56 protein-coding genes and 1 riboswitch (1 of these 57 running past the window's edge) are annotated in these 57,671 nt (G+C 44.3%); of the genes, 49 read left to right on the top strand and 7 right to left on the bottom strand.

Going from position 1 to position 57,671, the window contains the following annotated elements:
- From AC3WRW_RS21815 to AC3WRW_RS21700, 24 genes are all read left to right on the top strand, one after another.
- Positions 1-305: the final stretch of a 3-oxoacid CoA-transferase subunit B gene (locus AC3WRW_RS21815; RefSeq protein WP_492548418.1), read on the top strand. Its footprint begins 379 nt before the window's first position; 305 of the gene's 684 nt are visible here — the last part of the coding sequence; the start codon falls outside the window, past its left edge; it ends in the stop codon at positions 303-305.
- Between the two features lie 26 nt (positions 306-331).
- On the top strand, positions 332-1,108 hold the full coding sequence (locus AC3WRW_RS21810; RefSeq protein ID WP_492548403.1) for an enoyl-CoA hydratase/isomerase family protein: 777 nt from the start codon (positions 332-334) through the stop codon (positions 1,106-1,108).
- Between the two features lie 17 nt (positions 1,109-1,125).
- Positions 1,126-2,274, top strand: coding sequence for an acyl-CoA dehydrogenase family protein (locus tag AC3WRW_RS21805; protein ID WP_492548402.1), 1,149 nt, complete (start codon positions 1,126-1,128; stop codon positions 2,272-2,274).
- 27 nt (positions 2,275-2,301) lie between these two features.
- Complete coding sequence (locus AC3WRW_RS21800; RefSeq protein WP_492548401.1) at positions 2,302-3,495, top strand: thiolase family protein; 1,194 nt, start codon at positions 2,302-2,304, stop codon at positions 3,493-3,495.
- 24 nt (positions 3,496-3,519) lie between these two features.
- Complete coding sequence (locus tag AC3WRW_RS21795) at positions 3,520-4,599, top strand: tartrate dehydrogenase (protein WP_492548400.1); 1,080 nt, start codon at positions 3,520-3,522, stop codon at positions 4,597-4,599.
- Between the two features lie 29 nt (positions 4,600-4,628).
- Entirely contained in the window at positions 4,629-5,399 is a 771-nt protein-coding gene (locus AC3WRW_RS21790) for an electron transfer flavoprotein subunit beta/FixA family protein (RefSeq protein WP_492548399.1), read from the top strand.
- 11 nt (positions 5,400-5,410) lie between these two features.
- Positions 5,411-6,382 (top strand): electron transfer flavoprotein subunit alpha/FixB family protein, encoded by a 972-nt coding sequence (locus AC3WRW_RS21785; protein WP_492548398.1) that lies wholly within the window; start codon positions 5,411-5,413, stop codon positions 6,380-6,382.
- A gap of 37 nt (positions 6,383-6,419) precedes the next feature.
- The gene (locus tag AC3WRW_RS21780) at positions 6,420-8,588 is read left to right on the top strand and encodes a (Fe-S)-binding protein (protein WP_492548397.1); all 2,169 of its coding nucleotides are present in this window, start codon (positions 6,420-6,422) and stop codon (positions 8,586-8,588) included.
- Between the two features lie 63 nt (positions 8,589-8,651).
- Positions 8,652-9,290 carry a GntR family transcriptional regulator gene (locus AC3WRW_RS21775; RefSeq protein ID WP_492548396.1) on the top strand — a complete coding sequence of 213 codons (639 nt, stop codon included), beginning with the start codon at positions 8,652-8,654 and terminating at the stop codon, positions 9,288-9,290.
- A gap of 192 nt (positions 9,291-9,482) precedes the next feature.
- The gene (locus AC3WRW_RS21770) at positions 9,483-11,447 is read left to right on the top strand and encodes an oxidoreductase (RefSeq protein WP_492548395.1); all 1,965 of its coding nucleotides are present in this window, start codon (positions 9,483-9,485) and stop codon (positions 11,445-11,447) included.
- A 19-nt stretch (positions 11,448-11,466) separates the two neighbouring features.
- Positions 11,467-12,198, top strand: coding sequence for a cupin domain-containing protein (locus AC3WRW_RS21765; protein WP_492548394.1), 732 nt, complete (start codon positions 11,467-11,469; stop codon positions 12,196-12,198).
- Positions 12,199-12,230: 32 nt separating this feature from the next.
- Positions 12,231-13,220 (top strand): electron transfer flavoprotein subunit alpha/FixB family protein, encoded by a 990-nt coding sequence (locus AC3WRW_RS21760; protein WP_492548393.1) that lies wholly within the window; start codon positions 12,231-12,233, stop codon positions 13,218-13,220.
- A 13-nt stretch (positions 13,221-13,233) separates the two neighbouring features.
- The gene (locus tag AC3WRW_RS21755) at positions 13,234-14,079 is read left to right on the top strand and encodes an electron transfer flavoprotein subunit beta/FixA family protein (protein WP_492548392.1); all 846 of its coding nucleotides are present in this window, start codon (positions 13,234-13,236) and stop codon (positions 14,077-14,079) included.
- 1 nt (position 14,080) lies between these two features.
- A complete protein-coding gene (locus AC3WRW_RS21750) occupies positions 14,081-15,355 on the top strand; it encodes a 4Fe-4S dicluster domain-containing protein (RefSeq protein ID WP_492548391.1) in 1,275 nt (424 codons plus the stop codon).
- 2 nt (positions 15,356-15,357) lie between these two features.
- Positions 15,358-16,095, top strand: coding sequence for a (Fe-S)-binding protein (locus AC3WRW_RS21745; RefSeq protein WP_492548390.1), 738 nt, complete (start codon positions 15,358-15,360; stop codon positions 16,093-16,095).
- Between the two features lie 152 nt (positions 16,096-16,247).
- The gene (locus tag AC3WRW_RS21740; protein WP_492548389.1) at positions 16,248-17,333 is read left to right on the top strand and encodes an aromatic ring-hydroxylating oxygenase subunit alpha; all 1,086 of its coding nucleotides are present in this window, start codon (positions 16,248-16,250) and stop codon (positions 17,331-17,333) included.
- 24 nt (positions 17,334-17,357) lie between these two features.
- The gene (locus AC3WRW_RS21735) at positions 17,358-18,311 is read left to right on the top strand and encodes a 2-hydroxyacid dehydrogenase (RefSeq protein WP_492548388.1); all 954 of its coding nucleotides are present in this window, start codon (positions 17,358-17,360) and stop codon (positions 18,309-18,311) included.
- Positions 18,312-18,351: 40 nt separating this feature from the next.
- Positions 18,352-19,497, top strand: coding sequence for a Glu/Leu/Phe/Val family dehydrogenase (locus tag AC3WRW_RS21730; RefSeq protein ID WP_492548387.1), 1,146 nt, complete (start codon positions 18,352-18,354; stop codon positions 19,495-19,497).
- 56 nt (positions 19,498-19,553) lie between these two features.
- On the top strand, positions 19,554-21,866 hold the full coding sequence (locus AC3WRW_RS21725) for a M14 family zinc carboxypeptidase (RefSeq protein ID WP_492548386.1): 2,313 nt from the start codon (positions 19,554-19,556) through the stop codon (positions 21,864-21,866).
- A gap of 34 nt (positions 21,867-21,900) precedes the next feature.
- On the top strand, positions 21,901-23,220 hold the full coding sequence (locus tag AC3WRW_RS21720) for an MFS transporter (RefSeq protein ID WP_492548385.1): 1,320 nt from the start codon (positions 21,901-21,903) through the stop codon (positions 23,218-23,220).
- Positions 23,221-23,223: 3 nt separating this feature from the next.
- A complete protein-coding gene (locus AC3WRW_RS21715; RefSeq protein WP_492548384.1) occupies positions 23,224-23,730 on the top strand; it encodes an acyl-CoA thioesterase in 507 nt (168 codons plus the stop codon).
- Between the two features lie 8 nt (positions 23,731-23,738).
- Positions 23,739-25,760: a methyl-accepting chemotaxis protein gene (locus AC3WRW_RS21710; protein ID WP_492548383.1), complete on the top strand. Its 2,022-nt coding sequence runs from the start codon at positions 23,739-23,741 to the stop codon at positions 25,758-25,760.
- Between the two features lie 350 nt (positions 25,761-26,110).
- A complete protein-coding gene (locus AC3WRW_RS21705; RefSeq protein WP_492548382.1) occupies positions 26,111-26,617 on the top strand; it encodes a GrpB family protein in 507 nt (168 codons plus the stop codon).
- 34 nt (positions 26,618-26,651) lie between these two features.
- Positions 26,652-27,263 (top strand): transglutaminase-like domain-containing protein, encoded by a 612-nt coding sequence (locus AC3WRW_RS21700; protein ID WP_492548417.1) that lies wholly within the window; start codon positions 26,652-26,654, stop codon positions 27,261-27,263.
- A 78-nt stretch (positions 27,264-27,341) separates the two neighbouring features.
- On the opposite strand, the gene AC3WRW_RS21695 is transcribed toward AC3WRW_RS21700, so the two are convergent.
- From AC3WRW_RS21695 to AC3WRW_RS21685, 3 genes are all read right to left on the bottom strand, one after another.
- Complete coding sequence (locus AC3WRW_RS21695) at positions 27,342-28,298, bottom strand: peptidoglycan-binding protein (protein ID WP_492548381.1); 957 nt, start codon at positions 28,296-28,298, stop codon at positions 27,342-27,344.
- Positions 28,299-28,533: 235 nt separating this feature from the next.
- Entirely contained in the window at positions 28,534-29,010 is a 477-nt protein-coding gene (locus AC3WRW_RS21690; protein WP_492548380.1) for a GyrI-like domain-containing protein, read from the bottom strand.
- A gap of 13 nt (positions 29,011-29,023) precedes the next feature.
- On the bottom strand, positions 29,024-29,503 hold the full coding sequence (locus AC3WRW_RS21685) for a hypothetical protein (protein WP_492548379.1): 480 nt from the start codon (positions 29,501-29,503) through the stop codon (positions 29,024-29,026).
- A 144-nt stretch (positions 29,504-29,647) separates the two neighbouring features.
- Between AC3WRW_RS21685 and AC3WRW_RS21680 the strand changes: the two genes are divergently transcribed.
- A complete protein-coding gene (locus AC3WRW_RS21680; RefSeq protein WP_492548378.1) occupies positions 29,648-30,616 on the top strand; it encodes a helix-turn-helix transcriptional regulator in 969 nt (322 codons plus the stop codon).
- A 168-nt stretch (positions 30,617-30,784) separates the two neighbouring features.
- On the opposite strand, the gene AC3WRW_RS21675 is transcribed toward AC3WRW_RS21680, so the two are convergent.
- On the bottom strand, positions 30,785-33,418 hold the full coding sequence (locus AC3WRW_RS21675) for a hypothetical protein (protein WP_492548377.1): 2,634 nt from the start codon (positions 33,416-33,418) through the stop codon (positions 30,785-30,787).
- 219 nt (positions 33,419-33,637) lie between these two features.
- On the opposite strand from AC3WRW_RS21675, the gene AC3WRW_RS21670 reads away from it, so the two are divergent.
- Genes AC3WRW_RS21670 through AC3WRW_RS21655 form a run of 4 tightly spaced genes read left to right on the top strand, consistent with a single transcriptional unit; the run spans position 33,638 to position 36,556 of the window.
- On the top strand, positions 33,638-34,234 hold the full coding sequence (locus tag AC3WRW_RS21670; RefSeq protein ID WP_492548416.1) for a class I SAM-dependent methyltransferase: 597 nt from the start codon (positions 33,638-33,640) through the stop codon (positions 34,232-34,234).
- A complete protein-coding gene (locus AC3WRW_RS21665; protein ID WP_492548376.1) occupies positions 34,224-34,835 on the top strand; it encodes a DedA family protein in 612 nt (203 codons plus the stop codon). Before AC3WRW_RS21670 ends, AC3WRW_RS21665 begins: the two co-directional genes overlap by 11 nt.
- Positions 34,807-35,502 carry a response regulator transcription factor gene (locus AC3WRW_RS21660; protein WP_492548375.1) on the top strand — a complete coding sequence of 232 codons (696 nt, stop codon included), beginning with the start codon at positions 34,807-34,809 and terminating at the stop codon, positions 35,500-35,502. Before AC3WRW_RS21665 ends, AC3WRW_RS21660 begins: the two co-directional genes overlap by 29 nt.
- A 13-nt stretch (positions 35,503-35,515) precedes the next feature.
- Positions 35,516-36,556, top strand: a complete 1,041-nt coding sequence (locus AC3WRW_RS21655; RefSeq protein ID WP_492548374.1) for a sensor histidine kinase — start codon at positions 35,516-35,518, stop codon at positions 36,554-36,556.
- A gap of 79 nt (positions 36,557-36,635) precedes the next feature.
- Here the strand turns inward: AC3WRW_RS21655 and AC3WRW_RS21650 are convergent, their stop codons facing one another.
- Positions 36,636-37,049 (bottom strand): MerR family transcriptional regulator, encoded by a 414-nt coding sequence (locus AC3WRW_RS21650; RefSeq protein WP_492548373.1) that lies wholly within the window; start codon positions 37,047-37,049, stop codon positions 36,636-36,638.
- A 97-nt stretch (positions 37,050-37,146) separates the two neighbouring features.
- On the opposite strand from AC3WRW_RS21650, the gene AC3WRW_RS21645 reads away from it, so the two are divergent.
- From AC3WRW_RS21645 to AC3WRW_RS21635, 3 genes are all read left to right on the top strand, one after another.
- Positions 37,147-37,977: an SDR family oxidoreductase gene (locus tag AC3WRW_RS21645; protein ID WP_492548372.1), complete on the top strand. Its 831-nt coding sequence runs from the start codon at positions 37,147-37,149 to the stop codon at positions 37,975-37,977.
- 209 nt (positions 37,978-38,186) lie between these two features.
- Complete coding sequence (locus tag AC3WRW_RS21640; RefSeq protein ID WP_492548371.1) at positions 38,187-38,606, top strand: GNAT family N-acetyltransferase; 420 nt, start codon at positions 38,187-38,189, stop codon at positions 38,604-38,606.
- 79 nt (positions 38,607-38,685) lie between these two features.
- A complete protein-coding gene (locus tag AC3WRW_RS21635; RefSeq protein ID WP_492548370.1) occupies positions 38,686-39,570 on the top strand; it encodes a GNAT family N-acetyltransferase in 885 nt (294 codons plus the stop codon).
- A gap of 381 nt (positions 39,571-39,951) precedes the next feature.
- On the opposite strand, the gene AC3WRW_RS21630 is transcribed toward AC3WRW_RS21635, so the two are convergent.
- Entirely contained in the window at positions 39,952-41,829 is a 1,878-nt protein-coding gene (locus AC3WRW_RS21630; protein ID WP_492548369.1) for an LTA synthase family protein, read from the bottom strand.
- A 129-nt stretch (positions 41,830-41,958) separates the two neighbouring features.
- Complete coding sequence (locus tag AC3WRW_RS21625; protein WP_492548368.1) at positions 41,959-42,504, bottom strand: TetR/AcrR family transcriptional regulator; 546 nt, start codon at positions 42,502-42,504, stop codon at positions 41,959-41,961.
- A gap of 239 nt (positions 42,505-42,743) precedes the next feature.
- Here AC3WRW_RS21625 and AC3WRW_RS21620 point away from each other — a divergent pair, with 239 nt between their 5' ends.
- The 17 genes from AC3WRW_RS21620 to AC3WRW_RS21540 all read left to right on the top strand — a co-directional run bounded on the left by AC3WRW_RS21620 (position 42,744) and on the right by AC3WRW_RS21540 (position 57,317).
- Complete coding sequence (locus AC3WRW_RS21620; protein WP_492548367.1) at positions 42,744-43,607, top strand: aldo/keto reductase; 864 nt, start codon at positions 42,744-42,746, stop codon at positions 43,605-43,607.
- An 82-nt stretch (positions 43,608-43,689) separates the two neighbouring features.
- Positions 43,690-44,100: a cupin domain-containing protein gene (locus AC3WRW_RS21615; protein WP_492548366.1), complete on the top strand. Its 411-nt coding sequence runs from the start codon at positions 43,690-43,692 to the stop codon at positions 44,098-44,100.
- A 237-nt stretch (positions 44,101-44,337) separates the two neighbouring features.
- On the top strand, positions 44,338-44,952 hold the full coding sequence (locus tag AC3WRW_RS21610; protein WP_492548365.1) for a DUF2239 family protein: 615 nt from the start codon (positions 44,338-44,340) through the stop codon (positions 44,950-44,952).
- A gap of 127 nt (positions 44,953-45,079) precedes the next feature.
- The gene (locus AC3WRW_RS21605) at positions 45,080-45,970 is read left to right on the top strand and encodes an alpha/beta fold hydrolase (RefSeq protein WP_492548364.1); all 891 of its coding nucleotides are present in this window, start codon (positions 45,080-45,082) and stop codon (positions 45,968-45,970) included.
- Between the two features lie 178 nt (positions 45,971-46,148).
- A complete protein-coding gene (locus tag AC3WRW_RS21600) occupies positions 46,149-46,538 on the top strand; it encodes a VOC family protein (RefSeq protein ID WP_492548363.1) in 390 nt (129 codons plus the stop codon).
- Positions 46,539-46,675: 137 nt separating this feature from the next.
- Positions 46,676-47,521, top strand: coding sequence for an STM4015 family protein (locus AC3WRW_RS21595; RefSeq protein ID WP_492548362.1), 846 nt, complete (start codon positions 46,676-46,678; stop codon positions 47,519-47,521).
- A 2-nt stretch (positions 47,522-47,523) separates the two neighbouring features.
- On the top strand, positions 47,524-48,768 hold the full coding sequence (locus AC3WRW_RS21590; RefSeq protein WP_492548361.1) for an STM4014 family protein: 1,245 nt from the start codon (positions 47,524-47,526) through the stop codon (positions 48,766-48,768).
- Positions 48,761-49,546, top strand: a complete 786-nt coding sequence (locus AC3WRW_RS21585; RefSeq protein WP_492548360.1) for an STM4013/SEN3800 family hydrolase — start codon at positions 48,761-48,763, stop codon at positions 49,544-49,546. Before AC3WRW_RS21590 ends, AC3WRW_RS21585 begins: the two co-directional genes overlap by 8 nt.
- Positions 49,547-49,566: 20 nt before the next feature.
- The gene (locus AC3WRW_RS21580; RefSeq protein WP_492548359.1) at positions 49,567-50,943 is read left to right on the top strand and encodes an STM4012 family radical SAM protein; all 1,377 of its coding nucleotides are present in this window, start codon (positions 49,567-49,569) and stop codon (positions 50,941-50,943) included.
- The gene (locus tag AC3WRW_RS21575) at positions 50,940-51,803 is read left to right on the top strand and encodes an STM4011 family radical SAM protein (RefSeq protein ID WP_492548358.1); all 864 of its coding nucleotides are present in this window, start codon (positions 50,940-50,942) and stop codon (positions 51,801-51,803) included. Before AC3WRW_RS21580 ends, AC3WRW_RS21575 begins: the two co-directional genes overlap by 4 nt.
- Positions 51,804-51,927: 124 nt before the next feature.
- Positions 51,928-52,305: a NucA/NucB deoxyribonuclease domain-containing protein gene (locus tag AC3WRW_RS21570; RefSeq protein ID WP_492548415.1), complete on the top strand. Its 378-nt coding sequence runs from the start codon at positions 51,928-51,930 to the stop codon at positions 52,303-52,305.
- Between the two features lie 86 nt (positions 52,306-52,391).
- Entirely contained in the window at positions 52,392-52,550 is a 159-nt protein-coding gene (locus AC3WRW_RS21565; RefSeq protein WP_492548357.1) for a sigma factor, read from the top strand.
- 155 nt (positions 52,551-52,705) lie between these two features.
- Positions 52,706-53,116, top strand: coding sequence for a sigma-70 family RNA polymerase sigma factor family protein (locus tag AC3WRW_RS21560; protein WP_492548356.1), 411 nt, complete (start codon positions 52,706-52,708; stop codon positions 53,114-53,116).
- 146 nt (positions 53,117-53,262) lie between these two features.
- Positions 53,263-53,610, top strand: coding sequence for a carboxymuconolactone decarboxylase family protein (locus tag AC3WRW_RS21555; RefSeq protein WP_492548355.1), 348 nt, complete (start codon positions 53,263-53,265; stop codon positions 53,608-53,610).
- Positions 53,611-53,771: 161 nt separating this feature from the next.
- Positions 53,772-53,872, top strand: a riboswitch (purine riboswitch).
- A gap of 80 nt (positions 53,873-53,952) precedes the next feature.
- On the top strand, positions 53,953-54,900 hold the full coding sequence (locus AC3WRW_RS21550; RefSeq protein ID WP_492548354.1) for an EamA family transporter: 948 nt from the start codon (positions 53,953-53,955) through the stop codon (positions 54,898-54,900).
- 233 nt (positions 54,901-55,133) lie between these two features.
- Positions 55,134-55,601, top strand: coding sequence for a DinB family protein (locus AC3WRW_RS21545; protein ID WP_492548414.1), 468 nt, complete (start codon positions 55,134-55,136; stop codon positions 55,599-55,601).
- Positions 55,602-55,889: 288 nt separating this feature from the next.
- Positions 55,890-57,317 carry a pyridoxal phosphate-dependent decarboxylase family protein gene (locus tag AC3WRW_RS21540; protein ID WP_492548353.1) on the top strand — a complete coding sequence of 476 codons (1,428 nt, stop codon included), beginning with the start codon at positions 55,890-55,892 and terminating at the stop codon, positions 57,315-57,317.
- Positions 57,318-57,671 lie beyond the last annotated feature (354 nt).

Raw genomic sequence — 57,671 nt, 5'->3', positions numbered from 1 at the left:
TACCGGGTAGAGATATTCTTGGCGTAGGCGGAGCGATGGATTTGGTTGCCAATACGAAAAAAATTATTGTTGCCATCACCCATGTCAATAAAGATAGGAAACCTAAAATTGTAGAACAGCTGACTTACCCGACAAGCGGCATTCGGACTGCGGAGAAAATTGTGACGGAAAAAGGGGTGTTTGCCCTTCTCGACGGTAAGCTGTATTTGCAAGAAATAGCAGAGGATTGTTCTTTAGAGGATATTAGGCAGTACACAAGCGCAAATTTCGAAGTTGCCAAAGGTGTAAAAGTAATGTCCGTCTAAGCTGATTGACTGAAATGAGGTGGCAAATGAACGTCAGAAACTTGTTAACTAAGGTCGAAGATGGGATTGGATTAATCACCATAAACAGACCGGAGCTGCGAAATGCTTTGGATATACATACTTTGCAAGAAATAGAAAGTGTCCTGGACCAGTGGATCTATGATGAGAATGTGCGCGTTGTTATTTTTACCGGTTCGGGTGAAAAGTCGTTTGCTGCCGGAGCGGATATCGCCCAGTTGAATAAAAGGACAATGGTCGAGGCGCTGCTTCCCAATATGACAGCTACGTATCGAAAGATAGAAATGTACGAAAAGCCGACAATAGCCGCCATTAACGGATTCGCGCTCGGCGGGGGTTTGGAGTTAGCCCTTGCATGCGATATTCGAATTGCGGCGACGAATGCGAAGATGGGCTTACCCGAATTAACTTTAGCCATTATGCCCGGTGCTGGCGGAACACAGCGGCTTTCTAGGATTGTTGGGAAAGGGAAGGCGCTTGAAATGATTCTGACGGGCGATATGATCACCGCTGAAAAAGCGGAACAAATAGGCCTTGTTAGCCGGGCCGCAGCCCAGGAAGAGCTTATGGATGTCGCTTATGAATACGCGCGTAAAATCAGTGCTATGGGACCGCTTGCAGTTCGACTTGCCAAAGCCGTGATTCATCGCGGTGCGGATCTGGATATGGAGACAGCCTTATACCTTGAGAAGCTCGCCCAAACAGTGCTCATGGGATCCGAGGATAAGCGGGAAGGCACGCAAGCCTTTTTAGTTAAAAGCAAGCCTAATTTTAAAGGTAAATAGAAAAAGGAGTGGGGAAGATGGATTTTAATTTATCCGATGATTTGAAGCTGCTTGTTAAAACAGTTGGTGACTTTGTTCAAGATGAAGTAGAAAAAGCGGCGATGGAAATTGAAGAGAATGACGAAATTCCGGAAAGAATCGTAAAAATGTCCAAGGAGATGGGGCTATTCGGTTTAAGCATTCCTGAAGAATACGATGGTTTAGGCTTGGATATGATTGGGAAATGCGCTATTTACGAAGAAATCGGAAAGACGCATAACGGATTTACTACGTTAATCGGTGCGCATACCGGGATTGGTTCCGTTGGCATCGTAGATCTTGGAACAGAGGCGCAAAAGAAAAAATATCTCCCGAGAATGGCTTCAGGTGAATGGATCGGCGCTTTTGCTTTAACTGAACCTAGCGCCGGCTCCAATGCGGCTAATTTAAAAACAACGGCTGTAAGAAAAGGCGATAAATACATCATTAACGGCTCTAAGCATTATATTACGAACGCGGTATGCGGACATGTATTTACAGTAATGGCTGTAACTGACCCTAGCCAAGGCGCCAAAGGAATCACTTCTTTTATCGTGGAAAAGGATTTCCCTGGATTTAAATTGGGTTCGGTGGAGAAGAAAATGGGTCTGCGCGGTTCCCATTCGGCGGAATTGTTCTTTGAAGATATGGAGGTCCCTGTAGAAAATGTGCTTGGAACCGAAGGATTGGGTTATGTCAACGCATTGAAAATCTTGGCGAATGGCCGTGCAGGGCTTGCAGCGAGAAACTTAGGCTCCTGTGAAAAACTATTGGAAATGAGCATGGCCTACGCTATGCAAAGAACGCAATTCGGCAAACCGATTTTCGAACAGCAGGCTGTTCAACATTTGCTGGCTGATATGGCAATGGAGATCGAAGTTCTTCGGTCGATGACATACCGTGCCGCTTGGATGAGCGATCAGGGCATGCGTGTTGTCAAAGAAGCGTCCATTGCCAAGCTGTACGGCTCTGAAGTGTACAATCGAGTTGCGGCAAACGCTGTACAAATTCATGGAGGCATCGGATATATGCGAGATTTTCCAATCGAGCGTTTCTATCGCGATGCACGGATCACCACGATTTACGAAGGAACTTCACAAATTCAGAAAAATATTATCGCTGGCGAGCTAAAGAGAGAATTCTCCTAATAAATAAACGAGAGAAGGAAGTTTTCTATGAGAAACGTTGTCATTGTGGATGGAGTCAGAACCGCGATCGGGAAAATGGGTGGTGCTTTAAAAGACATTGAAGTGGATTTTTTGTCCGAAAAAGTGATTCGTGAAGTTCTCAATAGAACGGGTATCGAAGGGAAAGACATCGATCAAGTCATATGGGGTCATGCCAAGCAAAGCTCAGATCAACCTAATTTAGCGCGATTGGCTGCGCTTAGAGCAGGATTGCCGATTGAAGTAGCTGGCTACACGGTCCATCGTCAATGTGCTTCTGGTCTTCAAGCGATCAATAGCGCAGCACAGGAAATTATGTGCGGTACTTCAGACATTCTGGTAGTCGGCGGAGCAGAGAGTATGAGCAACGCTCCCTACTATTTAAGAAAAGCGCGTTATGGCTATGAAGCAGGCAATGCAGAAATCGTGGATCCGAATACAGAAAGTCAACCGAGAGCGCAGCCTATTGAAGTGTACGGGAACCTCACAATGGGAATGACCGCTGAAAATTTAGCGATTCAATATAACATTGGGCGTGAAGAGCAGGACGAATTCTCGCTCTCAAGCCAGGAAAAAGCAGCAGCAGCCATTCGTGATGGCAAGTTCCGCGAACAAATTGTACCGTATGAGATGAAAAAAAGAAAAGAAACGATTGTTTTTGATACAGATGAACACCCAAGGCTCACGACGATGGCAAAAATGGCAGAGCTCAAAGCTGTTTTTAAAGAAAACGGAACCGTTACAGCGGGAAATTCCAGCGGTAGAAACGATGGCGCTTCGGCATTAGTCTTAATGGAAGAAGAAGAAGCGGCAAAAAGAGGATTGAAACCTCGACTCCGTATCGTCGCTCATGCCGCTGCAGGCGTATCGCCTGAAATTATGGGAATTGGTCCGGTTCCCTCAACGTTAAAGGCACTCAAACAGGCAGGTTTAACACTTAATGATATCGATTTAATTGAATTAAACGAAGCCTTTGCAGCGCAATCGCTGGCCGTTGTGAAAGAGCTTGATATCGATATGAGAAAGCTGAATGTAAACGGTGGGGCGATTGCACTTGGACATCCGATCGGCGGCACCGGGGCGATTCTTATGACCAAGCTCATGTATGAGATGGAGCGTCGGGGTAGTCGATACGGCCTAGTAACCCTATGCATCGGTGGCGGTCAAGGATTGGCAACGATTGTGGAGAATTTGAGAGTTTAATTCATGTTTAAGGGAGCAAATCATATGAGAAATCATTCGATCGCTTTAATACCAGGGGATGGTATTGGCGTAGATGTCATTATAGAAGGCAAGAAAGTTCTCGACACCGTTTGTCAATTAGACGGAGGGTTTACGCTTAGCTATGAAAGCTTTGATTGGAGTTGCGAGTATTACCTGAAACACGGCAAGATGATGCCGGATGACGGATTAGAGATTCTCAAGAAATTCGATTCTATCTTCTTAGGAGCAGTCGGATTCCCAGGCGTACCTGATCATGTTTCCCTTTGGGGATTGCTCCTGCCTATCCGCAGACAGTTTCAGCAATATATTAATATTCGTCCGGTGAAGCTGCTTCGCGGCATTAAGTCTCCTCTTGCGGATCGCAGCCAAAAGGATCTGGATTTCATCGTGATACGTGAAAACAATGAAGGCGAATATTCAAGCATCGGTGGACGCATGTATGAAGGCACCGATCAGGACATGGCTATTCAGTCCAGTGTCTTCACGCGCCAAGGCGTAGAAAAGGTATTGCGGTACGCCTATCATATTGCGCACAAGCAAGGGAAGAGAAAGCGGCTTACGGCAGCGACAAAATCAAATGGAATTAACCATACAATGCCGTTCTGGGATGAGTATGTACAGAAAATAAACAAAGAATTTCCTGAAATTGATACGAATATCGTTCATATTGACGCACTATGCGCTTTCTTTGTTTCGAAGCCGGACGTATTCGACGTTGTTGTTGCCTCTAATCTGTTTGGCGATATTTTAACCGATCTAGGAGCTGGCATTATCGGAGGAATGGGCATTGCGCCATCCGCAAATATCAATCCGGAGAAGAATTTTCCTTCAATGTTCGAGCCCGTTCATGGATCTGCTCCTGACATTGCCGGACAGGGTATCGCCAACCCGGTAGCGACAATCTGGTGCGCGAGCATGATGCTCGAACATTTAGGAGAAACACGCGCTGCGGAAGCGATTATGGAAGCGATGCAGGATGTGCTGGAAGAAGGAAGAATGGTTACTCCTGATCTGGGCGGGAAAGCAACGACGCAAGAAGTCGGCGACGCGATCTGCGCAAGGCTCAAGGAAATAATGAAATAAATAACTTCACTAATAGAGGATGGTTTTCTATGAATATCGTTGTGCTGCTAAAGCAAACATTTGATACGGAAGAGAAAATTGCCGTGGAGAATAATCAGGTAAGTGAAAACGGCGTGCAATTCATCATTAATCCTTATGACGAGTATGCCATTGAAGAAGCGATTAAGCTTCGGGAAGAGCATGGCGGAGAAATAACGGTCATCACTGTAGGCGCTGATCGCTCTGAAAGCTCCTTGCGAACAGCGCTTGCCATGGGCGCCGATCAAGCCGTGCTTGTTAACGATGAAGATCAAGCCATTGATGAATATAGTACAGCAGTCATCATCGCTGCGGTTCTGAAGGATCGTCCTTACGACATTATTTTGGGCGGGAATATTTCCATCGATAACGGTTCAGGCCAAGTCTGTATTCGGGTTGCTGAATTGCTGCAGATTCCGCAAGTTACAGCGATTACCAAGCTAGAGGTCAGAAGCGGAATTGCAGTCGCGCAAAGAGATGTCGACGGGGATCTTGAAGTGGTTGAAGCTTCTTTGCCTATTATGGTCACAGCGCAGCAGGGATTAAATGAGCCACGCTATCCCTCCTTGCCTAATATTATGAAGGCTAAGAAGAAACCGTTGGAACGTTTATCCTTATCCGAGCTTAATCAACTGGACCCAGAAATAGTAAAAGTAAAAACAACTGTGACGAAATCCTATCTTCCAAATAAGAAAGCGGCAGGACGTCTGCTTCATGGTGCGATTGCGGATCAAACAAAAGAACTGGCTCATATACTTCGCAACGAAGTCAAAGTCATTTAGGAGGAATCATGATGAGCAATATCGTTCTGGTAGTTGCTGAAACGAAGGATGGAAGCTTAAGAAAAGTATCGTTTGAGGTGCTAGCCGCAGCAAAACGTGTGGCAAATAGCGGGCAAATTGTTGCGGTGGTCTTGGGCAGCACGGATGCCGAGCATGGGGATACATTAGGAGAGTATGGGGCTAATACCGTATATTTGGTGAGCAATGGGGATGAGAAAACCTATGCCGCCCATCTATATGCTCAAGCGCTTCATCAAATTATTACGAAGGTACAACCCAATGCTATCTTTATGCCGCATACGGCAATGGGAAAAGATGTTGCGCCACGTGTAGCAGCCCGTCTTGGACTCGGTCTGGTTTCTGACGTGACCGATGTTGAAGTTGTCAATGACGAGGTGATTTTCACTCGCCCGATTTATGCAGGAAAAGCGTTTGAAAAACGAAAAACGGCAGATGGCATTCCGTTTGCAACGATTCGCCCTAACAACATTACGGCCGAAAAAACAGACGCTTTCCCTGTCGAAAAAATTGAATTTACAGTGGAGAACAAGGACTTGCGTGCTGTAATTAAAGAAGTAGTGCGTAAAACTGCCAGTACGGTGGATTTAACAGAAGCCAAGATTGTGGTTTCCGGCGGGCGCGGTGTTAAGTCTGCGGACGGTTTCAAACCGCTGCAGGAATTAGCGGACCTGCTTGGCGGTGCGGTGGGCGCTTCGCGTGGAGCTTGTGATGCGGAATACTGTGATTATTCGTTGCAAATCGGTCAAACCGGCAAAGTCATTACACCTGATTTATATATTGCGGCAGGCATATCCGGAGCTATTCAGCATTTGGCAGGGATGTCGAATTCCAAGTTAATTGTAGCGATTAATAAAGATGCGGAAGCACCGATCTTTCAAATAGCCGACTATGGTATTGTAGGAGATTTGTTTGAAGTCGTTCCCATGTTAACGGAAGAGCTCAAAAAGGTTATGGCAAAATAGATCTAAGATTCATCATACAGCCAAGGAGATGAGCGGATTGAATCCGTTATTGATCATAAACTGGATTGCCTTTTTACTTATGGCCGCTTACGGCATTTACTTATTCGCTTATCTAATTCAATCTCGTTATGCGTATATAAAATTGGGGAAAAAGATAGAGTTTGATTTGAATGTAAAAGAGCGGCTTAATAAAATTTGGGTCAATGTATTTGGGCAGAAGAAGTTATTGAAGGATAAAAAGAGCGGGATTATCCACGTAATGATGTTTTACGGTTTCATTCTCGTTCAGCTCGGTGCCCTTGATTTTATTTGGAAAGGATTAACGCCAGGCTCTCATTTGCCACTAGGCGCTATATATCCCTATTTCACTTTTTTCCAAGAAATCATTTCGTTAATGATCTTAACAGCGGTTAGTTGGGCCTTCTATCGACGCTATATAGAGAAGCTCAAACGGTTAAAACGCGGTCTGAAATCAGGTCTTGTGCTTATTTTTATTGCCGGCTTGATGCTATCGGTTCTGTTTGGGAACGGAATGGAAAAGATTTGGCATGATGGAGGCATGACTTGGCATGAGCCGGTTGCTTCTCTGTTTGCCGCAGCGTTTGGCTGGATTGGCGTAACGGCGGCTATCGTCCTGTTTTATATGGCTTGGTGGGTTCATTTGCTCATCCTGTTAACCTTCTTGGTCTATGTTCCACAATCGAAGCACTTTCATTTAATCTCAGCTCCGATTAATATCTTTTTTAACCGGCTAACGAATCCTGGAAAGCTGGAACCGATTCGCTTTGATGATGAAACGCAAGAGGTATTTGGGGTTGGGAAAATTGAAGATTTTACCCAAAAGCAAATGATAGACTTGTATTCTTGCGTAGAGTGCGGGCGCTGCACGAACGTATGTCCAGCTGCCAGTACGGGTAAGGTATTATCGCCTATGCATCTGATTACAAAATTGCGCGATCATCTCACGGAAAAGGCGGCCGTTATCACATCGAGATCGCCATGGGTACCGGCCGCTGTCTTTGCACAACCCGGCATTCACTCCGTACAGGCATCTTCCATGGGGACAGGTGCTTGGGAGGGAGGGGCTGCTTCCACACTTTGTCAACCGATTACAGATATTGCTCCCACGATGGAGTGGCATCAGAATACATGGACACGTAGCGATAAGCAGGTTGAAGAGTTAGAACTGATTGGCGATGTGATCACAGAGGATGAAATTTGGTCTTGTACCACATGTCGGAACTGTGAGGATCAATGTCCGGTGATGAATGAGCATGTCGATAAAATCATTGACCTGCGTCGATATTTAGTGATGACAGAAGGTAGTGTAAACCCTGAGGCGCAAAGGGCAATGACGAATATTGAGCGTCAAGGGAATCCATGGGGGATTAATCGCAAGGATCGCGAATTATGGCGCCAAGGTACGGACTATATTCAGGTGCCTACCGTGGATGAATTAAGAAAAGCCGGCGAACAATTCGAGTATTTATTTTGGGTTGGTTCCATGGGATCCTACGATAATCGCAGTCAGAAAATTGCCCAATCCTTTGCCAAGCTAATGAATGAGGCAGGAATTAAGTTCGCCATCCTTGGGAATAATGAAGGCAATTCTGGCGATACTCCACGTCGATTGGGGAATGAATTCTTGTTTCAAGAGCTTGCACATAGGAATATTTCGGAGTTTCAAAATTATGGCGTTACAAAAATCGTTACAATCGATCCTCATGCTTACAACAGCTTGAAAAACGAGTATCCGGATTTCGGCTTGGAGGCAGAGGTGTATCACCATACGGAATTGCTAGCCTTATGGGTGGCAGAGGGGAAATTAAAACCTAAATACGCAGTGAATGAAACGATTACGTATCATGATTCGTGTTATTTAGGAAGATATAATGAAGTGTATGATCCGCCGAGAGAGATTTTAAAGGCCATTCCAGGAGTAAAGCTCGTGGAAATGGAAAGAAATCGTGAAAATGGCATGTGCTGTGGGGCTGGCGGAGGTCTGATGTGGACGGAAGAGACGGCAGGCAAGCGCGTCAATTTAGCCCGTACAGAGCAAGCGCTCGAAGTTAAGCCAACTGTCATTAGTTCTGGATGCCCGTATTGTTTAACGATGCTAAGCGACGGAACCAAGGCGAAGGAAGTTGAAAGCAGTGTGAAAACGTTGGATGTAGCAGAGCTATTGGAACGTTCCATCATTGTTTAAGAGAGGGGAGCTTCATATAACATTTCCCTTGAAATATTATATGAAATAATATAAGATGTGAACATGGACACTAAAAAGGACAATAAACAACAAATTGCATATGATTTTATAAGAAAAGGTATTATCGATGGCACATACGCTCCCGGTCAACGACTTGTTATTGACCAATTAGCGAAAGAGCTGTTCTCGAGCCCAATACCTGTTAGAGAAGCCATTCATCGGTTAGAGGCAGAAGGTCTTGTTAAAATCAAGCCTTATAGTGGCGCTGTCGTCTTGTCTATGAGTGAAAATGAATATTTAGAAATTCTATTTACACTCGCTGTATTAGACGGATATGCGGCCTCTTTGAGTTTGCCTCTTTTTCCTAAAGAGGATCTATCAAAGCTGCGACAAATCAATGAAGAAATGAATCAAAAGCTTCAAGATTTTGATTTTTACAGTTTTGTAACTCTTAACCAAGAGTTTCATAATCTTTGTAATCGTCATTGCGAGAATGTGTATTTAATTACCCAAATTGAACTTCTCTGGGAGAAATTAGATACGATTCGGAAAATAAGCAATAAATACTTTTCGTCGCGTGCACATGAAGTTACCAAAGAGCATGAAATGATCATTTCATTCATAGAAAACAATACTCCACCTAATGAAATTGAGCAATATATAAGAAATCACCATATGAAAGCATTGCCGAGAGTCCCATAGGGTACCTTATCTTTATAAAATCGTTATTCTGCTAACAGTAGGATAGCGATTTTTTTGTTTGTGTAAAGAATAAAATAATATATTGAATCATATATGAAATAATGATATTATAACAGAAATGAAACCGCTAACAAGGTTGGTCATTTGTGTTCTGTTTGTAATTGGCAGCTAATGATAAAGAATAAATAAGAAATGGGGAGCCTTGTGTCATCATTCAAATATCTGTTTACACCAACCCAAATTGGCGACGTTTGGATAAAGAACCGCATCTTAAGTACGGGCCATATGACCACATTTGTTGACAACTATTTACCTACGGATCAATTGATAAGCTATCACAAAGAAAGAGCCAAAGGTGGAGTCGGGTTAATCGTTATTGAAGCTAATGCCGTACATCCGAGCGCAATCATGACCCCCAAAACGATTTCGGCATTAAGTGATGACATTATCCCTTACTATAAAATGTTAGCAGATGCCGTGCATCCTTATGGCACAAAAATGTTCGCCCAATTGTTTCATCCCGGCAGAGAAATATCGCCTTCCGGAACAGCCATACCCCTGGCGCCTTCAACGATACCGTCCGATCGCTTTCGAATTATGCCTAAAGAATTGGAGCTGCACGAAATACAAGAGATCATCAACGGATATGCAGAGGCTGCAGAGCGAATCAAAGATGGCGGCTTGGACGGCGTTGAGATCGTTGCCTCTCATGGCTATTTAATAAGCCAGTTCTGGTCTTCGCGCATTAATTTTCGCAAGGATCAATACGGGGGCTCGTTTGAGAATCGGATGAGGTTTTTCAAAGAGGTTCTACAAGCCATACGTTCAAAAGTTGGTAAGGACTATCCGGTTGGATTAAGAATAAGTGTGGATGACTTTGTGAATGAGGGACTCCTCTTTGATGAAGTGCTTGAAATTTTAACTTATATCGATAAAGAAATTGGCGGTTTAAGCTACCTCGGTCTAACAGGCGGGAGCTCGGCTACCTATCTGAGTGCTGTATTTATTGCTCCGCCGGCTCCCATTCCACCGGCTCATTTCGCTCCATATGCAGGTAAAATAAGGGAGAAGGTAGCTATACCGATATTTGTTAACTCAAGAATTAATGATCCGATCATTGCTGAAAAGGTACTGGAAAACGGTCAGGCGGATATGGTTGGCATGACCAGAGCATTGATATGTGATCCTCATATGCCGAACAAAGCATTAAGGGAGGATTTTAATCGAATCCGGTTATGCATTGCCTGTAACCAAGCTTGTATAGGACATATGCAGAACGATCAACCGATTAGCTGTATTCAAAATCCTGTCACGGGAAGGGAGCTGTCCTACGCGGATATGCCAAAAGCAACGACAAGAAAAAACATCGTCATTATCGGGGGCGGCCCTGCCGGTATGAAAGCAGCTGTCATAGCGGCTGAAAGAGGCCATCAAGTTACGCTGATCGAAAAGACAGACGAATTAGGCGGTCAGGTTAAATTAGCCCGTAAAATTCCCGGTCGCGAAGAGTTCGGCGAGTTGATTCCCAATTTAAAGAGAGAGCTGGAACACAACCGGGTCAATGTCCTATTACGTACAGAAGCGACAAAAGAGTTAATTTTATCGATGAATCCAGACGATATTATTGTAGCAACAGGTTCGACTCCGTATTTTCCAAATATAGAAGGAATTGATCTTCCTCATGTTGTTACTACATGGGATATATTAGATCGGAAAAAGACAGCGGGAAAACGCGTGCTTATTGCTGACTGGAATGGGGAAATGGCGGGTGTCGGTACAGCCTTGTACTTAAAAAATGAAAATAATGACGTGGAGATTATCTCTAGCTGCCTCTACATGGGATATGGCTTACAGTCTTATGTTCGTTCAACCGTACTGTCTCAATTGTATACGAAAGATGTAGGTATGGTTTGCAATTATAAGCTGCATAAAATTGAGGCTAACGCGGTTACTTTTGAGAACATTTATAACGGAGATACGATCGTGCGAGAGAACATAGATACTGTAGTTTTAGCTTGCGGGAACATCCAACAGGTTGCGCTCTATCATGAATTAAAGGAGACTTTTTCGAACATCCACTTAATCGGTGATAGTTTACTACCGCGAACAGTCGAAGAGGCCATTTTGGAAGGCTTGGAATTGGCTGCCAAAATTTAACGATCTGGAGGAAATGAACGTGTCGAATCTAATTTCGGTTATTAAACAAAGCGATTTAACGTATATGCCCATGGAAATTGAAGGTGAATTTGCAGAAATCGTATCACCGATTAATTCACTCTCCCAAACAATGGGGGGCGGACTATGCCGCATGGTAAAGGGCAAATTCGATTGGCAGCTACAATACGATGAGCTTATTTATGTAGTTGATGGGAGCATGTACATCATCCAAAACGGTGTAAAGCATAAAGCTAAAAAAGGCGATACCTATGTCATGAAGGAAGGCGCCCAAATTACATATGGAACAGACAGCGAAGTGCTCTTTTTCTTCAGTACGTATCCCGTTAACTGGCGGGAACAAAACAGAGTGTACACAGAAGAACAAGTGGCGCAAGATCTTGTAACGGTCATCGATAGCGACACTGTGAAATACAGCAGCATGGCTGAGGCTGCTGGAGACCTGGCTGAGCTTGCACACGTTGTGAATCAAACGCTTTCGCCCACGTTAGGCGGAGGATTTGCGGTATTAAGAAACTCAGCGTATGCTGCGAAACTGAAGTATGATGAATCAATTTATGTGATATCCGGCAGCATGACTATTATGGAAGATGGAATAAAGCATGAAGCCAAACAGGGCGATATGTACTTCTTGAAAGAAGGCGCGAATATTACGTATGGATCCGATGAGGAAACGAAATTTTTCTATACGCTTTATCCTGTGAATTGGCGTCAAACCAAAGCGCAGCTTTAATTAGTTTATAAAAGAAGTGTGGTGAGACTTACTTGCAACGTACGGTTATTTGTTATGTGCCCGTAAAAAATGGGGCGAGTTTACAAGAAGACGTCTGGGGGATGGCGGAAATAGCCAATCGAATCCATCCTGAACAGACGCGACTGGTTGGCATACTTGTTCATACCGGAATAGAACTCGATGTCATCAGTCAGTTGCCTTTCCATGAGATTTATCATGTTAAGTTGTCATTTGATCAGTGGAAGCTCGCAGATTGCCATATCCAAGCCTTTCAAAAGGTAACCAAAAATTTAGGCGTCACGAGCGGGACTTATTTATTCTCATCTAGTCCGCTATATCATGAAACGGCTGTCCGTTTAGCTGTTCGCAATCAAGCCGGAATCATTACGTATGCGATGGACATTGCAAGAAACAACGCCGATTCAACACTTACTGTGAAACGAGAAATCTATTATGAGAAGGTTCATGAGTTTGTGACCTTCAATGATGAATTCAAACATCAATATGTGACTTTGGATACTGCCATATTATACGGGAATAAACATGTAAAAGGCAATCCGTCTATGGTGCAGGAGATTCACATGGATGTCATGTTTGAGAGTAAAGTGAAATTCCTTTCCGAGTCCATGGTCAGTTGGAAAGATCTGAAGGTCACGGAAGCGCGCTGTGTGATCGGAATAGGTCGTGGTGTGACGGGAACAGGGAGCTTACAAGACATTTTTGAATTAGCAGAGCTGCTGAATGCCCCTATTGGAGGAAGTAAAGTAGCAGATGAGCTCGGTTTGATCCCACGTGAGAAACGAATCGGCTCTAGCGGCAGTTCCATAGAGGCTGATATTTATTTTGCCATTGGCATTTCAGGCTCGTCCCAGCACTTAGAAGGAATTAAAGGGGTGAAGCATGTTATTGCCATTAACAATGATCCGGCAGCGCCTATTTTTCAGCGTTGTGATTTAGGTATTGTTGGGAACTTTCAAGATGTGATTCCCCGAATCGTACAGACGCTTAACATAGAAAGGTAGTGTGAGGGGAACGATGAATATTTGTGTTTTGATTAAGCCGATTATTGATCCTACTTCGATCCAATGGGATTACGAGAAGAAAAAGTATGCGTATATTAGACATGGTTTTAATCAAACGGATTTATATGCTCTGCAGTGGGCAAGTGATTATAAGGATCAATATGCAGGGCATATTACGGTTGTATTAGCCATAGATGCAAAGCAAGAATTTAACCAACAGGTCCTGATGAAGTATAAAATCGATGAATGTATCTTAGTAAAAACGGAGAATTTACAGGGATATCGAAATGAAATTGCCTCCTTGCTGGTAAAGGTATCGCAGGAAAGAGCATTTGATTTGATACTATGCGGTTCCCAAAGCGAGGATACCCATTTAGGAATCACCCCTATTGTCTATGCAGAAATGCTGAACCTTCCGTATATATCTAATATACATCATATCGAGCCTTGTTCGGATCAAGTATGGAAAGTCCAGAGGAAAGAAGGAAGAGGGATTGTTCAAACTTTTCAAATAGAGCTGCCTGCAGTCATCGGGGTCGTGGGATCGGTTGCTCGAAAACGTTATGTAGCCAAATATGCCGCTTTATTGACCTCCAAAAAGACTGTATTCACCATAGTTGAGGGGAAAATCGATAAAATTCCAGCCGTCAAAGTAGTAAAGGTTACCGAACCGCAACCGAATATCCGTTATGCCCATGTTCCTTCCTCTATGCTTTCGGCAGAAAAACGTCTGCAAGAAATAATGGGATTCTCCCAAAGAAGCCAAGCGGATAGTAAAGAGAAAATAACTAAAGGAATATCGGAGAACAATATGCATTTTATGAAAGAAAAGATTCAGAAATGGCTGAAGGAGGACTAGGATGGAGGCGATAGTTCAAAGAAATACATTCTGGATGATTTCTTCAGGAAATAAAATCTTATTTTATAGCTTAGCAGCCATCGCTACTTTCATTTTTGTATATGGTTTTTATCGTCGTTTTCGTTTATGGCAAATGGGAAAGAAGGAAAAGGTAAGCTGGAACGATGTGAAAACAAATTTTCTGTTTTTCTGGCATATGGCTGTGCAGCAAAAAAAAATTCAGAGAGATCGTTTATACGGGGTCATGCATCGTTTTACCAGCTACGGTTTTATCGTTCTATTTATAGGCACGGTTTTGGTTGTTATTGATTATGATTTGGGCGTCCCTCTCCTGCGCGGGAACTTTTATCTCATTTATAAGGCGTCGTTGGATATTTTCGGCGTGCTTTTCTTAGTAGGCTTAGGGATTGCGATCCGAATGAGGGTTAAAAAGAAGCGGTTGAGATTATGGTACAGCTTGAAGGACAACCTGCTGCTATGGCTGCTCTTCATTATTGGCGCAGGCGGATATATCTTGGAAGGAATTCGGATTGCAGCGACACAAGTAGATTATGGCAAGTGGTCTCCGGTAGGATACTCGCTCGCATTGCTGTTTAAAAATATTCCGTTATTCAGTGTCGATATGTATGTCTATTGGTACTTTTTTCACGCCGTTGGTGTGTTTGTCTTTATCGCAATCATTCCCTATACCAAAATGTTCCATTTATTTACGGCGCCGATTAATATTTTATTCCAGCCGGTTAAACGGACAGGAAAAGTGTCGCTTCCATACAAGCTTAGTGAGCTCTCCGATGAAGCTTTATTAAAGTCGCCAAGTATTCAGGGCGTAAGTGTAGTTTCTGATTTTACGAACTGGCAGCTGCTTAGCACAGATGCTTGCACGGAATGCGGCCGATGCGACAGCCAATGTCCGGCTCATCTAAGCGCCAAACCCTTATCACCGCGTACGATTGTCACTAAAATTAGAAATCATATGGAGCCTAATACAGAAATTGCTTCATTCATTACGCCTGAAGAGCTGCAATCTTGTACGACATGCGGAGCCTGTGTAGAGGCCTGTCCGGTTTCGATCAATCAAATAGATTTGATCCTTTCGATGAGGCGGGGATTAATTCAAAAAGGTGTGATGGAAACGGAAGCGGAAAACACGTTGATTAAGGTCGATGAACAGCACAATATTTGGGGCAAACCATGGTCGGAACGAGCGAATTGGAGTAGAGGGATGGATATACCTGTATTAGTAAGCGATACGGTGAAGAAAAAAGAGGGGGAATAGACATGGAAGTATTATTCTGGGTAGGCTGCGCAGCGTCCTATGATCCAAGACTTCAAAGTATCGCTAGAGCTTTCGCAGAAATCATGCAAAAAGCAAATATTGATTTTGCTATTCTCGGAACCGAAGAGCGTTGCACGGGAGATATTGCTCGACGAATGGGCGATGAAGCGCTCTTTCAAGAGTTGGCCCAGCATAATATTAAAACGCTCAACGATAGAAAGGTAAAGTCGATTGTCACGACTTGCCCTCATTGCTTTAATATGTTCAAAAACGAGTATCCCGCCCTTGGCGGGAATTTCGAAGTCGTGCATTACACGACTTATATTTATAATCTCATTCAGAACGGGAGATTGACGATCCCGGAGAAACAGAAGCGTGAGATTATCACCTATCATGATCCGTGTTACTTAGGACGTCAAAATGGTATTTATGACGCACCAAGGGATATATTGATCATGCTCGGTTATACCATCGAGGAAATGGAACGGAATAAGAGTCAATCCTTCTGCTGCGGCGCAGGTGGGGGAACCATGTTCGAAACCGTTCAACGCGGACAAAAAATCAATACGATACGCGGTGAAGAAGCTATGAAAACCGGCGCTTCTATGACGGCAACGGCATGTCCTTTTTGTTTGGTCATGATGGAAGAAGCCATTGGTTCCCTGAATCAAACAAAGGGAAAAAATATGGTGTCAAGAGACATTGCGGAAGTCGTTAACGATATGGTTAAGAAAAAATAAAATATACGATTTCTCTCCAATCGTATATTTACAAATATATGATTTGGGAATATACTTACTAAATAAAACGCTTTCAACTCTAAAGGAGGTTAATGTTTAAGCAAAGCGATAGGTTAGTCAGCAAAAAATTATTCATTTGGAGGGGACGAAGAATGTCAATTCAAGAGCTGCTTGCAAATTTTAAGGAAAACGGTAAATTTACTCTGCCCTATCAATTTTACAGATCTGCTGAAGTGTTGGAAGAAGAAAGAACGAAAATTTTCGCGCGGAATTGGCAATTTGTCGGTCATGTTAATCAAGTCAAGAACCCGGGTGAGTTTCTTACCTGTGAAGTAGCGGGTGAGCCCATCCTTGTTGTCAGAGGTGACGACCACGAATTACGTGCTTTCTATAACGTATGTCCGCATAGAGCGACACAACTAGAGCCTCAGGAGCAGGGGAAACGTAAGATTTTGCAATGTGTTTATCATGGCTGGACATTTAAACTGGACGGTCAATTGCATAACGCTCCTAATTTCAAGGATCATCGGGAAAGTTTATGTGAAGGTGATACTTGCTTGCGGTCGATCCGGGTTGAGACAGAAGCTTCGCTGGTTTTTGTGAATTTGGATGAGAATGCCGCATCGCTCAAAGAGAAGAATGGCGAGTTTTTCGAGGACCTGAAGCAATTTGCCTTCTTGGATAAATTAAAAAAGCATAGCTCAGAGAAACGATTGATTAAGTCCAATTGGAAAGCTTACATCGACAATTATCTGGAATGTGACCATTGCCCCATTGCCCATCCGGCATTCGCAACCACGTTTGATATGAAAAATTACACGTTCATTGATAAGCAATCCTGTATTATCCAACATGCATCCATAAAGCCAACAGCCAAGCTTGGCGAAGTGAACCTGGGTGGGGCAGAGGTGCAAGAAGGAAGATTTTATTGGTTGTGGCCTAACATGATTTTTAGCATTTCACCTGGTCCCGGAAACATTGCGACTACGGTTCTGACAGCCGTTGATGAGAATACGACGATAGCTAACTATACGTATTACTTTGTGAATGAGGAACCAACCGTTGAGCAAATGGAGAATATTAAGTTTGTGGATCAATTGCGAAATGAAGATGTTAAATTAGTTGAAAAAGCACAAATCGGCTTTCGTTCGAGTGCTTTCTCCAACGGTAGATATTCGCCTACGGAACATGCCCTACGGCGTTTTCATTTGATGATAAAAGGTGCTCTGCAAGATTAACCTGCACATTTAAGGAGAGCTATCATGTTAATTGTATTACCGAATGCAGATGATCAATGTGAACAATTACTAACAGAGAATCATATCAACGAGTTAAAGCAGCTTGGTGAATTTATGTTATTTAAAGGAAATCCAGGAAGTGTAGAAGAATATGTGGAAAGGGTACGTGACGCCGATGCGCTCCTGCTATGGGGAGGGATCTCGAATGAGGTTATGGCAGAATGTCCCCGATTAAAGTTCATGTCTTTTGCGGGAACCGGGTTTAAAAATTATATGGATGTTGATTTTGCAGCAAAACAAGGGATCAAGATAGCGAATGTGCCCAGTTATGGCGCTAACCCGGTTGCTGAACATGCGCTCGCTTTGCTCTTCTCTCTGGCGAAGAATATCCCGCAAAATCATTCCAACATGGTTAAAGCAAATTGGGACCCTTCCTTGCTTAATATCGAGCTTGAAGGAAAGACAATCGGCTTAATCGGGCTTGGCGCCATTGGAACCCGAATGGCTAAGCTGTGCAGAGCTTTAGGAATGAACGTAATATGCTGGACGCTTCATCCAAGTGAAGATCGGGCTAGCCAGTTAGGAATAACCTTTGTTTCGCTGGAGAGCTTATTGTCAAGCTCAGATTTCATTTCGGTGCATCTGCCTTATACCGATTCAACGAAAGGATTTTTGGGTGAAAAAGAGTTTTCCATTATGAAGCCCGGTGCTCTTTTCATCAATACGGCAAGGTCGGAAGTGGTTCATACGCCATCATTGGTAAAGTCGCTTACCACAGGCGCTTTAGCTGGAGCTGGAATCGATGTGTTTGATGAGGAACCCATTGCCAAAGACAATCCGTTACTGCAATGCCGGAACGTTATTCTTTCACCGCATGTGGGCTTCAATACAAAAGAATCTATTCAAACCATTTTGGATATGGCTATCAGAAACATCACTCAGTTCATGAGTGGGAACCCGATACATATTGTAAACTAACAAACGATTATTTTAATGAAGACTTTCGGAGGTATTGACAATGAAAAGCCCCTATCTAGTTGTGGAATGGAACGATACAGAAACAGACGCGCAAGGCTGGTTAGTCGTACAAAATTTTGTGAAAAGCTACGCTGGTGGGGGCATTAGAATGCATCCAACTGTTACAAAAGAAGAAGTGAAAAGGCTAGCTAAGGCAATGGCTTATAAGTACACAGCGTGTGAATCCGAAACTACGGGTGGTTGTAAAGCAGGCATTGCTTATAATTACAAGGCCCCGGATGCGAATGCGGTATTGAGAAGGTTTTTAATTGCGATGATGCCTTATGTAGATTCCGGGGTATCGTTAGGCTCGGATCTAGGAACCAACTATGACGAGGTTTTGAAAATTTTCAATGAATTTAATGTGGGCATTCCACAGACAAAATCGATGAAGAAGGATCCTAAAGTTCAGCAAGGCATCAAAGATTTTGATCATCTACTGACTAAAAAAATTGATGGTTTATTCCTAAATGATGTGGTAACCGGTTATGGCGCAGCATTTTCGGCGGATGAAGCATGGAAATTCAAAGCTGGAACGAAAGGGGCCAAAGTGGTTATCCAAGGATTCGGCTGTGTCGGAGCGAGTTGCGCACTTAAGATGGTTCAACTGGGCTACAAAATTGTAGGAATATCCGATGCCAATATGCTGGTAACTTGTGAAGATGGCTTGGATGTTCAGAGCTTGATTAACCACAAAAATATATACGGTGAAATGAATAGAGAGTATTTCGATGCCAACTATGTTGTAAGACCCAATACGGAATGGTTGGACGTTGAGTGTGATATTCTGATCCCAGCCGCTTTGGAGGATGTTATCCATAAATCGAATGCCCATCTTGTAAAAGCAAGTTTAATCGTTGAGGCAGCGAATATACCTATTTCGGATGAAGGCGACCAAATCATTAGAGAACGAGGCATTGATATTGTTAATGATTTTGTTGCTAACTTAGGAGCAGTACGCTTCTATGATGTAATCGTTTTCGGATTGATCGAGCCTGAAGCACAAGCCGTTATTGATGATATTGAACAATTATGCAGAAAAAACACCTACAACTTATTTGCAGCAGCGAAAGAACAAAACAGGTACCAAAGGGAAGTAGGCTACGAGATGTTTGAGTCGACAGTAAGCGATCAATTGGAGTATTAAGTGAATTGACCTGTTCGTTAGCCCATCATGATATGGAGTAGAAAGGATCTGCTGAAATGATAGTGAATACATCCAATGGCAAAGAGTATCCTTTGTGGCGATATGCCGTGCTTTATTCCGAGCTTGAAGGCAGTCTTCATAAATTGCGTGCCAAATATCCAATGAATATGCGCGTTGAAACGATCGGGAAGTCCCATGAAGGCAGAGATTTATTCTTGGTTATTTTGGCTAAAGATGTGACAGATGAAAAAATGAAAGCTTATGAAGCTTTTAGGCAGAAGACGCTTTGGCAGCCAGACCAAATTATAGACGATATTGAGAAGGGGGAATCCTATCAGATTCCGTTATTTTTCAATTGCAATCTTCATGGCACGGAAATATCAGGCACGGATGGGATGCTGGATTTCATCGATGAAATACTGGGCTCCGAGCAGCAGAAGGTTGTTTTGGAGGATGCCGTAATCTTGATAACGATCTGCGCAAATCCGGACGGGCGATCCAAGGGATTGGATATTCTGAACGGACACGGGATGGATTTGAACAGGGATTTCGCCGCACAAACGCAGCCTGAAACCAAAGCTATCGTCCGTCATGTAATCACACGCTTTAGCCCGTCGATTATGGTTGATTTTCATGGCTATATGAGCAGCGGTAATGTGTTGATTGACACCTGTACGCCACCCCATAATCCGAACACGGAGTATGATCTGCTTGAGGGGCATTTACTGAAAAATGCGCTAAAAATGGCGGAGGTCATCGACGCTAGACTCCGCTTAAAGACGGATATTGCTTCACAGCTCTGGGAGGATGGATGGGAGGATTATTCACCTATCTATACGCCGACCTATTGTCACAATTTTGGCTGTATCGCACATACGCTGGAAACTACCTATCCCAACGAGGAAGGAGCCGCTGTTACTTTATGCACCGCCATTGGTGCTTTGCAGTATGCGGCCCAGCATAAAAATGAACTGCTGATTAATCAGTGTACTTATTTTTTAAGAGGTTTGACGAATACCTCGAAGGCTTTAAAAGGGCCTGCCTACTATGTGATCCCCTTCGATCGGGCAGCTCAAAGGGATAGAGGAGTCACAAAGGACACGCTGGAGAAATTACTCATGATGGGAATCAAAGTGTATCGGAGTAAAACCAGCGGCTCGTATGTCATACCTACGGCCCAGCCGTTGAGGGGATTGATTCATAATTTTCTTTGGCAAGGCGAGCAAGTCACGGACAAGGCTGAGAATATGTATGACGTCTCTTTCTACTCGTATCCGATCATGAGAGGCTTCGATATTCAGGAATTGGATGCTTTAGATGAAGACATCGTTGAGGTGGAAAGAATCGAAGAAGTTCTTGGCTTGCTGGAAATGGATAGCGCTAAGCCATTCTTATCCTTTTCATCGCAAGCAAATGACGCAATGAAATTTGTGAATGCGCTCATCAAGCAGGGAGTGGACGTATACCGTGCTTCGCAGAGCTACGAAGGCGGCGAGGCAGGGGACTTCTTTTTCGAGAATGCGGGCAGTTATCATTGGCTTGAGCAATTTGTAAACAGTCATGATCTGCATGTAAAGCCTGCGGAATTGCCGGAAGGCACACATCGGATCAAAAATTCAAAGATTCTTCTTGTCGCAGACAGTGGCGGTGCCTATGAAGTACTAACGGATTGGGGATTTGATGTAACGCTGCTGCCCTTTTACGAGTTGAACAATGGTTACGCAATTAATCCGGCGGATTATGATGTCCTTCTATTTGGCGGTACGCGATTAGGGCTTTGGAGCGATCCGTTTGAAGAATTTATGGGCGTCGGCTACGGTAACAGCTGGGCGCTGCGGGGAAGAGGAAGACAAACCATCATCGAGGCTGCGCCGAAATTCGCCAACGCCATCCTTTTTGGATATGCGGGAATTATGCTGAATAACATGACGGGGATTGTCAACCAAGGCCATCTTGCGAGAAAACCGGAGGAAGAAGGAAGCCAAGGTGAAAATCAGGCGGATTGGCACCTGAATACCGGCAGCGGCTCTTTCAAACTAAAGCTGGATAATTCCGATCCTCTTTGCTATGGGTATGATCATGAGCAGACGGTTTATGTGGTTGGTCCCATCGGTCTGGGAAAAACACGGGATCTGAAAGCTCCCGGTTATTTCGCAGAGAATGCCTTTATCAATGGCTGGTGCAAGAATCAGGGTGAGCTAAGCGGCAAACCTGCCTTGCAGTACGAAAAGAGCTCCAAAGGCACTAAAGTGCTTATGGGGATTGATCCTTGTTTTAGAAAATATGTAGATTCAACCTTCAGGTTAATGGCCAATGCCTTATTATTGACTGGATATGAATGCGATTACAAGACACGATCAGGGGAATAGCGAAAGAACAAAATGAGGTGAAGGAGGCGCAACTATGGAAAAAGCTCAGAAAGCTCAAAAGGTAGTATTAAACCCACGTAAAATGCTGGTTTTGGCTGTAATGGGTTTTACGCAAGGAGCTATTTTCTTAATGCCTTATATGACAAGCGCCTTTTATGACCCCTTCCTTCAGGTATTAGGGGTTAATAACACCCAATTAGGTGTCTTGATGTCCGTCTATGGAGTTATTACGATGTTTGCGGCATTACCTGGAGGCTGGTTGGCGGATAAATTCGACACGAAAAAATTGATTATGCTCTGTATGCTATTTACAGGAGTTATGGGAATAGTAGCCGCATTTTTTATGAACTATAGGGTTTATATCGCGCTGTGGGCCTTATTTGCGATAATTGGCAATCTGATGTATTGGTCGGCCGGGTTGAAGACCGTCCGTTTCGTCGGGGATGAGCATGAACAGGGGAAAGCTTACGGCTATTTCAATGCATTCAATTTCGGTTTCAATTCCTTGTTCAATTTAGTTGGGGTCGCCATTCTTGCAGGGTTTGCAGCATCGAGCTTCCTTGGTTTAAAGTATATCTTCCTTTTCTTCAGCCTCCTTTGTTTTTTATCCGCGCTGCTTGTTTGGCTGTTCGTTGCCTCCATCAAACCTAAAGAGCTGCAAAGCGACGATGCGGGTGATAAAATTAAAAATTCAACATTGAAAGATATGTTATTCGTCTTGAAACACAAAGAAGTCTGGCTTTTTGCGGCTGTCGGTTTTTGCTGCTACAGCATTCTTGGGGTATCTACGTATTTTACGCCATATTTCGGTGATGTCATGCACTTGGATGTTGCCTCGGCAGCTATCATCTATGTGTTGACTGGCCCCGTTAGCATTATTTTTGGTCCCGTATTCGGAATCCTCAGCGATTGGATGCGATCTACGATAAAGCTAATCACCTTTCTTATGTTGATTACTTCAGGATTGCTTGCTGTCATGCTTATTTTCACTGATATCTCACTGCCGGCAGCCATTGCCATCGATGCCTTGGTTGTACTTACGGGTGGCGGTGCCTATACGATCATGTTTGCTTGTATTGAAGAAATAGGATTAGACCGGAAATATGCAGGGATTTGCATAGGCTTAATTACGATAATCGCCTATTCCCCTGATACGTTTATGTATATTTTATTCGGTCATTGGTTAGATACATACGGCAATAATGGATACTTCGGCATTTTTGGCTATTCGGCAGCGTTAAGCTTGATTGCCGTGCTTGCTGGTTGGTATATGTACCATTCAGCTGTAAAAAGAAAAAAAAGCATTGGCTTACAGCGAAGTTCCCATATCTCCTACGAACACAGAGACGATTAAACAATGAAATATACAAAAGAAACCCGGTGTTTCAAAACTTGCAGAGTCTTCCCATCGGATGTTAACAACCATGGAACCTTGTTTGGCGGCAAGCTAATGGCTTATATCGACGATATTGCTTCGACTTCTGCTATAAAATTATGTCGTGCTGCGGTCGTTACGGCGTCCACGGATTCTGTAGATTTTCTTTCCCCCATTAGGCCAACAGATTCTGTGTCGCTGGAATCTTTTGTAACTTGGACAGGCAAAAGCTCTATGGAGGTTTTTGTGAAAGTGATCAGAGAAGATTTAAGAAGCGGAGAAATGAATATTGCAGCCACATCCTTTCTTACATTTGTTTCTCTGGATGAACATAATAAACCGAAGCCAGTCCCCCGCGTCATACCCGAGACGGAAGAAGAAAAGAAATTATTTGAAACTGCTGAACATCGAACTGAATTGCGAAAACGACGTAGAGAAGAGAGTAAGAAATTTGCTGATTTTCTGGTAACTAGATATCCATGGGAGTAATTGCATTTATGAATAAAATCATTCGCAGGGATTGGGTTCGGCTAACCGTCGTGAGAAGGATCGCACTATTCAGCTGTCTGTACCTGGCCATTCCGCTTATTGTAATCCAACTGATTGCCTCAAACGTTATTACGAAGCGGCTTCATGCGATTGAAGAACAAGCTCTGAGCGGTTCCAACGCTTCTATTCAACGTTATATCGACATGCAAATTAAAGGCATGATTGACACGACGAAGTCCTATGCCATATGGGGAAGCTTATATCGAGCGATGCTTAATAATGACAAACAGTTTGTGGTGGACAATGTGGATGCGGCTGTCGGCTTGTCCGATCAAATTCAATTCTCCATTACCTTGGACCGGACAGGGAAGACGGTGTCTGCAACAGAGGATATACCTGAGCTTCTTGATCCGTACATTATCGAACAGCTGAAAAATAAGCCTGAATTTGGCGGGCTTGTGTTTACGCCTAAGGGACCCCTGGTGTTTGGAGCTGTTACCATTGTTGAAAGCATAGAGCAAAGAGGCGCCCAGGCAGGTTATTTAATATTCGGCGTTTATCTGGAGAAAGATATTCTCACGAATATTGCAAGCATCTTCAACCTTAAGCTAGCTTTACTTGATTCGGCAGGTCATTATATTAGCTCTGATCCTGCTATTCCGGCTGCCCGGCTTCAAAGTTTCTCTGAGCAATTGAAGACGAGCATGACGCCGGTATTTGCAGCTGGTATGACTGCAGATCGCCTAGGCATGTACGCTGTGGAGCAAGATATGAAGGGCGATAATGCAGCCATACTGTATCTGGATCAAGATATCTCGCAAAACAGTGCGATACTGGACGGTCTGAAAACGATTAAGTACGTGATGGTTGCGATTGTATGTTTAACGGTTCTGCTTTATACGATCCAGATGTATACGGGGCTGACTAAGCCGATCGTGCTTCTTAAGCGATCGATCGAGGAGGCAAGACGGAGCGGATTGAATGTGGGAGTGCCTGAGAAGCTTTTGCGACGCAAGGACGAGATCGGACAAATCGGAGAGGCGTTTGAACGAATGAGGGAAAGCCAGCGATATTTGCTGCAAGGCATCAATAAGAATGTTGGACAAGTCGTCTCGAGTCTTCGACCGATGATCGAATCGTTCCGCCAGTCTTTTGACGAATCAGTTACAAAGAATCAGAGTGCGACGGGGCAATTAACAGAGGTTGCCGAAGGTGCCAATCGTCAAGAGAGAAATGCGGATGAAATGACGTTAGCCATTGGGGATATGGCACAAGGCATTAACCAGATTGCGGTAGCAGCGGGGGATGTGGTCGAGGAGACAGTGAAATCCGGGAAAGAGGCATCGAACGGTGCGCAAGCGATGGAGAAGATGATCGGGCACATTCGAGATATGCAGCATACCGCAGATAACTCCTCACATGCCTCCAGTGTGCTAAATGAATCTGTTGCACAAATTGAACAAATCGTTGCAGTGATTCAAGATATTTCCGTGCGAACGAATTTGCTTGCCTTGAATGCTGCAATTGAAGCAGCGCGCTCTGGTGAGCATGGAGCGGGATTCGCTGTTGTAGCGAGCGAAGTTCGCAAGCTTTCCATCCAAACCTCCAATGCCGTAAAGGAGATTGCGAATAAAATTGAATCGGTGCGGGAAGCCTCCATGCTAAGCATGAACACGATGGATAGAATGGGGGAGCATATAACCATAAGCTCCAAATTAGGAGGCCAAGTCAATGAACAGTTTCACTACATGGTTGCCTCTTTCAACAAAGTAGTGGGACAAGTTGTCGAAGTATCCGCTGTAACCGAGCGGTTGGCGGCAAGTTCAGAGCAGGTTGCAGCCAATATGGCCGATTTAAGCGGTATTGCTACCAATAATGCAGGAGTTGCGTCGGATATGCTCGCTTCAGCGATGTCGTCCACCCAGCAATTTCTTCAATTGCAATCCCGATTATCAACTTTGGATTCGATGACGATTGAACTTGGAGATGCGGTTAGAGCCATTCAGGTTAATAATTCGCCTCTTGAGTGAAGCGACAACTGTCTGCCGCGGTATGACGTAACCAAAACATGAAGACATGGTTAGGCAGCTCATATGCCTGCATGGAACGGCAAGCCTCTGCGCAACAACGTGCAGAGGCTCTTTGCTCATTCGTTAGTTCGAGCGGTGTCAGCATTAAGTTAATGGGGCACGATAGTTCTAATATATGGTAAAATGGCAGAAGTAATATTATTGGTAAATTTGAAATTACTGTAGGAGAGTCATATGAAAAATAATCTAACAATTCTTAAAAGATGTCCAACGATATCAGAATATGAAAAACTATGTTGTGCGGTTGGCTGGAAAGAATATCTATTAAAGTAACAAGTAGGAGGGGTTTGATGGGTGCCAGTCTAATAGTACGTGAATATGATCCTAGTTGGGTTCAATTGTTTCAGCAGTTACGAGGTTTTGTACTTCCTGTTTTAAGCGATTTCGTAGTCACAATAGAACATGTTGGCAGTACATCTGTTCCAGGCTTGGCAGCGAAGCCGATTGTTGATATTGACGTTGTTGTCCCTGCGCAATCGGATATCCTAAAAGCTATTGAGCGGCTAGCCACCCTTGGCTACGTTCATGAAGGGGACTTAGGAGCTGCTGGACGAGAAGCTTTTATTCCACCCGCCAATGTAATCTGGCATCATCTATACGTCTGCACCATGGAAAACGCCGAGTATAAGCGCCATATCCTATTTCGAGACTATTTAAGAAGTCATCCAGAGGACGCCAAACAATATGGTGACTTAAAGTTGGAGCTTGCACAACGATTTCAGAATGACCGTTTGGCTTACACGAATGCCAAAGGCGACTTTGTGAGAGAGATACTACAACGTGCGGGTTGGAAATGATATGTAGTTCAGTTTGTTGGAGGGCTGTAATTTGATGATATTGGTATGCGAATCGAACTCACTAGAAGATTATTTGATGGAGACTGAAGAAGTTGATTTCAGTCACCTTTCCATTAAGGAGAAGGCAGCTGAATTATATACTAAATCTTCATCTGACGAAGTCGATTTTGTTAAAAATGCTTATGAATTTGTTCGTGATGAAATATCTCATTCGTGGGATATTCAAAGTTCAAGAATAACACGAAAAGCCTCGGAAGCACTCTATTTCAAAGAAGGTATTTGTTATGCTAAGTCAAATTTATTGTGTGCTATATTAAGGTGTAGAGGGATTCCAACAGGATTTTGCTATCAAAGACTTACATTAGGTGACACTCCTGAGACAGGGTACTGCATCCACGCATTAAATGCTGTTTTTCTGAAATCCCAAGAAAAATGGATTCGCCTGGATGCACGCGGAAATAAAGTTGGTGTTACTGCAGAATTCTCTCTAAACGATGAAAAACTGGCGTTTACTATACGGAAAGAATACAACGAAATAGACTATTCAAAAATATATAAACAGCCCAATTCTAAAACGACTAACGCACTAAAACAAGGTGTAAATTGTATAAATATGTATCTTCATGGCTTACCAACGGACTTGTAGGAATTTAACACTATCGTGATCGCGAGATCAAAAAAAGGCCACCCGTGAAGGATGGCCTTAATATGATTCAGTTTTACTTTATAAGCGCAACTGTGTCCAAGTCGCAGACCCCACAATACCGTCCACAGTTAAACCTTTGGCTGCTTGGAAATTCTTAACTGCAGTTTCCGTGCCAGAGCCAAATGCTCCATCGGCCGTTAGAGGATATCCCTTTTTTGTAAGGAGACGTTGCAGAACCTTCACTTCATCGCCTGAGCTGCCTAGACGGAGAACTGTTGTAGTAGTGGCCAAGGCATTAAGCTTGGTTGAAGTGGTGGATCCTACTTTGCCATCTACGGTAAGGCCATGTGCAGATTGGAATTGTTTCACAATGGCTTCTGTTCCGCTACCAAAGACCCCGTCCACTGTTAACGTGTAACCAACCTTATTTAGGTTTGTTTGCAATGCGGTAACCTCTGGGCCCGTACTTCCCACACTCAATACAGAGCCGCCAGAAGATAATTGATGATGTACACCGTCACTAGTCGGAAGCGTGAAATTCAGTCCGGCTTGTTCCGCTACAGCAACCAACGAACTGTTCACAAAGGTCTCGCCATTAAGAGCGACACCGCTTGCATTCTTTATAACAGCATCAAAAGCAATGCCGGCAGTATGAGGAGCTGTATAAGAGGGAACTGCAACCTGAGTGCCTAAACCGTGCTTGGCTTTTTCAGCGCTGCATGCTGGCTGATTCTGTACAATTTCATATAAATGCTGTTGATATTGAAAAGGGCGATAGGCGGAAGTATATGTAATACTCCATCCTTTATCTTTTAATAGATTTTCATAGCGGCTCTTTGCTGCAAGCAAATCAGAAGTGACTCCATCCCAAATAACAGTCTCACCTGCCTCCATTCGGAGAGCTAATGGGTCTGTCATCGGCGTGAGCACACAGGCATCAGCAGCTTGGGCGGTGAAAGAGACGGGGAAAAGCAATGTGAATACGAGTGATAGAAGGATTGCGAGAGATAAGAACGACTTTTTAAAATTGGACATTATTACAGCTCCCACTGGATAATATTGGCACCGGTGCAAATCTAGCATAATTTAAAAGGGGAGCGATGTAAATATCTTCATAAAAGATTTAATTTTCGGAGGAAAAATGCCAGCTATTTGGGGATGTTTGAGGAAAATAGATATTGGAGATAGATTGTGGAAGTAGTGAATCTTTAATAATATAACGAAACAGGCAGCCAACTAAATGGCTGCCTGTTTTGTCTTACGAATATTCTTATTTTTTTACCACCGGCACCCAAAATTCGCCGTAGAAAGTGCCGTCGCCGTTATCTTTGCGATAAGTCGCATTTGGACCACCGATGTAAGCATAATCAGTGATTTGTGACAAGACTTGACCAAAAGCACGGTAAGTCAGCTGATCGAACAACGTTTCCTTGTCGCCGTTTCCTGCGACTACGATGTACTCGCTCTCTGGAAACTCAATGATACGCGTTGCGTCAACCACTGATTTGCCAGCTTCCACCGCAAAATAGTTCCACGGTTTTCCTTGATATACCTCATTGACAGACCATTCGCGATCGTCTTTTGCAGCGCCTTTGAGCTTATTAAAACGCCCGTCAGCCTTGAGCTTGTTCCAAAACTCGGCTTTTTCTTTTTGCATAGCTGGCATGTCTTGAAAATTCGACTGGATTGAAAAACCATAAGCGGTCAATGTGAATGATTTTTTGTGTTCAAGTGTGTACTCTGCCATTTGAATGCTCCTTTTATCCTTCGACTTTATTTACACGAAGCCACATTTCGCCGTAGAAACCATCTGTTTCATTTGCTTTAACGAAAGTTGAGTTACCAGGGCCAACGTATTTGTATTCTGTGATTTCTTGGATCAGTCCGCCAAAAACTTTGCCTGTGATTTCGTCAGCAAGGCGGTCTTTGTCAGCGCCTGTCCCAGGCACGACAAGGTAATCGCCAGCGAGGAAATCTAGGACGACTGCGCCTTCCACGTTGAACTCACCCATTACGCCGAAGCCGCGCCAAGGCTTGTGCTCGAGGTTGTAATTGATTTGATATTCTTGTCCGTCAGCGAGTGCGAGAAGTTCAGCAAGTTTGCCGTTTGCAGTGATTTCAGCTTTTTTCGCGGCAGTTTTTGCTGCATTACCTGCCCAATCGTTGTAGTCATCAAATGAAACACCGAATGCAGTCATTTTGAAGTTTTCTGAGATTGTTTTGATGGAGTAGTTAGACATTTTGTTCTCTCCTTTGGGGGATTTATTCTTTACAAGACTGATTCTATTAGCCAAATGTATCAAAAATTGATACTATTTATTGAAAAGAAAATGTAAATCCATCAGTGCTGACATTTTATGCTGCATTTTTGATATACTAAAATCATGAAGAAAACAGAACGAGTGAACCTGATCATGCGGTACATCAATAACCGCGCGCATTTTACGATTGCCGAGATTCAGCAAGAGTTCAAGATTTCCCGTGCGACGGCTATCCGCGACATTAACGAGATTCAGGCGATGGGTTTTCCGCTGACGTCCGAGCTTGGGCGCGGTGGCGGATACTTTGTCCTGCAAAATCAATATTTACCCGCCGCCCGCTTCACGCCGGAAGAGCTGAAAGCTATTTTTATCAGCTTTATCGCCTCGAAAAATTCGCAGCTGCCTTATCTGCAAAATCGCCGCTCCATTACTGAAAAACTTATCGGTATCGCGTCGCAAACCCAGCAAGACGAGTTAATCGAGCTGAATAATATCTTGCTATTTGAAAATACAAATCCTGCGAATCCGAATCTTTTGGAGCTCGATGATGCGGCGCCTGCGGAGCTAAACCAGCTGATTTCGCTGGCAGTGAGGGATAAACATTTACGTGTGACCTATGAGCAGAGTATTGGCTGGCCGCAATTGCTTGACGTTTATTTGCTGCATGTATTTAACTCGAACGCTCAGTGGCTGGTTGAAGTTTATGATTTTGATACGGATGAGTTTCGTTATTTGCCTGTTGAGATGCTGCGGGATTCGGCAATTTCTGAGCAGGGGCTGAGGTTGTCTGAACAAGAGATTTTAGACAAGAAACTGCTTCGTGCACGTGAATCCAATCTTGTAGTGAAACTTGATACAATTGGGATTCAGCGATTTAAGCGCATGCACCCGCCTGGTATCATTTTGTCCTTAACTGGGATGTTTCAGTCGAGCGGGATTTTCAATGTACAGTTGGATGTGACAGATAGCGAGGCGCTGGCGTATTATGCGGATTGGCTTTTGTTTTTGGGGAAAGGGGTCGAGTTTGTGCGAATTCCTGATGAACTGCGTATGATTTTGGCAGAGCGGTTAGCCGCTTTAAAATTTAACTGAGATTTTTCTTTTTGCGATAAAATAGTTGAGGATGTATGCCGCGAAAATCGCGGCTATTTTTGTTTTAAGGGATAAAGGTCTTGTTAAAAACAAATGACAAGACCTTTATCTCATTCCGGGTGGAAAGCAGGGAGGATAGCAATAGATTATCTTTTTACACGCAATTCGTTACGACGGATCGCTCCACGTGCTCCCGCCGTCGTTCGTCACCTTGAGTCTGCCGTCCAGCAGTACCCAACCGAAACCGTCCGTGCTCAGGAAAAATTGCGATGCATCATGCAGCGGTATATCCGTTTTAATCGGCTGCCAATCCTGATGATTGTACGTATCCATCGTGTAGATCGTTTTGCCGTCATTGGAAATTGCCCTGCCCATAACGAGACCGTCAAAATGAAGCACCGGAACTCCCTGGATATCCTTCAGCCGATTAGGGAGAGGGCTCCACGTATCGCCGGCGTCAATGGTCTCGTAGGGGACGTACGTTTTCTCCCCATCCTGAACAAATTCGGCGATAAATAGGCCGTGATGATCGTTTTCCTGGTCGAATACGGGTGGGTATGTGTTGGCGTACGCCTTTTGCAGATCGGCAGGCGCGTCGACATGCTGAACCGCCCATGTTTTACCGCCGTCCTGCGTCCGATACAGCGGAATAAAGTCCTGTCCACGGTTCGATGCGGTAATCCAGCCTTCCTTCTCCTTGCGAAAGCTGATCCCGGTCGGATAGCCATAGATGGTGGCGGTGATATCCCCTACGCGTGTCCACGAATTGCCTCTTTCGTCCGACCGATATAGCGATTTGTTCATTTGCCCTGCCGCGGGCGAAGAGGTTAGCATGACATAATTCGTGCTGTAATACAATAGAGCGCTGTGCGGCGTTACGTCAGGCGTTGTTTCCCACGCCTCCGTAGTCGGCAGCACGGCCGTTTCCCAGCCAGCAGGTTGGCCGCCGCCGTCCTGCAACCGATGAGTGGCGGCGAGCTTCTTGTCATCCGTGAGAAAAAAAGCAAACCCTGTATACGGATCGTTAAAATCAGCGCTAATCAGGCGATCCTTGCCGCCGATCCCGTCAGGAACGACGACATCCCACGTTTTGCCCGTGTTCGTGGTATGCAGCAGCTTCCCGTCGCGCCAGCTAAAGCCTTCATTTCCTTGCATGCCGAAGATGAGCGGCACGCCATCTCGATAGTCGACGTAAAAACGGGCGACATCGATATATGGGTCGTACTGCCGGGGAGCGGGGATGGATAGATCGGACCGCAGCGTAACCCGGTAACGTCCTTTGCCATGATCAAGCGGAAGCGTCACAGCGAAATGGCCAGCATCGAACGGTATTTCCGCAGTCTCGCGATCGCTCCAATTACTGCTCTCATCTTCCTTTTCGATCACCGCATGCAAGCCGGTCCCAAGCGATTGGCTTACCGTTCCTTTGACATCGAACTTGCCGTCCTTCGACCGGACTTGGCCGGAAGCCGGGCTCTCCAGTGTGATTGAGCTAAAATCGCCGAACCTCAGTCCCAGATCGCCGTAATTGATGACGGGGTTCAATAGCTCGGGCTTAAGGGTATTGACGAATGTTTTACTATACACTATGCGCTTATGTACGCGGAGCACAACCTTGACTTCATTGTCGCCAAGATCCAATGGAGCCTCGGATGTGAACTCGTAGATCGGGGCGCCGCTTGCTGTTTTTTGTTCAGAAAGCGACATAGAAGAACTGCCGCCGAATGTTTTACCGCCTCTTGATGTTGTCACCGTCAGCATGGGCATATCCATCGTAAGCGGAGCGAAGAGCAGTCCCTTCACGGCGTACCAGTAGCTGTTCTTGTGCTCCGGAATCCCGAAATCCTTCACATCGAATCTTGCATGCTCAACATGCAGCTCCCGTTTGTCCGAGTCCCAGTTACCGGTGTAACCGAACAGCTCCTTTAAATCATACTCGGCAACATAGAGCCCCCCGTTACGCTCGACAGCCGGGAATGTAAGTTTCGTCTCGTCCTCCTTGCCGCCGAACCAATACAGCTCTGCCGTCTCGAGATCCGTCCTGATCAGAAAGCCGCAGGTATCGTTATGAACGTAGAGTCCGTCTGGGTGCTTTTCCGTCTTGTAGCCAAACATCTCCGCCATCCATTCAACCGAAAGCATTGCCCGACCATCCTGCCCAAAGCCGACTCGCTTGTCCCCGAAGTACATGCCGTCATCGGTAAATTGAATCGTGAATTCGTTGTTCGATAAATGCTCTATCTGCAGCGGATAGGCGGCACTTTGCTCTGCCCGTGGGTCGGGTAAGGCGGACTTATTTTCCGTGAACGAGGCCGTGCGCGTCTTCTCGTTCCATTCCAGGCTGCCTAGCAGCGGAGCAAGATCCTGAAGGAACACCGCTGTTCGGCCGCTTATGTTGAACGAGGGAATTTCTTTCCCGAGGACGACCGTGCGAATGTCCGTTGACAGTACATCAGCGATTTTGTTCCCTACCGCCATGTTTCCGTTGCTGTTCGGAATGTATGTCGATTGAACCTTTTTAGCGGGGTTCGGGTAAATGTCGACCTGCCGTTCGGACGGGTCCCACGAAACGTCAAAGCCGTAGCTGCGTAAATCATCCACGGCAATCGCCGTATTGCCGCCGATATTCATCGAACGGATCGCCTCTCCATTGACGAATGCATGAATATCTGTGGTCAGCACCATACCGATAATCGACCCGAGGGCCAGCTCTTTCGATTGCGCATGTACATATGGAGCCGGTGTGATGGCCGTAGCCGTACAAATGATCGCAGCCAGCGCTGCAATAGATTTACGTTTCATTTGGGAATAAGCTCCTTTTCAGGAAAATGCGGACATCCAATTAAACGCTGCAAAAAGGTAAAAGTTGCAAGCTCACTGTAGCGTGCAGGACATTCTCTTTACGATTGTCCAAATGAGATTAGAAATTCAGAAATCCTTAAGAAATTCCTTCACTCGTTCTAAAGAATGAACAGCTAAGATTAAGGCATCAAACCGAGGAAGGATGAGTAACCAGCAATGATGAAATCCATCGAAGAAAAGTTGTTGTTCTTATACAAGTTTGCAAGAGCGCCGAAACAAACAGGCAGTGTGACGCCAAGCTCTGTATTTTTGGTCGAAAAAATGATTGGAGCGGTCCCTTGGCACGAAGTAGAGTATGCTGCTGAATTGGGGGCAGGTACTGGGGCTATCACGAGGTTTATGAAGAAGAGGATTGATCCGTCAACAAAAGTTGTTTTATTCGAGAAGGATCAATTTTTACGCGAGCAGTTAGCGAGCAAGTTTACGGATTATTCCTGTTACGAAGACGCTTGCAACCTGCAGTCAGCGTTACAGAAAGAGGGGATCGCCCAGTTGGATTGCATTCTAAGCGGTCTACCTTTCTTTAATTTTCCGCCATCCATGCGTAGTCAGCTTATGAACCAAATTGCAGGGTCACTCAAACCAGGTGGATTATTTATTGCTTTCCAATATTCGCAACAAATGAGAAAACAGTTCAGCAGCCGATTTGAAATTGAACACATCCATTTCGTTCCTTTTAATTTTCCACCTGCATTTGTATATGTGTGTCGTAAGCGTCAAGAGCAGTTCATGGAGACTTGCAACTATGAGCTATGATAATTTAGTCTCGCTCATTCAACAATATGGCTATGCTGCGCTTTTTGTTGCTTTATGGCTGGGGATCGTCGGAATGCCCATTCCGGATGAGGTCGTGGTCATGAGCGGAGGAGCAATGACGGCGAACGGGATCCTTCATCCATTACCTGCATTTATTTTAACGTATTTAGGCGTAGTTTCAGGACTGTCTTTAGGCTATGTATTAGGCCGTATTTTCGGCTTATATATCCTAGACCGTTTGCGGCGAAAGAAAGGAATGGATAAGTATCTTAATTTTTCTGAGAAATTGATGCATAAATATGGTAACTTTGCTTTAAGCATTAGTTATTTCTTTCCAATCATTCGCCATGTCATGCCTTATATGGCTGGCCTTAATCGGATGTCATTTCGACGATACGCCATTTACTCTTATACAACAGGATTTGTGTGGACGTTATTATTCTTTACGATTGGTCATCTCGTGGGTGATCATGCACAGAGAATCGGCACGCTCATTTATTCATACGGGCTCCAATTTTTTTGGCTGCCGCTTGCACTTATTGGGGTTAAAGTGTTTTTAAGGAGGAAACGCAATGAAACAGACCGTGCTAGTGACCGATGACGATCTTGAAATTCGGGATGTCATTCGCATTTATTTGCAAAACGAAGGATATTCTGTTCTTGAGGCTGAGAACGGAGTGGAGGCATTGGAACTGCTTCGACGCGAAACCGTGAATCTCATTATTTTGGACGTGATGATGCCACTGATGGATGGGATTAAAGCTTGTTTTAAAATGAGAGAAATAACGAGCGCTCCGATCATTATGCTTTCAGCGAAAGGGGAAGATATTGATAAAATAACGGGTTTGACAACAGGAGCAGACGATTACGTGGCCAAACCATTCAATCCGTTAGAGCTGATTGCACGAGTCAAAGCCCATCTTCGCAGGCAGTCATTATCGGGGACAAACGGCAGCAATGCTTCTGACAATGCGATTCTCGAATTGGATGATTTAATCATGGACATACGTCGTCATCACGTTTCTGTCCGCGGGAAAGAAATATATCTTACCCCACTTGAGTTTTCCATTCTTGAGCTCTTAGCAAGCCACCGTGGTCAAGTCTTTAATATAGAAAAAATTTATCAAAGCGTTTGGAAAGAGGACAAATTTTTATCTGATAATACGGTGATGGTTCATATACGGAACATTCGCGAGAAAATTGAATACAATCCACGTGAACCTCAATACGTCAAAACGGTTTGGGGAGTGGGGTATAAAGTTGATTAGAGACTTCATTTCAATGCTTAACTGGAACAAAAACATTCGGGCTAAATTATTTTTCTTGGCAATTCTAAGCTTTTTCCTTGCAGTGTTTATTTCATTTGCTCTAGACAATTTTATAACGATTCTTGCAGGTACTAAAACAAGTTTATTGTTTCTTATTATTGCGTTTGTGTTTTTATTTTTCATGTTTACCCGTCCCATTGTTCGCTATCTAAGAACGTTGACCGACGGACTCATGTCTATTGCGAATGGAAATTTGGATTGTCGAGTTCCTTTGTTAAGGCAGGACGAGTTGGGAGATGTTGCGCGAAATATTAATTATATGGCTGACCAGCTTCAAAGTATGATGCAAAGAGAACGTCAAATCGAGAGTTCGAAAATGGAGCTTATCACAAATGTTTCCCATGATTTGCGCACGCCTTTGACAAGTATGATTGGATATTTGAATTTGCTGAATATGGACGATTACCAAAATATTGACGAGCATAAACGTTATATTAACAACGCGTTGAACAAAACACAGCAATTGAAAAAGCTTATTGACGATTTGTTTGACTATACGAATCTGACGAGCGGCGCGGCGCGATTTTCATTTCAAACGATTGATATCATCAGCTTATTGGAACAAATCATCATCGAATTCGAACCGATCGCGCAGGAGTATGAACTTACGGTTAAAAAAGTGTGGGAAATGAAACAAGTTTATGGAACTGTGGATGTGGAGAAGTTCGTTCGGACAATCGATAATTTGCTGATGAATGCGTTGAAGTTTTCTCACAAGCCTGGCGAAATCACTGTTCTTCTTTCTGAAGGCAAAGATCATATTTACATCGCAGTTGAAAATAAAGGAAAGCCGATCACGAAGGAGCAAGAGCAGTTATTATTTGAACGGTTCTATAAAGCGGAACCCTCCCGACAGGATTATCAGATCCCGCAAGGCTCTGGGCTAGGGCTGTCGATAGCGAAAAACATCGTAGAGCTGCATGGAGGGCGGATGGGTTTAGAACATCAAGAGGGACTTTTTATATTTTTTATAGAAATTCCACGAGTAGGTTAATGAGAACATATTCCCACGAGGCACGAAAAGCTCTTTGTGACGGAATTTACGTCAAAAGAGCTTTGTCACGGTTATACGGCTAGATGTTAATTCGAAGACGTAATTCCGCCATCATAGCCTCAGCTTGCTGTGGATCTTCATTCAGCAGCTTCCTGTATGTCAGCATCCAATTCAGCGTTACAAGCATATGATCGTATTCGTCCTTCTTGCGCTCGATCTCATTGATCTTCTGAAGAATCCATTCTATTACTTCTTGGTTCGTACGTGCATTCGTATCGTGATCCTGCAAAATCGTCTTCAGCTCAGCTAATGAGCAGCCGATGCCTTGAAATTTCTTAATCAGCTTTAACCGCTCAATTGCTTCGTCTGAGTAGTTGCGGTAATTATTCTTCTCTCGCTGAATATGCCTGCTGTCAAGCAAGCCTTCCTTCTCATAAAAACGAATCGTGTGAGGGGTTAAACCCATCATGTCTGCTAATTCTTGAATTTTCATATAAAATTATTCCTCCAAATGCTTGCCTTAGAGTTTACTTTATAGTTTAGACTGGAGTCATCTCTTCGTCAAATCTTTAAGGAGGCGTAAAACAATTATGCGTATATTCGTTACAGGTGCAGCAGGTTATATTGGTACAGCAGTTGTCCGCGAACTCATCGGAGCGAGCCATCAAGTAGTTGGTTTGACACGTTCAGAGAGTGGCGCTCAAGTATTGGAAAGCATGGGTGCTGAGGTGGTTCGCGGTGTTTTAGAGGATCTGGATTTACTGCGCAGCAGTGCAGCCGCTTCAGACGGTGTTATTCATTTGGCATTTAACCACGATTTTTCAAATTTCGCCGCATCACTCGCAACTGATCTTCGCGCCATCGAAGCCATGGGAGAGGGGCTTGCGGGCTCCGGTAAACCACTTGTTATCACATCTCATGCGAATGGCAAAGCATCGGAGGATGCAGCACTTGCGTTTATCGAACACGGCGTGAGAGCATCGATCGTCTCGCTTGCACCTTCCGTTCATGGAGAGGGAGATAAAGGCTTTGTGCCGCAATTAATTCGGGTCGCCCAAGAAAGAGGCTCATCGGCTTACATTGAAGACGGCACGAATCGTTGGCCAGCGATTCATCGCTTGGATGCGGCAGTTTTGTTCCGCCTCGCGGTAGAATCTGCGCCTGCAGGCTCACGACTGGATGGCGTGGACGACGAAGGCATTCCGTTCAGCGAGATCGCCGGGGTCATAGGTCGTCATCTGAATGTGCCAGTAGTCAGCATTCCGCGTGAAGAGGCGCAAACGATCTTCGGTTTTCTAGGCATGGTCGCGTCGCTTGACTTAGCAAGAACAAGTGATGGGACGAAGGAACTCCTCGGCTGGAAGCCTGTCCATCAGCGGCTTCTCGCAGACCTGGAGCAAGGGCATTATTTTACAAAATAAAAAATAATCATCGCTTCTTCGCGAATCGCAAAGGGTAACGAAACTGTCAGTATTGACATGTATTTCGTTACCCTTTTTGTTCAGATTGCAAAATGTTGAACTCACCGGCAGTAGAAGGTGGGGATGATCAACTTTAGCGTGAAATCTCAAGAATCAATTTTTATAGCTATTTTGTACCAATCTAGGTGAAAAACGGTATGGTAAGATGAGTGGGCGGTTTTCAGACAACTTTGGGAGGAATAGTCAAGAAAGAACAACTACGTGTTTTTCCTGCTCCTGTTGTTTATTGGATTGCAGAATCTAAGTATATCGATGATTTTGAGCTGCGTGCAATTTATTGTGATGATTTTTTAATCGGATTTCTTGTTTTTTGTAAGTACCCTGACGGGGATGGTAACCATTGGATACCTGCCTTTATGATTGATGAAAATCACCAAGGTAGGGGCTGCGGAAAGATAGCAATGAAAAAACTAATTAAGTTGATGGAATCAATGGGCTGCAAAAAGGTTATGATCGGACACAGGCCTGATAACTTAATTGCTGGAGGGTTGTATGAATCCTTGGGGTTTAAAAAGGTTAGTGAAGAAATAATTGATGGTGAAATTATACGTTTACTTCAACTTAATTAAATAACCGATAGTAGAAAAACCAAGAGGTTCTGCTGCTAAAATCGAGTGGGCTAAGGGGTAGTAATAGGGAGAGCGCTCAATGGAGGAACTCAAATTTTTTACAGATTATAAAAACAATGAAACATTTAGAAAGAGTTTTTTTGAACTAGCAGATAGAATTTTTGGATTAAGGCTTGAAAATTGGTATCAAAAAGGATTTTGGGACGAGCAACGATATATCCCATTTTCTTATGTTGTTGGTGATGAAGTTATTGCCAATGTTTCGGTAAATATTCTTGATTTAATAATGAATGGTGAAACGAAAAAAGCTATACAAATTGGAACTGTAATGACTCACCCTGATTATCGGAAAAGGGGGCTATCTGCAAGTTTAATGAATAAAGTTCTAGAGGAATATGAGAACAAGTGCGACTTTGTGTACCTCTTTGCGAATAAAACTGTTCTTGATTTCTACCAAAAGTTTGGGTTTAGGGCAGTTGAAGAAAATATATTTTCCATGAAAATTACACCGATTCAATGTGAAAAAATAGGTATCAAAAGACTAAACGGAAAACTGACGGATGATTTAGCTTTTATTTATAATTTTTCATCTAAAAGAATCCCTATTTCTCAACGATTTGGAACTGTTAATTCTCTAGGAATTTTGATGTACTATTGTTTGAACGTCTTTAGTGATGACGTTTATTACCTAGAAGAAGAGGATGTTATTGTTATCTACATAAAGGAAAATAATCAAATAGATATTTTCGATATTATCAGTCGTAAGGAATTTAACATTCAAGATATTTTAAAGAAGATTGCAGGAAATGAGATTGAAAGAGTAGTTTTTCATTTCACCCCTGATTATCCAAATATCAATACTCAAAGTAACCGTTATCAAGGTAGTGAGGTGCTATTTGTAAAAATAAATGGTGAGAATCATTTTCCGTTACACATAAAACACCCAATTACATCTCAAGCGTAGTTCAATTATGACAAAAGCAACTTAGACGCGGCAGCCGCGTTATGCTAATTATGAATTATCCCATATCGAAGTGCGGTAATTATTGGCTTGCATAGGGTGAAATTAATGAAGCAAATATTAATCAAGGTGGTTAGTTAACTTTCATCGCGAAAGAAAGGAGGTAATCCCAATGTCTGATAAAACTAAAACTAAGATAACCAAATCTCAGCGAAACGTCGATAAGGAACTGCAATCTCGAACTCGAAAATCGCCTGACCAATCTGCACAAAATAATACACACGATCAACCAGGTGATGCTTAAAGAAAGCCATAAAAAATGCCGAATTCCTCACGGTAAGGATACTCGGCATTTATTTTTTTAATAATAAACAGACTTATTAATTATCGCTTCGGCAGCAAATTCACATATTGATCCGACAATTTCATCAAGGTCATGACGTAGTCATAATCGCTCTTGTAGGCCTGGAAATCAGCGACTGGCTGGAGAGTCTGCAAGGACACGGCCGTTCCGTCATCGAATCCTTTTCCAGGGATAAACAGAATTTGATCATTGAAAAAGGAGCCGGTAGGCAAATAATATCTCATGCCGAAAGCATTTTTCCGGATATTTAACAGATCCTGACCAAAGTGGACGAAGCCCTCCTCATTCAAAGAAATGCCAAGCAGGTTGGCAATCGTCGGCATAATATCGAGCTGTCCCCCGACTTGATTCATCACTTGACCTTTGGTTTGGCCCGGCATATGGATAAACAGCGGAATGTTAAAGCGGGTGATCCTTTCATGATAAGTGATCCCCAGCTCGCTGCTAAGTACATCCGGCTTAATGTCCTCCGGTTGCAGCCCGAAATGGTCGCCATAAGCGATGAAAAGGGTTTGATCCCACAAGCCGGTGCTCTTGAGCTTATCAATAAACGTTCCAAGCGCATAATCGGCGTAATTGGCAGCTTCCAGATAGTTGCCGATCTCCTGACCCTGTAAGGCAGCCGGTATTGACATTTTCTCGAATGTAGCCGGAACTAGGAAGGGGAAGTGGCTCGATACGGTTATAAACTGCGCGTAGAAGGGCTTTTTTTGAGTGTGCAGTTCGGTAAGCTTCTCAAAGCCTACGCGGAACAATTCTTCGTCGGAAGCTCCGAAAGAATTGAAATTGTCGTTCGTATAATACGGTTTGTCAAAATAATGCGTAAACCCGATCGCAGGATACAACTTAATCCGGTCCCAAAAATGAATATCATTGACATGAAACGTATCCGCTTCGTATCCTTTACCCTCAAGAAGCTTTGGAAGACTGGGAAGCTGCCGGTCGCCATAACCTGTTGACATGGGAATCGTCCCCGTAGGATAAATGGATGTATTGGACATGAATTCAGCGTCGGATGTATTGCCTTGGCCGATCTGCTGAAAAATATGCGGGAAATAGAAGCTTTCTTGAGCCAGCTTATTAATTACAGGCGTCAGCTCTTTACCCTGGTATGAGAGGTTAATCAAAAAGTTTTGAAAAGCCTCCAGCTGAACGACTATGACGTTCATTCCCTGTTGGGCTGCAAAATAGTTCGGCTTTTGATCAGGACTTGCCGTCGGATTATATCCATAGCCGGCTTCCACCTGGTTGATCACTGTTCGTGCTTGCGTCAAATTTGAGAATGTCATTTTGCTTTTTTCGGTTATCCCGTTGACGGCCACGGTTACCTCGTAATTCATAAGACCAAGCTGCTCGGCCCGTACCAGCTCATTCGTGATGCCTTTGTCCATTTTAATAAACCAGGCGCAGATTACCAAACAGACCAGGGCTACACCCGTGAAATACGATCGCCGCACAGGTCGCTCGCTGCTCAGGATCTGGCCGCGCTTCCGTGTCGCAAGCCGAATCAAGAAGACAAGGACGAGATCCGCAAAAAATAAGTAATCCAACGGATGAATTGTCGCTTTGATACTCGACGAAATTTGCATAAGCTGTTTGATTTCAAGGATGGAGGTATAGGTAACAACCGACCCGAAATGCTCAAAATATAGGGTAGCCGCAAAACAGATTAGCGACAAAATCGTATTGAAAACCCAATAAGCATACCGCTTGGCGCGACGCGAGAAGCAAATCTCTATGATTGCGGTAAATACAAGGAGACTTGCCAATTCTAGAAACCACCATTTCAATTCGACTTTCCCAAAAAGAAAGTAACGCAGTAAAGCGAACTTCACCCACAAAATAAAGGTAAATACATAAAATAAATATCCCCCTGACCTGATCCCGGACTGCGTCATGGTACCTCCTTCATGGTGCGTATAAATTTCAAATAGGTCTTATTGCTTTTTTTAACCAAAAAGACCGAATCTAAACATTCCAACCGCATACCTGCCGAACTTATTTGTGAATATGAAAAAGGGAGAATGCTACAGGCTTCTTTCTAACAAGGCCCCGACTTGTTTGGCTATTGCTTGAGGCGGGGATGGCATGCCATTTCGGATCCACCATTCAATGACCCCTACATAAGCGTTCCCGGCATACTGGAGCATGACGTCTTCGGTTAAATCCGTATTTCTTCCGCTTTCTTGGTCAATCTCATTTTTGAATCCTTCTGTTATATAATCAAAAAGCCGATTTCTAAACGAAGGGGCCCCTTGGCTCGCCAGCATAGTCGAAAAGAATATATAGTTTTTCTCGAAATATTCAAAAAAGGGTAAAAGCGCATTGCACCAATCCAGCTTGCAAGCCCATACCCCCATCTCTTTTAATTCGTTAATGTGTGCCTCTATGAGTTTGTCCAATAGATCATATTTGTCCTGATAATGAAGGTAAATGGTGCCGCGGTTTATGTTTGCCTTATCGGCAATATCCTGAATGGTGATGTCATCGAAGTTTTTTTCAGCCATTAAGTCAATAACAGCTTTTTTCATCGCTTCTTGTGATTTAATAATTCTTCGGTCTACTTTTGTCATCGTATATTCACCAAGCTTTCATACGTTTGTGATAATTAACAATTTTTATTGATGTGTTGAGTAAGCAACGAATTGCGATCTTTTAACCATTGAAAGCATCTTGGTTCGTTTTATAATTATAAACAGATGTTGATTAATTATGAAGTGTAGATAGTAAAAGTTAAATCATCAATTTCAGGTGGTTATTCTTAATGTCAGTTAGAACAGCCCTCTGGAATGAATGAAAAGGAGACAAAAACATGTTAAACGAGACTTACAAATTGTCAAATGGTATAGAAATTCCAAAAGTAGGCCTTGGTACCTGGCTGCTTGACAATGATCAGGCCGCACAGGCAGTGCGTGATGCAGTATCTATCGGATATCGTCATATTGATACTGCTCAGGCTTATAAGAATGAAGCTGGTGTAGGCAAAGGAATCCGTTCTTGCGGTGTAGCAAGAGAAGAGCTTTTCATTACAACAAAGGTTGCTGCAGAAGCAAAGAGCTATGATGCAGTTACTCATTCCATTAACGAGTCTTTAGCAAATATGGAACTGGATTACGTTGACCTGCTGATTATCCACAGCCCACAGCCTTGGAAGGAGTTCCGTGAAGAAAAACGGTACTTTGAGGAGAACCAAGAAGTATGGAAAGCAATGGAGGATGCATATAAGACAGGTAAAGTAAAGGCAATCGGCCTATCTAACTTTCTTCAGGATGACGTAGAGAATATTTTTGCAAGCTGTGAAATTAAGCCTATGGTAAATCAGATATTGGCACATGTGAGCAATACTCCTATGGAGCTAATTGAATTCTGTCAGAAGAATGATATCCTTGTACAGGCGTATTCACCCATTGCACACGGTGCAGTCCTTGATAATGCAGAGGTTAAGGTAATAGCTGATAAGTATAGGGTATCTGTTGCTCAGCTTTGCCTACGTTATGATCTCCAGCTTGGACTTGTAGTCATTCCTAAGACAGCAAATCCGGATCACATGAGAATTAATGCAGAGCTTGATTTTGCTATCAGCGATACAGATCTGGAGATTTTGAAGAATGTAGAGCACATCCAGAATTATGGTGAGCACAGCTTCTTCCCGGTATTTGGCGGAAAATTAAAGTAAACAGGTAGTGAGTGGAGACTTTTAATAGCAATTTCTCAGTAAGTGGATACAAATATTAATATTATTTATTGGAGGAATTAGAATGGCAAAACATGAAGAAGTGAAGAATGGCGTTATCTTCCAAGCGGGTGAAAAAAATGAAGCGTTTGCGCAATATTTTATGGGACAAAGCTATTTAAAAACCTTAGTTTCGGACCCAAAAGTCAATGTCGGTGTTGGGAATGTAACCTTTGAACCTGGATGCCGAAATAACTGGCATATTCATCGTGATGGATTTCAAATTTTATTAGTAACCGGAGGCGAAGGTTGGTACCAAGAAGAAGGAAAACCTGCTCAATTCTTAACAGCCGGTGATGTCATTATAGCCCATGATGGTGTGAAACACTGGCATGGCGCTACAAAAGATAGCTGGTTTGAACACATCGCAATTACGGCAGGTAAGCCGGAATGGTTGGAATCAGTAACAGATGAGGAATATAGCAAATTGGGATAAATGAAGCGGGAGTCTAAATCTGAACTGCACTCTGTCGAGTAGACGCGGCTCTTTGATATGCGGCAAATAAAGAATTAAACTGATAACATTAACCCTCAACAGCGCGGTTCCTCTTAGGCCGCGTTTTTTGTATTTATTCCGTCCATCACGAACGAGAAAATAAATTTTACCCGGGTAATATTGATTATTTATTTTTATCCGGGTATAATTGGTGAGACAATCAGAGAGGAGATAAGCATGAGTAATGACCTAACGCGCTTGTACTGCACGGCATTTTTGGGTGTGGGAGTCGTCGCCAGTGGTTCGTTTCAGCACGTTGTTACTACAGTGAAGGATGCTCTGGATGACAGAGACCTCACACAGTTGCTTTTATTTGACGATTCCACGGGGAAGCCGGTAGATGTTGATTTTCGTGGGAATACAGATGATGTGCTCAAACGATTAGGAGAACAGTTCGGTGATTTGCCTGATATGGAAGTGAATCACAACCAGCCTACACGACGGGTCGGTCGACCCAAGCTGGGGGTTGTTTCCGGTGAGGTTACGTTATTGCCACGTCATTGGGAATGGCTTAGGAGTCAACCTGGAGGGGCGTCGGTAACATTACGAAAACTCATTGACGAGGCTCGCCGTACTGGAGAAAAACAGAACAATATCCGAGAGTCGCAAGAAGCAGCATATAACTTTATGACAGCTATGGCCGGGAACTTCCATCAATATGAAGAAGCTCTGCGGGCACTGTATGCTGGTGATTTGGATCGTTTTAACCACTTCATCGATGACTGGGCACCTGATATCAGAAACCATGTCAAAAGATTAGCCGCTAATGCATTCCCTGAAGGGAACTTATGAATGAAAGCATTTGGAGGCGTAAAGAATTAAAAAGGAAACATCGAACACCGGAGGATCCAATCAGCGGTGCTGAAGCTTTCAATCGCTATATTGAGCATACCCTTATTAATTGGAGGAGAACATAATTATGAACAATCTGAAAGTAAACGGCGTTGATTTGGCCTATGACAGTTTCGGTAACGAAAATGACGAGGCTATTATCCTAATTGCCGGGCTTGGAACCCAGATGATCCGTTGGACGGTTCCGTTTTGTCAGATATTAGCAGCGCGGGGTTTTCGCGTGATCCGCTTTGACAATCGTGACGTAGGTTGCTCGACACATTTTAACCAATATCGGGCATTGGATTTTGACGCGCTGGCGACTGCTCTCATGTCAGGACAGCGACCGGACATCCCATACACGCTCGATGACATGGCAAGCGACGCTATCGGACTGCTCGACGCCCTTTCAATTGACCGGGCACATTTCGTTGGCAGGTCGATGGGCGGAATGATCGCCCAGATTGCAGCCAGTGAGTACCCAGAACGGGTTTTATCACTCACTTCCATTATGTCTAGTTCCGGCAATCCAACCCTCCCGCAAGCTTCCCCGGATGTCATGGCAATGATGACTAAACCGGCGCCGAACCCCTTTGAGGATGAAGCAGGATTTTTGGCGCACAGCATCGCTTTTGCCAAACGCATCGCTGGCACTGGCTATCGATTTGAAGAAGATGCTTATCGGGCACTCATTCTGGAGGAAGTCCAGCGAGCCTACGATCCAGGCAGTGTCGGACGACAAATTGCTGCGATCGCTGTTTCCGGTGACCGTCGTCCGCGGCTTGCGACCATAAAAGTACCGGCACTTGTCATTCATGGGGTGGATGATCCCCTGTTCGTTCCGGCGTGTGGCGAGGACACGGCCTCTGCCATTCCGGGCGCTGAATTAATGATGATTGACGGTATGGGACACGACCTGCCGCACCAATTGTACAAAGCAACCGCTGATGGCATAGAGCGAACGGCTCGTCGCAATTGACAAGAATAAGCGCTGATTTCATGATAACATCGTGAGCCGGCGCTTTTTCTGTGAGGATTTTTTCAAACAGACGAAGGAGAGAAGAATATCGAAGAGATTCGTTTTCTCAACGAATGGGCATGCAGGATTATAGAACTGCAAGTCGTACTATTAATTTAAGATCATAACGCGAAAGGGGTTGATTGGAATTAATATCAATCGATTAGATCATCTGGTTTTGACTGTGGCAAATATGGATAAGACATGTGATTTTTATTCCCGAGTTTTAGGAATGAAGGTTATTACTTTTGGTGAGGGGAGAAAGTCACTACATTTTGGGCAGCAGAAGATAAACTTACATGAAGTAGGCAAAGAATTTGAACCAAAAGCAAAATCGCCTATGTCTGGCAGCGCTGATTTATGTTTTATAACGGACTTTCCAATGCCCGATGTAATTCATCATTTAGGAGATTGCAAAGTAACAATTGAAGAAGGGCCTATAGTAAGAACAGGAGCATTAGGATCGATAACATCTGTTTATGTAAGAGATCCAGATGGAAATCTGATAGAACTTTCTAATTATAGCTGAACTTTCAACTTCTTCGAATAGGTAGATTCTAAAGAAACAACGGGAGTATTGAACGTAAATACCGCGGCATTTGAAACTCGCGAGTGTGGCTTTTATAATGAATGAAGGATTAGTATTCATTTCCAGGAGGTATTCTTATGTCCGAATGTAAACTATTTGTCGACTATGATCAATACGAGAATGGAGTCAAAATCGTAGATTTAATAGAGGAGCTTGCAGGCAAGGATGAGGGCTTACAGCTTGAAAGTCTCATCATCGGTGACTGGGGCGGCGCCTACGAGAATGATTCCAGCGAAATTGTCGAAGTGCTTATTCGGTTAAAAGACCGCTTTCCGCAGCTGCGAAGCTTGTTTATTGGCGATATGTCCTTTGAAGAATGCGAGGTCTCTTGGATTAATCAATCCAACCTGGGGCCGATTCTATCTGCTTATCCCGAGCTTCGCTCACTTACTATTAAAGGAAGCACAGGTCTCAGACTTGATCCTGCTCATCACGAAAAGCTGGAGGAGCTGACTATCATTTGCGGCGGGCTTGGAAAAGAAGTCATTACTAGCATTAGCGAAGGCAGTTTTAAAAGCCTCAAGAAGCTGGAACTTTATCTAGGGGTTGAAGAGTATGGATTTGACGGAAGCCTCGAAGATGTTCTCCCGCTGATCGAGCCAGGAAAATTCCCTCGGCTTACTTATCTTGGGCTCAAAGACAGTGAAATTCAAGATGAAATTGCTATTGCTGTAGCCAATGCACCTATTCTTGATCAACTACATACCTTGGATCTTTCTATGGGAACATTGACTGATGAGGGAGCGGAAGCGCTTATCAATAGTGAAAAGATAAAGAAACTGGATCTGCTTGATTTAAGCTATCATTACATGTCGGATGAAATGATGACTCGATGGAAGCAGTCTGGTCTCAATGTAGATATCAGCGATCAGAATGATTCTGATGAAGACGAGGATTATCGCTATCCTTCATTGACGGAATAACGATGAAATCGATGATTGTAATTGGTAATTCTGGTAATAGAAGAACAATCGGACTGCAAGCGGCAAGAGCTCGGCTGGGGTTGCCCCCAGCTCTTGTTTTGAATTATATCGATGTGCTGCAGGGAAAAGCATCCTTGAGTTCGATTGCACAAAGCATGGGCCGAACGTGGGATGAATCGCCATTGCTACGGCTCGACGCACCAGGAGAACATTTTGAAGTGGAACGTGAGCTTATTGCGCTTGGCGCTCCTGATGCGGCAATCATCCAAACAGACGATCGTTGGCTTAAATATAACAAGAACGATGTTCAGCCTTTTTCGGTTAGCATGGCACAAGGTCTGAAGGAAATTAATGGCAAGCTGTATCATCCTTCCCAGTGGTTTCGTGGGTATTGCAGGCTGCTGTCTCGACTAGACAGGGAGGCAACTCAACTATGGAATAAGCCACGATGGATGAATGCACCTGAGGATATAGCCGCCATGTTCGATAAGAGGCATACGCACCAGATCTTATCTTCAGCTGGATTGCCGGTTCCTAGAAGACTAGCATCACCGGAATCCATTCCGGATTACAATACATTGCGGGATACTATGGTAACTACGCGAACACATCGTTTATTTATTAAGCTTGCAGTTGGTTCCGGCGCGTGCGGAATCATTTCATACCAAGTAAACCCCGCTACAGGCGCGGAATCGGCCATAACTACAATAGGTGTGGAGAACTATAACTCCAGACCTCCGTTATTTTATAACGTAAAAAAGCTGGCGAACTATAAAGAACGTCATGTCATACGTCAAATCATCAACTGGTTATTGGGACATGGGGCTCATGTAGAGCAATGGATTCCAAAAGCGTCTTATCAGGATCGCACTTTCGATATTCGGCAGCTTGTCGTTGCAGGTAAGGCTTGTCACAGTATTGCCAGAGCAAGCAGAACACCTATAACGAACCTGCATCTCGATAGCGATCGAATGAGCTTGGAGGAGATTGGCCTGTCTGACGATCTTCAAGCTACAGTGCGACATTGTGCCGAGCAAACGTTATCGGCATTTCCACATTCTACCGTCGCAGGCGTAGATGTATTATTGAGCAGCGGGTCTTTTCGTCCTTATATATTGGATGTCAATCCGTTCGGAGATTTGCTATATCATTGTCAATATGAAGGATATGACCCCTATGAATGGGAGATGAAACTTGCTTCATTCCCTTCAGCTCTCAATATGGAAGGGGATCACCGCGATGTTTAACATGAATGAAATTGTTGGAAGCCATGATATTCTCATGATTACACTGGATACGCTGCGCTATGACGCCGCTGTAATGGAGGAAGAAAACTGCCCGAATTTATGCGGCGGCGGACATTGGGAATTGCGACACACGCCGGGCAGCTTTACTTATGCGGCGCATCATGCTTTTTTTGGCGGATTTCTGCCAACTCCGGCTACGACGAATAAGTCAGAGCATGTTCGATTGTTCCATTCGAAGAATACGGGATTTAAAATACATCCGTATACATGGCAATTTGATTCAACGGATATCGTATCCGGATTGCGGGCAGAAGGCTACCGTACGATCTGTATTGGCGGAGTCATATTTTTCACGAAAAAAGTTCCTCTGGCCAAAGTGCTTCCTGGCTACTTCCACGAAAGCTATTGGAGAATGACCTTTGGGGTTACGAATCAACGCTCTACCGAGCATCAGGTGAACCATGCAATAAAGCTTTTACAAAATTCGGATAAGTCAGAGCGTTTGTTTCTGTTTATGAATATATCAGCGATTCATGGGCCGAATCATTATTTTGTGCCAGGAGCGAAGAAAGATTCAGTAGAGACGCAGCGCGCGGCACTCCGATATGTTGACGGTGAACTTGGTCGATTATTTCAGGCATTCAGAGAACGGGAACGGCCAGTATTTTGCATGGCGTTCTCTGATCACGGCACCGCTTTCGGTGAAGATGGCTATAATGGCCACAGACTTGCGCATGAGGTTGTATGGAATGTGCCTTATCGCGAATTTATTTTGTAAGGTAAGAGGAGGAGATCATTATGAGCTATACGGTCCACCCTAATTACTTGGACATCATCCAGAATGCGGAAGATCTGCGCAGCTGGAAGGACAACCTAACATCAGAGCCTTACCGGTCTTATCTGTACTCTTATCCGCACAAAACGTCCTATCGAGAATTGGAGACGAAGCTGCCGCTTTCCGAGCTGTGGAGCCAGGAATTGGCAGATTCGTTCTTTTTATATATGCATATCCCATTTTGCGGGGCACGCTGCGGCTTTTGCAATTTATTCACTTTGCCTGACAAAAGAGCCGATGTACATGCCGAATATGTGGATGCATTGGAAAGACAAGCTGAACAATGGGCTCCTTTCATTCAAAATAAGCCGGTTGCCAGATTTGCTATCGGAGGCGGAACTCCGACTCTACTCGAACCTGTCCAGCTTGATCGGCTGTTTCATATTGCTCAATATGTGGTAGGTGTAGATCTAAACCAAGTTTCAATCTCGGTAGAGACATCTCCCGAGACGGTAACTTCCGAGCGCCTAACCATTTTAAAAAGCAGACAAGTGGATCGGGTCAGCATGGGTATTCAGAGCTTCATAGAGACTGAAGCGGAAGCGATCTATCGTCCGCAAAAGCCGCAAGAAGTCGAAAGAGCTCTGGAACAGCTCAAGCTCCACCAATTTCCGATCCTTAATTTGGATTTGATTTATGGCCTTCCCGGTCAAACCCTTGATTCATGGATGTATTCGCTGGATAAGGCGTTGTTTTATGAGCCGGAGGAGATATTTATCTATCCGCTATACACTCGTGAGCACACGATTGTAAAGCCAGAGCAGATAAGGCAAAGCGGCGAGGATCAAAGGGTAAGTCTTTATTGCGCGGCCCGGGAACGATTGCTTGCACATGGTTATACCCAGTACTCTATGCGCAGATTTGCTAAAGCGGAAGCGGGTTCGAAGAAGCCATTGCTTCCTTATGGCTGTCAGGAGGAAGGCATGATTGGACTCGGCTGCGGCGCACGATCTTACACGAGATCGGTCCATTATTCCTCGCGATACAGCGTAGGGCGCTCTGCTACAGCAAGCATCATTGCCGACTATGTGGCTGCAGCCGATTACACCCATGCAGATTACGGCATTGTGTTGAGCAAGGAGGATCAGCAGCGCCGATTTATCCTAAAAGCGTTGCTACATACGGAAGGCTTGGCATTGGGCAGCTATGTGGAGCGGTTCACAACGTCAGCTCTCTTCGATTACCCCGAGTTGAATCTGCTTGTGCATACGGACTTTGCTACTATAGAGCATGAGATATTGCGGCTGACGGAAGAAGGGCTTATGTATTCCGACGCCATTGGAGATTGGTTCATCTCTCCAGACATACGAGCTCGAATGGAAAGCTGTGTGCTCTCATGAAAGCGACGATTTATTTCCGTGGAAGCTTAAGCTCATGCAATTACGAATGCCCGTACTGTCCTTTTAGCAAGACCACAGATAGCCATGAGACGTTGATGAGGGATCGGCTGCAAGTAGAGACATTTGTCGACTGGGTAGGGAATCAAGAGGACAGCGGACATCAGCTGTCCGTGTTTTTTAATCCATATGGTGAAGGACTTACGCATCGTTGGTACAGGGAAGCCTTGGTTAAACTCTCCCACATGCAGCACGTTGATAAAGTCGCTATACAAACCAACTTATCCGCTATGCTCGATTGGACGAGTGCTTTGAACCCTGTGACTGCTGCATTCTGGGTAACCTACCATCCTGGGCAGACGGAGGAGGAACGATTTTTAAAGCAATGCGGCAAGCTCTACGCAAAGAATATCCCGTTCAGCGTAGGATGTGTTGGTGTCAAGAGTTCGTTCAACTCCATTTCTTCAATAAGGAAGGCATTGCCTGAAGATGTTTATATGTGGGTGAACGCCTACAAAGATAAACCAGATTACTATACTGCCGAAGATGTAGCGTTTTTGACCCGTATGGACCCTTACTTTGTTCTTAATGCAATGGATTACGATAGTATGGGCAAGCCGTGCCGGGCCGGGCAAAATGTGTTTTATGTCCAAGGAGACGGTCGTGTAAAACGCTGCTATAAGGATCGTCAAGTGATCGGAAATCTGTATAAAAATGGGTTGGAGGGAATTTCTAAAGAGCGACCGTGCCGTATGAGGCAATGTGATTGTTATATTGGCTATATCCACATAGAGGGGCAACAGTTCGATTCAATATACGGAGACCGCGCACTAGAACGAATTGCCATTTTACCGAACTCCTGAGTAAAATTGAAATGACAGTGTGTCTTACTATATTATTTATTTTTACTGACGAAGGGCAGGCTGCATTTTGAAGAAGCGTAGGCATAAGTTGTTATACACCATTGCGCTAGGAATATCCGTTTTTATAGGATCAGTCTTTTATGAAAAGCATTTTGATATTACAGATACCAGCAGCACAGCGAATGTGCAATTGATTTTCCCGGCGGAGCGGTTCCCTGAAACAGGGCAGCATATAAAAGACGCCATAGCGGCAGGGGAATCCTCTGTTTGTACGATCAATCGCAAAGGAGCTGAAGAGAATCGGAAGAAATCACTGCAGCATGTTCCTACCAAAAAGGGCTACGATCGAGATGAATGGCCCATGGCTATGTGCAGTGAAGGAGGAGAAGGTGCTGACATCCGATTCATATCTCCTTCTGATAATCGTGGAGCAGGGAGCTGGGTAAGCAATCAGGTTGACCAATACCCGGATGGGACCAAAGTGATGTTCATTGTTAAATAACAATGGACTTTTTTTTGTTTCCCCACATGACCGTGTCAGAGAAACTATCCTAATGCTGAGTTCTTGTCACACATTAACGATGCCAGTTGTCTTATCAGTATGCTGAAATAAATGACTTTTGTAAAACCTATAAGCCTCATTTATTTTCCATTGCATATCGTATGCTTGGTTCCAGATCAGATGCTGAGGATATGGTTCAAGATTTATTTATTAGTATACATGGTTATCTAAATAAACAATATTAATAATGTCGAATCATACTTAAGCAAAATGATGATCAATCGGTGTCTGAACGAATTAAAATCCGCTAGAAAAAAAAGAATAAGCTACGTAGGTAATTGGCTTCCAGAACCAACTGTTCAATTCAGCGAAGACAGCCCACTCGAACGTGTAGAGCGTCATGAAAGTGGATTCATTTGAAAAAAATGGAGTGCTAGCCAACCATCCTCTTGAAGAAAAGGAATTGGTAACACGCTTTATTTCCGCTATTACGCAAGGCAATATTCAATCCTTGGTAGACATGTTAACAGAGGATGTCATACTGGTTGCCGATGGTGGAGGGAAAATTTCTGCAGCAACTGAACCTGTTTATAGTAAAAAACACGTGCTCAAAATTTTAAATGCCCTATCGTCAAGTCGCTTCCCTGAATCTGAGGCTCAGCTAGTAGAGGTTAATGATCAAAAAGGAGTATTAATATCAAAAGATGGCCTGACAACTGGGGTTATATGTTTTGATTGGGATGCCCAAGCTATGTCGATTCAACGTATTTATATGATTGTGAATCCAGATAAATTGCAAAACATAAACTGATATAAGTGTACATCAGCTTAAACCTCAACTACTGGTTGGGGTTTTTCTTAGGTTCAATTGATGCGCGTGTGGCACTTTAAGTCGATGTACAAGTGCAGAAAAAAAGAAAGTGAGTAGATAAAAGGGATTGATGTCACACATCGAAGTTGAATGGATGCGGATTTTGTCTGGACATGCATATCAAGCAAGCTAAGATCCACGGTGAGAGTGAGCTTCGCCTGTATCATACTTCAATCTGGAGGGAATCGACGCTCTTTTCTCCACGCGAACGGGCTGCACTGGCATGGACGGAGGTTCTGACCAAGCTGCCTGAGCATGGAGTGCCAGACGAATTGTATGAACGTGTTCGCGGACAGTTTTCAGAAAAGGAAATATCTGATCTAACTTTATCTGTCATGGCGATCAATGCTTGGAATCGAATCAATGTTGGCTTCAAAACAGTACCAGGATCTGCTGAAGCAGCGTTTGGATTGACAAAAGCTGGCCTCAGCTAATCAATTGAAAAACAAATATCGTGCAGGAGATTCAAGAATGTATAGAAGAGAAAAGAATCGCGTCAGCCATATGTCTTGACTTGTGGATTATGTGCCTAATAGTTGCTAGTTGACAATGGCGAGTGAGCGCCTTATTATTGTAAATGTTGCTTTGCTTTCGTTTGATGAATTAATTATACATTCGTATAACCCCACGAATTACAGGGTGGGGGTCTCTACAGGAAGCCTTAACTTCCTTGCTACGAATATGGAATCAAGTTTCGACGATTCCATATTCGATAGCAAGGAAGTTTTTTATTTTCAAATTTACGGTAAAGAAAACCGAAGGAAGGAATCATAACAATGAAATACAGATTTTTGGTTTTGTTAGGCGCAATCTCTTACGGCATTCTATCTACGATCGTTACGAAGGCATACGCAAAAGGTTATACACTTGGAGAGGTCGTAGGAAGTCAATTGTTGACAGGGTTCATATTGGCTTGGACTCTCGTTCTATTCATGAAATGGAAGGGAAGATGGAGCGGGAACGTTAAGTCTGCGTCTTCACCCGCGACGACTGCCATGAAATTTTCGTGGAAACATCGAGTCATCCTGATGATCGCTGGTGTACCTACGGCTGTAACAGGCTTGTTGTATTACCAATCCCTGCGATATATTCCCAATTCGCTAGCCATTCTGTTGCTATTCCAATTCACATGGATGGGGGTATTGATCAATTCGGTCGAACAGAGGCGGCGTCCGAACGGCATCATGTTGTTCACGCTGATCGTCCTGTTTGGAGGGACACTGCTAGCGGCCGGCATTCTCGAGCAAGGCTTGTCCGAGTTTAATTGGAAGGGTGTCATGTTTGGCTTCTTGTCCGCGATAAGCTACTCGTTGTTTATTCAGTTCAGTGGAAAAGCAGTGCCTTCTATGCATCCGACATATCGAAGCGCCTGGATGGTTACGGGGGGGATGTTATTTGTATTCCTCTTGTTCCCACCAAGCTTCCTGTTCAACAACGCGCTTTTGGAGGGACTGCTTCCGTTCGGGGTAATGCTAGGTTTGTTCGGTGCGTTCTTGCCTCCAGTATTGTTCGCAATAGGAGTTCCGCACGTTGGAGAAGGCTTGACAGGCATCCTCGGTGCCGCCGAGTTGCCTGTCGCGGTTATGCTGTCAGCCGTCGTTCTACACGAGCACGTAAGCTCGCTTCAATGGGCTGGGGTCTTGTTGGTGCTGCTAGCTGTTGCGTTTCCGGAGCTGATGAAGCGAACGAGATGGGCCGGGCGCAAAGATACTGTATCCGGTTGACCAGTTCTTAAATGAGATAGAGCCTAACGCTTACAAAAACGATAGCACAATAATTAGGGAGCAGATCGCCACGCGGCATCTGCTCCCTAGTTTCGTTGAAAGGGCAGATTGCACTAATAATGATTCATAGGGGAAGAAGGTTACTAACAATATATGGTATTATGGAATAAAGTACATCCCATTTAAAGAAGGAGAGGAAATCAAAGGTGAAACAACTGATTGTCGGAGACGTAATGCATGAGCTGGTTTCTACACGCCGCATCCTGGAGCGATTGCCCGAGGGGCAAATGGAGTGGAAGCCCCACCTGAAATCTATGTCGTTGGGGGAGTTGACCACGCACCTGATTAACCTATTGAACTGGCAAATCGCTATTTTTCATTATCTGGAATTCGATCTTTCGACCGTACCACTTCGGAGGGAGCCTTTGGAAAGTCGAGAAGACGTGCTAAAGGAATTCGACGCGAATGTTGTCAAGCTTAAAAAGCTGTTAGCCGAATGCGACGAGAAAACGCTAGGCGAGGAATGGACTTTGCGGAACGGCAATCATATCATCCTACGCCAACCGCGGGCTATCGCACTTCGTACCTTCGGATTAAGCCACATGGTCCACCACCGTGCGCAACTTGGGGTTTATTTGCGGCTTCTTGAAATTCCGGTGCCCGGCCTATACGGGCCCTCTGCCGACGAAGAAGTCAGATGAATTAAGGTCCACCGAATCAGTGGTCAAAGGCGGAACGTTCAATTAACAGGATAACGATAGTAACATTAAATAACGAGGATGAGGTTGCCGGCACATAATTGGCAGCCTCTTTAAGTATGTGCAAAAAAGTATGTAGTTAGCTTACGCTGATTAGAATTCGAATAGGAAAGTTCAGAGAAGAAATACTAGCAAGTTGTGAGGTATGCGAATTGATGAGCAAGATATGAAAAGGGGTGTAGTGTTAGAATATATTTGTCTTAAATTCATACGATAAATGGAGGTTTTATTTTGACAATAAAAACAAATATTGATGCAAATATCCGCTCTCTGCTTGAGCGTACCCAGGTCCATGCTGTTGATTTTCTCTGCAGACTGGACAAGCAATCTGTCAGCGCAACTACAGACGCAGATACATTACGGAGTCGATTGGGCCTGCCTCTTGGCAATGAGGGCATTCCCGCCGAACGCGTGATAGACGAATTGGTGGCTGCCACCGAAGGAGGACATTTGGGCTCTGCAGGGGGACGTTTTTTTGCCTGGGTGATTGGCGGTGCACTGCCTTCAGCACTTGCAGCCGATTGGCTCACTTCCACCTGGGACAATAACGCTGCTTTATATGCTTGCGGACCGGCCGCTTCGGTAGTGGAAGAGGTTGCCGGAGCCTGGATCAAGGAGGTGCTTGATCTGCCTAGCACAGTTTCGTTCGCATTTACCACCGGCTGCCAGATGGCGCACTTCACCTGCCTCGCCGCAGCACGCCACGCACTCCTTCGAGATAGGGGCTGGAATGTGGAGCGAGACGGGTTGACCGGAGCCCCCGCAATACGTATTCTGGCATCGGAACATCGCCATGGAAGTATCGAACGAGCTCTACGTTTTCTCGGCATCGGAACTGCTGCCTTGGTTCCTCTCACAACCGACGCAGACGCGCGTGTCACAGCAGATGTGCTATCCAAAGCGCTTAGCGCTTCTGACAGCCCAACGATTGTTATTCTTGACGCTGCTGATCTTAACGTTGCCGCGATCGATCCGTTCAACGAACTCATCCCCATCGCGCGAGCGGCGGGGGCATGGGTGCATATCGACGGCGCGTTTGGACTTTGGGCACGAGCAAGTGGACAACATCGGAGCAAACTGGCAGGGGTCGAATTGGCGCATTCTTGGGCGACGGATGCGCATAAATGGCTGAATACACCGAAGGACCTAGGAATTGCCCTAATTACAGACGTCGATGCACATCGCGCGGCAATGGGGATTAGCGCAGACTACCTGACCCATGATGCGGAAACGCGCGACCAAATCAACTGGACGCCTGAATGGACTCGACGCGCACGAGGCTTTGCGGTTTATGCAGCGTTGCGTGAACTTGGCAGAGATGGCGTGGCCGATCTCGTTGAGCGGAGTTGTGCCCATGCCGCAGCGCTTGCAAACGGTATCGCAGCGTTGCATGGCGCCGAGATGGTTTTTGCACCCACGCTGAACCAAGCACTGGTCAGATTTATCTCGCCAGAGCCCAATGCATCAGAAGAAGATCACGACGCCCGCACTACCTCTGTGATTGCCGCTATCAACGCGGAAGGAACGGCGTTTTTCAGCGGCACAGTATGGAGAGGGCGGCGTGCAATGCGAATCGGCGTTGTCAACTGGCGCACGTCGGACGCCGATGTGCAAGCGACAGTAACCGCAGTCGCGCGTGTGCTCGCTATTTTCGAATAGAGTATCTTAGACTTATCCAAAAGAATTGGGACAGACATACCTTTACGGTATCTCTGTCTTTTTTGTATTTTTGAAGGAATTTTTTTACTCTTATTGAACTTATTCGGGAGGAGGGTCTGCAAAAATCTTTCGGAGAAGATTTAACGTATTCGAAACTAAGGTGGGTTCTATGGAGGAAAATCTAAATTATGAAGAATGGGGCACCCCACGATGAATATATCTTTTCATTTAGAATATCAAGGCTGGATAGATATAGGTTTTTGGAATGAAGAGAAAGAATTACTAATTCCAGGATCATTTTTAACAGACTTTATTAATGATTTTATAAACCGAATTTCGACATTAGCTGAAGGC

Source organism: Paenibacillus sp. FW126-R14 (assembly GCF_058789495.1).
This window is presented reverse-complemented; position numbering and strand designations above follow the sequence as displayed.

Bases quoted from the DNA above. Each gene is read 5' to 3' on its own strand.
- AC3WRW_RS21810 (WP_492548403.1), top strand. From the start codon at position 332: ATGAACGTCAGAAACTTGTTAACTAAGGTCGAAGATGGGATTGGATTA.
- AC3WRW_RS21805 (WP_492548402.1), top strand. From the start codon at position 1,126: ATGGATTTTAATTTATCCGATGATTTGAAGCTGCTTGTTAAAACAGTT.
- AC3WRW_RS21800 (WP_492548401.1), top strand. From the start codon at position 2,302: ATGAGAAACGTTGTCATTGTGGATGGAGTCAGAACCGCGATCGGGAAA.
- AC3WRW_RS21795 (WP_492548400.1), top strand. From the start codon at position 3,520: ATGAGAAATCATTCGATCGCTTTAATACCAGGGGATGGTATTGGCGTA.
- AC3WRW_RS21790 (WP_492548399.1), top strand. From the start codon at position 4,629: ATGAATATCGTTGTGCTGCTAAAGCAAACATTTGATACGGAAGAGAAA.
- AC3WRW_RS21785 (WP_492548398.1), top strand. From the start codon at position 5,411: ATGAGCAATATCGTTCTGGTAGTTGCTGAAACGAAGGATGGAAGCTTA.
- AC3WRW_RS21775 (WP_492548396.1), top strand. From the start codon at position 8,652: ATGGACACTAAAAAGGACAATAAACAACAAATTGCATATGATTTTATA.
- AC3WRW_RS21770 (WP_492548395.1), top strand. From the start codon at position 9,483: ATGGGGAGCCTTGTGTCATCATTCAAATATCTGTTTACACCAACCCAA.
- AC3WRW_RS21755 (WP_492548392.1), top strand. From the start codon at position 13,234: ATGAATATTTGTGTTTTGATTAAGCCGATTATTGATCCTACTTCGATC.
- AC3WRW_RS21750 (WP_492548391.1), top strand. From the start codon at position 14,081: ATGGAGGCGATAGTTCAAAGAAATACATTCTGGATGATTTCTTCAGGA.
- AC3WRW_RS21745 (WP_492548390.1), top strand. From the start codon at position 15,358: ATGGAAGTATTATTCTGGGTAGGCTGCGCAGCGTCCTATGATCCAAGA.
- AC3WRW_RS21740 (WP_492548389.1), top strand. From the start codon at position 16,248: ATGTCAATTCAAGAGCTGCTTGCAAATTTTAAGGAAAACGGTAAATTT.
- AC3WRW_RS21735 (WP_492548388.1), top strand. From the start codon at position 17,358: ATGTTAATTGTATTACCGAATGCAGATGATCAATGTGAACAATTACTA.
- AC3WRW_RS21730 (WP_492548387.1), top strand. From the start codon at position 18,352: ATGAAAAGCCCCTATCTAGTTGTGGAATGGAACGATACAGAAACAGAC.
- AC3WRW_RS21725 (WP_492548386.1), top strand. From the start codon at position 19,554: ATGATAGTGAATACATCCAATGGCAAAGAGTATCCTTTGTGGCGATAT.
- AC3WRW_RS21720 (WP_492548385.1), top strand. From the start codon at position 21,901: ATGGAAAAAGCTCAGAAAGCTCAAAAGGTAGTATTAAACCCACGTAAA.
- AC3WRW_RS21715 (WP_492548384.1), top strand. From the start codon at position 23,224: ATGAAATATACAAAAGAAACCCGGTGTTTCAAAACTTGCAGAGTCTTC.
- AC3WRW_RS21710 (WP_492548383.1), top strand. From the start codon at position 23,739: ATGAATAAAATCATTCGCAGGGATTGGGTTCGGCTAACCGTCGTGAGA.
- AC3WRW_RS21705 (WP_492548382.1), top strand. From the start codon at position 26,111: ATGGGTGCCAGTCTAATAGTACGTGAATATGATCCTAGTTGGGTTCAA.
- AC3WRW_RS21700 (WP_492548417.1), top strand. From the start codon at position 26,652: ATGATATTGGTATGCGAATCGAACTCACTAGAAGATTATTTGATGGAG.
- AC3WRW_RS21695 (WP_492548381.1), bottom strand. From the start codon at position 28,298: ATGTCCAATTTTAAAAAGTCGTTCTTATCTCTCGCAATCCTTCTATCA.
- AC3WRW_RS21690 (WP_492548380.1), bottom strand. From the start codon at position 29,010: ATGGCAGAGTACACACTTGAACACAAAAAATCATTCACATTGACCGCT.
- AC3WRW_RS21685 (WP_492548379.1), bottom strand. From the start codon at position 29,503: ATGTCTAACTACTCCATCAAAACAATCTCAGAAAACTTCAAAATGACT.
- AC3WRW_RS21680 (WP_492548378.1), top strand. From the start codon at position 29,648: ATGAAGAAAACAGAACGAGTGAACCTGATCATGCGGTACATCAATAAC.
- AC3WRW_RS21675 (WP_492548377.1), bottom strand. From the start codon at position 33,418: ATGAAACGTAAATCTATTGCAGCGCTGGCTGCGATCATTTGTACGGCT.
- AC3WRW_RS21670 (WP_492548416.1), top strand. From the start codon at position 33,638: ATGAAATCCATCGAAGAAAAGTTGTTGTTCTTATACAAGTTTGCAAGA.
- AC3WRW_RS21665 (WP_492548376.1), top strand. From the start codon at position 34,224: ATGAGCTATGATAATTTAGTCTCGCTCATTCAACAATATGGCTATGCT.
- AC3WRW_RS21660 (WP_492548375.1), top strand. From the start codon at position 34,807: ATGAAACAGACCGTGCTAGTGACCGATGACGATCTTGAAATTCGGGAT.
- AC3WRW_RS21655 (WP_492548374.1), top strand. From the start codon at position 35,516: ATGCTTAACTGGAACAAAAACATTCGGGCTAAATTATTTTTCTTGGCA.
- AC3WRW_RS21650 (WP_492548373.1), bottom strand. From the start codon at position 37,049: ATGAAAATTCAAGAATTAGCAGACATGATGGGTTTAACCCCTCACACG.
- AC3WRW_RS21645 (WP_492548372.1), top strand. From the start codon at position 37,147: ATGCGTATATTCGTTACAGGTGCAGCAGGTTATATTGGTACAGCAGTT.
- AC3WRW_RS21635 (WP_492548370.1), top strand. From the start codon at position 38,686: ATGGAGGAACTCAAATTTTTTACAGATTATAAAAACAATGAAACATTT.
- AC3WRW_RS21630 (WP_492548369.1), bottom strand. From the start codon at position 41,829: ATGACGCAGTCCGGGATCAGGTCAGGGGGATATTTATTTTATGTATTT.
- AC3WRW_RS21625 (WP_492548368.1), bottom strand. From the start codon at position 42,504: ATGACAAAAGTAGACCGAAGAATTATTAAATCACAAGAAGCGATGAAA.
- AC3WRW_RS21620 (WP_492548367.1), top strand. From the start codon at position 42,744: ATGTTAAACGAGACTTACAAATTGTCAAATGGTATAGAAATTCCAAAA.
- AC3WRW_RS21615 (WP_492548366.1), top strand. From the start codon at position 43,690: ATGGCAAAACATGAAGAAGTGAAGAATGGCGTTATCTTCCAAGCGGGT.
- AC3WRW_RS21610 (WP_492548365.1), top strand. From the start codon at position 44,338: ATGAGTAATGACCTAACGCGCTTGTACTGCACGGCATTTTTGGGTGTG.
- AC3WRW_RS21605 (WP_492548364.1), top strand. From the start codon at position 45,080: ATGAACAATCTGAAAGTAAACGGCGTTGATTTGGCCTATGACAGTTTC.
- AC3WRW_RS21595 (WP_492548362.1), top strand. From the start codon at position 46,676: ATGTCCGAATGTAAACTATTTGTCGACTATGATCAATACGAGAATGGA.
- AC3WRW_RS21590 (WP_492548361.1), top strand. From the start codon at position 47,524: ATGAAATCGATGATTGTAATTGGTAATTCTGGTAATAGAAGAACAATC.
- AC3WRW_RS21585 (WP_492548360.1), top strand. From the start codon at position 48,761: ATGTTTAACATGAATGAAATTGTTGGAAGCCATGATATTCTCATGATT.
- AC3WRW_RS21580 (WP_492548359.1), top strand. From the start codon at position 49,567: ATGAGCTATACGGTCCACCCTAATTACTTGGACATCATCCAGAATGCG.
- AC3WRW_RS21575 (WP_492548358.1), top strand. From the start codon at position 50,940: ATGAAAGCGACGATTTATTTCCGTGGAAGCTTAAGCTCATGCAATTAC.
- AC3WRW_RS21560 (WP_492548356.1), top strand. From the start codon at position 52,706: ATGAAAGTGGATTCATTTGAAAAAAATGGAGTGCTAGCCAACCATCCT.
- AC3WRW_RS21550 (WP_492548354.1), top strand. From the start codon at position 53,953: ATGAAATACAGATTTTTGGTTTTGTTAGGCGCAATCTCTTACGGCATT.
- AC3WRW_RS21545 (WP_492548414.1), top strand. From the start codon at position 55,134: ATGCATGAGCTGGTTTCTACACGCCGCATCCTGGAGCGATTGCCCGAG.